This is a genomic window from Vagococcus fluvialis, from assembly GCF_048815235.1.
Taxonomy (GTDB): Bacteria; Bacillota; Bacilli; order Lactobacillales; family Vagococcaceae; genus Vagococcus.
The window spans coordinates 1-57,671 of the sequence record NZ_JBMEAO010000009.1; the positions used below are offsets into that span (position 1 = coordinate 1).

A 57,671-nucleotide genomic window follows, 5' to 3' on the forward strand; every position below is an offset into this window, starting at 1 on the left:
CGCCAGCGTTCGTCCTGAGCCAGGATCAAACTCTCAATAAAAGTTATGATAACGTCTTACGACGTTTAGCTCATTAATTAATTTAAAACTTGCTAGCGAATGTTATTCACTAAATATGGTTTGTTTTCACTTTCGTAAAAACGCCCTACACATTTGGTTTGTCTTACTTTGTTCAGTTTTCAAAGATCCATTTCTTAGCTGCCGTAGCAACTTTTATATCATATAACATTGTTTAATTCTTGTCAATCACTTTTTAAAAAAAGTTTTTTTAGAATCAAACATTTTTAAAACCGCTTGTTGTTATTTAATTTTTCAACTCATAACAACTAAATCAGTGTAACATATGCTTTATAATATTTCAAGCGTTTTTTTAAATATTTATTTTCGTTATTTAAAAAGTGCTGTGTCTCAAGGACATGTATTAATATATCAATTGTCTTGAAAAAAAGCAAGCATATTTTTAAATTTTTTTTAAAATAAAAAAAGTAGATCTTAAAGACCTACTTTTTTTGACATTCTGGACAGATACCATACATTTCTAAACGATGCTCTCTAATAATAAAACCTGTCAATCTTTCTGTTGCTGCTTCAACATCTTCCAAGCCTGGATAGTTAACATCAACAATTTTTCCGCAATTATCGCAAATAGCATGATAATGTTTACTAGATGTAAAATCGAAACGACTAGATGAATCCCCGTATGCCATTTCAGTTACAAAACCAATTTCAGTAAATAATCTCAAATTGTTATAAACAGTAGCAACACTCATATTAGGAAAGCGATGTTCTAAATGTTTATAAATATCATCAGCTGTCGGGTGACTTTCACTCTCAACAAGATATTCTAAAATAGCATATCTTTGAGGAGTTATTCTTATGTTAGCTTCTTTCATTTCTTCAATTGCATCTTCAACAATATGATTAGACATAGGCATCATCCCTGCTTATTTATAGTAACCTCATTCTACTACTAATAGTAATTATTATCAAGAAACATCCATTCTTACTAACCAAGTTTTAAAATTTATATAGACTAGTTGAGAGGTAACGTTCACCATTATCGGGGGCTAACGTCACAACATTGCTCTCTTCTCCTAATTCTGACGCCACTTTTCTTGCTGCATATATGACTGCTCCAGCAGATCCGCCAACTAAGATACCATCTGTTTTCCCCATGTCTCTAGCTGTATCTAAAGCATCCTGACTATCGACACCAATCACTTTGTCATATACAGTTTCATCTAAAATACTTGGAATAAACCCTGGTCCAATACCTTGTATTCTATGCGGAGCATGTACTCCACCTCTTAAAATCTCTGTTTCACCTGGTTCAACAGCGTATATTTTAATTTCTGGATATACTTTTTTTAATTCACGACCAACACCAGTTAATGTTCCACCTGTTCCAACACCAGCTACAAATGCATCAATTCTATTACCTTCAAAGGCTGACAGAATTTCTTTAGCTGTTGTTTTGACATGAGCCTCTGGGTTCGCAGGATTATCAAATTGCTTTGTTAAAAAGTAACCATGTTCTTGTGCTAGTTCATTCGCCAACTTAATTGAGCCACTCATTCCTTCAGCACCTGGTGTTAACATCACTTCTGCCCCATAGGCTTTCATTAGCTTTTGTCGTTCAACTGTCATTGTATCTGGCATTACAAGAATCACACGGTATCCTCTAGTTGCTGCAATCATGGCTAAACCAATCCCTGTATTTCCACTAGTTGGTTCTATAATAGTAGAACCTGGTTGTAATTGACCTTTTTTTTCAGCGTCTTCAATCATGTTAAGTGCTACTCTATCTTTCACACTACCACCAGGATTAAAAAATTCCAGTTTTAAAAAGACGTTTCCACTGTTAGTTGTATTTTTTAATTTTAAAAGAGGAGTCTCTCCTACTAATTCACTAATATCATTAACTATTTTTTTCATGCTTATTCCTCCAGATTTTTCTTTTCTTCAAAAAATAAAATATAGATAAATACACAAATAACTCCTAGGACTAAAGAAACATCAGCAACATTAAAGATTGGAAAATTAAAAAACTCTACTTGAAACATGTCTACAACGTAACCTAAACGCATTCGATCGATAAAGTTACCTATGGTTCCACCAATAATTAAACTAAGTCCTATTGTCATCCATTTACTTTCAGAACGATACTTATATAGTAGATAAGGTAAAATAATTAAGGCTACCATCGTGATAATAAAGAAAAATCCCATCTTACCTTCTAAGATACTCCAAGCTGCTCCTTCATTCTTAATATAAGTTAAAGACAAAATCGGGTTATTAAAAATTGTCTCGTATAATTCTATATTTTGAACTGTCCACCATTTAACTAGTTGATCTGCTAAAACAGATATCCCAACTATTACCACATACCATACCATTTTTTGCCTACTTCCTTATAGATTAATTTTTTCCTACTATTATATACCGTTTTTTTATAATAATAGTTCTCCTTAACAGTATATAACAAATAAATAAAACTAAAAAGGATAATATCCTTTCAATGATTAATCCATATTGTCCAACCTAGTTTGACGAATTAGTCATGAAAACGTATAATAAGATAAGGTATGTTAATGACCACTAGGGGGTATTTAAAATGAAAATCGGCACTGTAAAATGGTTTGACGTCAAAAAAGGATACGGATTTCTACTCTACGATGGAGATGAGGAAATTTTTGTTCATTTTACTGGGATTGTTCAAGATGGATTCAAACTTCTATTAGAGGGACAAAAGGTAGAATTTTCAATTAAAGAAGGTGCCCGTGGTCTACAAGCATCAAATGTTACTGTTATTGAATAAATAAAAAAGTGCGGACCTCTTAGTCCACACTTTTTTTTATCCCTATTACAGTTCCTTTAAAACTCGTTTCATCTTGCATTGTTTTTATTAATGCGTTCTTTGACGGTGGGAACATAACATAAGCATACTCTTTTTCTTCAGTTTTTATCGTTATACCGTGACTTCCAATGAAGATTTTATTAATTTGATCAACGTTAATATGATATCTATTTTTTTTTAAGATAGCATATACTTTTAATTGTTCATTTGTCAAAATCATTTTCCTTCTCGTTCCTAGATAAGAAAAAAATAAAAAAAGAATAAAAGTAATAATGCTAAATAAATTAATTCGACCTTGTTCTTCCATTAAGCCGATCATGCTCAGAAAAAACAAGACAAATGTTAACGACCAATAGATCACTGTATCTGAGAGGTCTGGTTGATATCTAAAAACATGAATTTTATTTGTGCTCATATAAGCCTCCTATAAACAACGACCCTACAATTACTTATATTACCACAATGCTTTAGAATAAAAAATAAAAATGAGGTTCCACCATGATAAAAATTTATATAGATGCTGCTACTAATCAAAATAAACAACTTAGTGCTGGCGGCATGATAATAATTAAAGATAAAAAACAAAAACAACTTTCCTATCCATTAGTAGCTAAAACTAATAATGAAGCTGAATTTGAAATGTTTGTCATTGCTCTTTCTCATTGTATAGAACAAGGCTGGGAAAAAGAAATGATTTTTCTTTACACTGATAGTCGAATCGTAACTGAATCCATCAGAAAAGAATACGCAAAAGACGCTAGATTCACACAACACCTTTCTCTTATTCTTGATTTAATTCCAAAACTTAATTCTTTGTTTATCGAATGGATTGAAGAAAAAGATAATAAAGGTGCAGACAACTTAGCTAGACAAGGGCTACAAAAAAGGTACTCAGACTAACTGAGTACCTTTTTCTTATCTAACTAATTCAGCTAATAGCTCAACAAATTCAGGATCACCATTAAAGGGATGGATATAATTAAATTCTTCTCCACCATTTTCCATAAAGTAACCTTTATTTTCTTCCTCTATTTCTTCCAATGTTTCGATACAATCAGAAACAAATCCTGGTGTAATAATTAATACTTTTTTAGTTCCTTTGCCTGGTAAATCCATCAACGTTTGATCTAATGCCGGTTTAACCCATTCATCTCTACCAAATACAGATTGATATGTTACTTGATAAGGTATATCAATGTCAAAACCATCAAACACCGCTGCTGTTGTTTCGGCACATTGTTCTAAATAAGGATCTCCTTTTTCAATATAAGAAATCGGCAAGCCATGATATGAAAAAATTAATAATTCCGGATTATGTTTGGCAATACCTTCTTTAATTTGTTTTCTTAATAATTCTATATACATCGGATGACTAGTGAATTCTCTAACTAAATGTAATTTAGGAATATTTTCTTCCTTTAGATAATGTTTAAAAACAGTATCAAAAACAGCTGCTGTTGTTGTTGTAGAATATTGCGGAAATAAAGGAATAACAGTTACTTCTTCTATCCCTTCTTTCTCAAATTCTTTTAAAGATTCCGGAATAGTTGGATGACTATAAGCCATTCCGTATTTCACAGAATACTCTGGTAAAAGCGCCTGTAGCTGGCTCGTTTGAGATAAAGTATGAATTAATAATGGCGAACCTTCTTCTTGCCAGATACTTCTATATAATTCTGCCGATTTTTTAGGACGCGTGTTTAAAATAATCCCATGTAAAATTGGTAACCACTGCCAACGCGGTTTATCTATTACCCTTCTATCTCCTAGAAAGTGTTTTAAATACTCTTTAACCTCTTTGGTTTCAGGTTTATCTGGGGTACCTATATTTGCTAATAATATCCCTTTTTGTTTCAAAAAAATCTTCCTCCTTTTATCACGTCTTTTATTCTAACATAGAATAAATATTTTTGTGAAAACAAACACTTATAATTGAGAATTATTTTCATTAAGAAATAATTAGCAGAATTCATTGACAAAATTAACATAATGATTTAGCATAGGATTTATTAAATATTTATTATAAGCGATGAACGAAGTAGCATATTGTCACTGTTTCCTAGAAAGTCAATGGCCGATGAAAATTGACACAAACAATGATGCGAATTACATTCATGAATTTAACGCTATACGTTTAGTTTGCGATATAAACTATTAGAGGTGTTTTTTTTAGCACAAACTTGGGTGGTACCACGAATTCTATTATTTCGTCCCTATGAAGAATATTCTTCATAGGGACTTTTTTTATTTTACTTAAAGAAAGGGTGTTTTAAATGATAACAAATATTATTGATGAATTAACATGGCGTGATGCGATTAACCAACAAACAGATGCGGAAGGTTTACGTGAATACGTAGAAAATAATAAAATCTCACTTTACTGTGGAGTAGATCCTACTGGCGATAGTATGCATATTGGACACTTAATTCCTTTTATGATGCTAAAAAGATTCCAAAACTTTGGTCACCATCCTCATATTCTAATTGGTGGAGCTACAGGAACAATTGGAGATCCAAGTGGTCGAACAAGTGAACGTCAATTACAAACGATGGAGCAAGTTCAACATAATGTTGATTGTCTTACAAACCAAATGAAAAAACTATTCTTTGACAAAGAAAATGAACAACAGTTAACAATGGTTAACAACTACGATTGGACTCATGAATTAACGTTACTTGATTTTTTACGTGATTACGGAAAAAACTTTAACATTAACACGATGCTTGCTAAAGATATCGTTTCAAGTCGTTTAGACACTGGTATTTCTTTTACTGAGTTTACATACCAAATTCTACAATCAATGGACTTCTTACATTTATTCAAACACAATGATGTGCGTTTACAAGTTGGTGGAGCTGATCAATGGGGTAATATTACTGCCGGTCTTGATTTAATTCGTAAAAAAGAAGGCGCTGAAGCTAAAGCTTTCGGATTAACTATTCCATTAATGTTAAAAGCTGATGGTACTAAATTCGGTAAAACTGCTGGAGGCGCTATCTGGTTAGATCCAGAAAAAACTTCTCCATATGAATTCTACCAATTTTGGTTAAATCAAGATGACCGTGATGTAGTTAAATACTTAAAATTCTTTACCTTCTTAACACAAGATGAAATTAATGCTTTAGCTGAAAAAGTAGAATCTGAGCCTCATAAACGTGAAGCTCAAAAAACATTAGCTAGTGAAATGACTCTTTTTGTCCATGGTGAAGAAGCTTTAAATGATGCTTTAACTATCACAGCTGCTTTATTCTCAGGAGACGTTAAACAATTAACTTCTCATCAAATTGAAGATGGATTTAAAAATATGCCTAATGCAACTATTGGCAAAGAACCTATGAATATTGTTGATTGGTTAGTAGAAACAAAAATTGAACCTTCGAAACGTCAAGCTAGAGAAGACGTAACTAATGGTGCTATCTCTATTAATGGTGAAAAAGTTCAAGATTTAGAGACTCTTATTACTTCTGAATTATCAATTGATGATAAATTTATTATTGTTAGAAAAGGTAAAAAGAAATACACTTTAGTTAACTTAATATAATAAAAAGGTTGAGTTCATTAGAACTCAACCTTTTTTATTTTAAACACACTCTTTGGAGGCTTATTTTCTGAACAAATAAATAACCAATAGTTGCTAAGCCATTAATACTTGCTATCATTAATAAATTAAAATCCGATATATCTACAGGATAAATACATCTTAAAAACAAATTGATTAAAAATAAATTTGTTACCCAAGCGAATAATGAACGACTTTCTTCTTTTTCTAAACGACCATTTTTCTGCCACAAGTACATTGTTAATATAATTATTGTAATAATTTGAGTTTGAATTAGCCCTAATAACATATTGAATCACTCCTCATTTTATAGTCTATAACTTTTTGAAAAATTTGTCATCCGTCATTAGTCCGATTATACTTTGTCTTTTTATTTTTATCTTGTTATACTAAATTCACTAGACTTGCAAAAGGAGTTTGTTATGTTCAAAAAAAAATGGTCTATTTTTAGGCTTAGAAGAGATGGTAATCGATTTATTAACTCCCACTTTTCTACTATACAAATTATTTTTATTTACTATGTTCTAATGACTATCGTGTCTTTTATCTTACTTAGCTTACCTTATTTTAAAAATGAAGGTGTCGAAGTATCTGCTTTTGACACATTATTCATGGCAATCAGTACAGTTAGTGTAACAGGACTTAGCACATTCAACATCAATGAAGTTTACAATGCAAAAGGTGTTGTATTACTAGAGATTCTTTTCCAAGTTGGTGGTTTAGGTATTATGATGTTTTCTACCTTCTTTTTTATTCTTTCAAGAAAAAGGATTTCCTTAAAAAGAAGGCAATTAATTATGACTGATATGAATCAACCTAGACTAAGTGGTAGTGTCAAGTTAATCAAAAATACTGTCTTTACTCTATTTGCTATTCAATTTATATTTGGCGTTATTTTTTCTTTACGTTTTTATTTTTCAAATCACCATGAAACCTTAAAAGATTCAGTCTTCCAAGGTTTTTACCAATCTATTTCAGCTGTAACGAACTCCGGATTTGATGTGACTGGACACTCTGCAACACCTTACGCAACGGATTATCTATTTATTGTCTTTCTGATTTTCCTCATTATGATAGGTGGAATTGGCTTTCCTGTTATTATGGAAGTTAAAGAATGGCTATTTCATAGAAGAAAAAAACATACCATTCCATTTCGATTTTCACTTTTCAGTAAATTAGCTATTAGTATGTACCTAATTCTTTTTGTCTTTGGAACTATTTCTGTTTTTCTACTAGAAAGAAATCATTTATTCGCTGATATGCCAACATCACAAAAATTGATGACGTCTATGTTTTATTCAACAACGACTAGAAACGCTGGGCTTCAAATGCACGATTTAAGTTCATTCCAAACACCAACCTTACTACTCTTTTCAATGTTAATGTTTATTGGATGTAGTCCTAGTTCTGTAGGGGGTGGGATACGAACGACAACAGTTGCTATTCTTGGCCTTTATATGCTTTCATTTATTAAAAGTGAAGACAACGTTACTATTTTTAGTCGACGCATTGAAGATAGAGATATCAAAAAGGCTGTCGTTGTTTTCAACCTATCTCTTGCCATGTGTTTCTTAGCTGTTTTAATTTTATCTATTACAGAAAATCAAGATATGATTGCCATTATTGTAGAAGTAGCTTCTGCATTTGGAACAACTGGCTTATCCCTTGGCATTACTTCGGATTTAACGATGATTGGTAAAACTGTTATTGCCATATTAATGTTCGTCGGACGTATCGGCATGCTTTATACCTTAATGGTATTTGTCCCTAAAGAACGTCAAGACCACGGTTATTTATTCCCTAGCGAAAAAATTATTATCGGTTAAAAAAATAATAGGCTGACTTAAATGTCAGCCTATTTGTTATTTATACGAATAATTTTTAATAGTCGGGGGATAAAAAGTCTGCTCTCACGACCACTTCACAAAAACGGAGCAATCAAAAATCACGATTGTTCGATTTTTGCTCCAGTTGCTCAGAGCAAAACGACTTTTGACCCACCCTGTCTTTTTATAAAAAGACAGCTTTTTCGATTAATTCAATATTAGGGTTAAGAGATTGAATAACTGGGCAGTGCTTACCAATCAGTTTTAAACCTCTTTCAGCTCTGCCTTGTTTTTCTTCTTCAACCGTTAAATAAAAAGTAATTTCTATTTTCTTAACAGGTTGACTTTGAATCTCTTCATCTCGTTCATACGTAATTTCCACATGATCAAATTTAAAATCAATTCTTGAACTTTCTAAGACACTTTGATACACATAAGCGCCACAAGAGCCGACAGCTGCCACCATACTTTGAACTGGAGAATACCCTTCTTCTCTTAACATTACCCAATTACCAGTTTCTAAAGGTAACTCCATTCCTTTTTCGCCTTGAATTAGTTTTATTGTATCAATCGCCATATTAATTCTCCTTTAAGACAAAATGAGTTGGTGTTACTTCCACCCATTCTGTTTGATTTGATAAATCGAATGTTTCCATTTCTTCCTGTTCACTATTTGCTAATGCTTCTCTAGCTGTTTTAGGATCAGGAATTGGGATAGCTTTTAATAACCTCTTTGTATAAGCATGTTGGGGATTATTAAATATTTCTTCTGAACTCCCTAGTTCGACAATTCTGCCAAGATACATCACAGCAATTCGGTCAGAAATATAGCGAACCATAGATAAGTCATGAGATATGAATAAATAAGTTAGACCGAGCTCTTTTTGAAGTTCAATTAAAAGATTGATTACTTGAGCTTGAATGGATACATCAAGTGCTGAAATAGGCTCATCACAAAGGATAAACTCTGGTTCCACAGCAACCGCTCTTGCTATTCCAATTCTCTGTCTTTGTCCTCCACTAAACTCTTTTGGATACTTCTCAAACATCTCTTCTGTAAAGCCAACTTTTTTTAGCATAGCAACAGCTTTTTCTAAAGCCATATCTTTACTATAGATTAATTCCAAAGGCTCTAATACTTGTTCTAAAGCTGTCATTCTAGGATTTAATGACGAATAGGGGTCTTGGAAAATAATTTGCATTTTTTTAAGCCATTCTTTTTTGTTATCTTTTTTCTTACTTCCCATTAATTCGCCATTGTAATAAATACGACCTTCATCAATCGATTCAAGTTGTAAAATACTTCTCCCTAATGTTGTTTTCCCACTACCTGATTCACCTACTAAGCCTAAGGTTTCCCCTTTATTAATGGTTAAACTTACATTATCAATTGCCTTTACAACCGTTTTTACTTGTCCAAAATTATTTTTCACTGGAAAATAACGTTTAATATTTTGAACTGTAATTAACTCATTTGTCATCATTTTCACCTCGATTACTTAATACTCGGTGCGTTGTAGACAATTCCAACATTTTTGCTGTAGCACGAGATTCTTCTGACTCTCCATATGTTTTCAATGAATACAAGTCTGCTCCCTTTTCTCCAGTAGGAATAGCTTTTAGGAGTTCTTTTGTATAAGGATGAGCTGGTTCATAAAATACCTCATCAATTAAGCCTTCTTCTACAATCTTCCCATCATACATTACTCGAATACTTTGGCACATTCCTGCGACAATTCCAAAATCATGTGTTACTAAAATAACGGATAAATCTTCTTCTTTTTGTAACTCTCTAATTAAATTAAGAATTTGTGCTTGAATAGTTACATCCAATGCTGTTGTAGGCTCATCTGCTATTAATAGTTTAGGTTTTGCTAATAAAGCCATCGCAATCATAATTCTTTGTCTCATCCCACCTGATAATTCGTGTGGGTATTGTTTGATTCTCTTCTCTGGTAAAGTGATACCTACTTTTATCAACTCTTTAACGGCTAGTTCTTCCGCTTCTTTTTTTGAAACTTTTTTATTATTACGAAGAACCACTTCAATCAAATGATAACCTATTGTTCTTAAAGGATTTAAAGACGTCATCGGATCTTGGAATATCATAGCTGCTGGAATGCGTGACTTATTATCTTTTTGATCTTTCCCATCAAAAGTAAATGAATCATATGTCATGACACCATTTGTTGGTAAAATATTCATTAAACCTTTCATGGTCATACTTTTTCCACTACCTGATTCACCTACAATGCCAACAATTTCTCCCTTTGGAATTGTTAAATCGATGTCTTTAATTATTACTTGCGATGGCTTGTTTTTTTTATTAATAGTAACATTCAGTTTTTTTATTTCTAATATGTTTTCTACCATGTTAACCCTCCACACTTGTCACTTCACGTAAATAGTTACCTAAACTATTAAATGAGTACACTGTTAATATAATAAATACACCTGGTAAAATCGCCATATAAGGCGCTTGCTGTAAACTTGCCTGAGCATTTTGCAACAAACTTCCCCATGAAGCTACAGGAGGTTGAATACCGATACCTAAAAAGCTTAAAGCAGATTCAGTCATAATAGCTGATGAAATGCTTCCTGTTCCAGCAACAATTAAAGTTGGTAAGACAGCAGGAAAAATATGTCGTCTAATAATTTTACTGTCTTTTTCCCCAATAAACTGAGCATAAATAACGTATTCTCTTTCTTTAACAGATAAAGTCTCAGCTCTTATTAAACGAGCGATGCTCATCCATGAGAAACATCCAATAACAAAGATGATAGTTACAAGTCCTGGTTTTAATAAAACACTTAGTACAATAACTAAAACTAACCATGGAATAGATGATAAAATATCAACGATTCTCATTAATAAACTATCTAGCCATCCACCAAAATAACCTGAAATTATACCGATAAAAGTTCCAATTAAAGTTGAAGCAATCATTGCTAATACACCAACTAGTAAGGATATTCTTCCACCGTAGACAACACGAATAAAATAATCGCGACCAACTTCATCTGTTCCGAAAATATGTGCCATACTTGGTGGTGATGACATCTTTGAAACATCTGTAGCATTTGGATCAATCGGAATAAGTGGTGCTAGTAAAGCTAATAATGATAAGAGTGTTAAAAAAGCAATTGGTAACCAATAACTTTTATTCTCCTTTAAAATTTGAATTGATTTATTTTTATTCATCTTACTTATCCCCCTGACTGATTCGAGGATCTACAATAGTATATAACACATCAGATAATAGATTACCTAAAATAACTAAAGTAGCAGATAATAGCATTACTGCCATAATAATTGGAAAATCTAATGCTTTTGTTGCTGACATCAAGTATGGTCCAATTCCTGGCCACCCAAAAATACTTTCAGTAATAATTGCTCCTGTTACAAGCATTGGTAAAGCTAATCCAATTTGAGTCACAATTGGAAGTAACACATTTTTACTCACATGCTTAAAGAATATTTCTCTTTTAGAAGCACCAAATGATTGTTGCACCATTACATAATCTTCAGATAATTGCAGTAATGTAGATGATCTAACGTAACGAGTTAAATCAGGGAAAAAGGCTACCACTAATACGAGATACGGCATAATAAAATGTTGTAAGAAATCAATAAAAGAGTCTTCTTTTCCAACTGTATGCATCCCAATAATTGGTAGTAAATCTAATTTATAACCTAATAGATAAATCATTAACATAGCAAACCAAAATGTTGGCATTGAAATACCAATCGCACAAATGCCATCAATTAATTTATCAATAAATTTCCCTTTGTTAGCTCCAGCTATTAAACCTAAGCACACTGATAAAATAAGGGCAGTTAAATAGGCTGGTAATATCAATTTAATGGTATTTGGAATTCTCACCAATAACTCTTGTCCAATACTTTGTTGGCTAACTAAAGAATAACCAAAGTTTCCTTGTAGTATTTCTTTTAACCACATCATATATTGCACTAAAAACGGCTGATCTAAACCATGCTTTTGGCGAAGTAACTCTACTGTTTCACTTGACATATTTGGTGTCGTAATCGAGTCAATAGCATCATAGGGAGCTAGCTGAATCAACGAAAATACTATAAACGAAACAATAAAAAGCATGGGGATTACTTGTAAAACTCTCTTTAAAATATATTTAAACACAGCTATCCATCCTTTTTAAATTTAATAGAAATATAGAAAAAACTTCGCAGACAATCTACTTGTATGCGAAGTTTTCCCATTATTTAATCGACAATTTGGATACATCCTCAAATGTATAAATTGGAATTAACCCTGCTTTTTCTACATTTTCAATTTGTTTGTTAACAGCTAACACTTTTTTACTATCTACAATAGGATAGAAAACAGCATCATCAGCTATTTGTTTTTGAAGATCTTCATAAACAGCTTTACGTTTTGCTTCATCTAACTCAACTGCACCTTTATTGAATAACTCATCTGTTTTATCACTCTTATATTTGAAGTAATTGGCAGAACCGTCTGATTTAAATAAAGAAGAATATAAATCTGGATCATTACCCATGATATAGCCACCCATAAATAAATCATATTTCTTAGTATCAGGTTTTTGTAATTCTGCAAACATTGCTGTTCCATCTCCACCAGCTAATTCTAGTGTAATACCAGCTTTTTGTAATTGTTGTTGAATTAATGTTGCTTGAATCGTTTGAACGGGATCATCAGAAGAAAAGGCTAAGTTAATTTTTAAATCTTTTACTCCTGCTTCTTCTAATAATTTTTTAGATTTTTCTACGTCTGTTTCATATTTTTCAATAGAATCAGATGAGTATGGATTACTTGGAGGTAAGATTGAGTACACATTTGTGTAATACTTATCTGATAAGTATCCTGCTTTGTTTAATTCATCTTTGTTAATGGCATAGAAAATAGCTTGTCTAACTTTTTGGTCTTTCAATTTATCTGAGTTATTATTTACTCCCATGTAGCCTACACGGTTTTCACTGTACTCATAAGTTGTAATATCCGATTTCTTAATATCTTCGATGTTATTCGGTAAGATATAAGAAGCATCAATTTCACCTTTTTGTAAAGCTACTTTAGTTGTGTCGGCGTTAGCAATAATTCTTAGTGTTACATTTTTAATATTTGGTTTTCCACCATAATAAGAATCATTCGCTTCAAATTGTAAATATTCTCCACGTTTATAATTAGTTAATTTATATGGTCCTGTTCCAACTGGATCTGCTTGTAATTCATTTCCAGAAAAATCAGGTTCATCTTTAAAGACATGCTCAGGCATGATATAAGTTTCAGTTGCAATATTATTCATTGCTGCAGCACTTACTGAAGGCAAGTTAAATTTAACTGTTGTTTCATCTACTTTTTCAACTTTAACTGGTTCACCGTCAACTAAAAGACTGTCAGCATTTCCATTTTCTTTTTTAGCTTTTTCAGTATAAGTAAATACGACATCATCAGCTGTGAATTTTTCTCCATCTGACCAAGTAACGTTGTCTTTTAACTTAACAGTCACTGATTTACCATCTGCTGCTTGTTCAACTGAGTCCGCAAGTTCCATTTTTTGCGTTCCATCACCTTCAATACGAACAAGTGGTGAATAAATCATATTGGTCGTTGTTAGTCCCCAACGATCACTTACTGTAATTGGATTAAGTGACGTTGGATCGCCACTAATACCATACGTAAATGTATCCTTATCCTTTTTTTCTTTTGGTGCTTCTGATTGATTCGAACCACATGCTGTTAGAGCTAATCCCATAACTGCTGTCATTCCAAATAACCATTTTTTTTCCATCAAATCTCTCCTTTTTGGCTGATTAATTGATTTAAAGGATCTTTTAACCGCTTATTTCATATATGTCATAATGCTCACATATAATGGCTATAAGTATACCCATTACAAAAAGTAAGGTCAATTAATTTTACTTAAAAAAGACACAATTTATTCATATTTTTTTAAATATCTATTTAGATTGAGTAGAACCCTTTACTTTTGCTAAAAATATAAAATATAATGTGGTATCATATGTTAGTTGATGTTCAAATAGGAGGAAGTACAATATGAGTTTACGCAGTTCATTCGCCACGCTAGTAGGAAAATCTAGCCGTTGGTTTTTACAAACCTTTTTCAAGGGCGGTAGTAGTTTACCTGGAAAAATCGCTTTAAAAATTGATCCAAATGTCTTAGATCAATTAGCAAAAGATTATCATATTATAGTAGTTACTGGAACAAACGGTAAAACACTAACAACAGCTTTGACTGTTAATATACTAAAACAAGAGTTTGGTGAAGTTTTAACCAATACAACAGGAGCTAATATGCTTCAAGGTATTGTTTCAACTTTCCTTTCAGCTAAAAAAAATAAAAACGGAAAGAATTTTGCCGTATTAGAAATCGATGAAGCAAGTCTTAGTAAAGTAACTGAATTTCTAACACCAGAGTTATTCCTATATACTAATATATTTAGAGATCAAATGGATCGATACGGTGAAATTTACACTACTTATAAATTAATCGTAGATGGCGCTAAAAAAGCTCCTAAGGCTACTATTTTAATGAATGGTGACTTGCCTATCTTCAACTCTGTCGAAACGGTTAATCCACGTCAATATTACGGATTTAATCACCAAGAAGATAGTGAACTAGAAGCACATTACAATACTGATGGTGTTCTATGTCCTCATTGCCATCATATTTTAAAATACAAAATGATTACCTATAGTAACTCAGGTAAATATTATTGTCCAAGTTGTGATTTCAAACGCCCAGAGCTTGATTATCAATTAACTGAATTAATTGAAACAACTAATACTTCAGCAAAATTTGTTATAGATGGAGAAGCTTACAACATTGAAGTTGGTGGACTTTATAACGTTTATAACGCATTAGCTGCTACTTCTGTTGCTGAGTACTATAATATTAGTCCTGAAAAAATTAGAAAAGGCCTTGCTTATGACGAAAAAGTATTTGGACGCCAAGAAGTTATCAATATTGACGGTAAAAAATGTACATTAGTTTTAGTTAAAAACCCAGTAGGATTAAACCAAGTCATCGATACAATGGCAATGGCGCCTTTTGATTTTTCATTAGCAGCTCTTTTAAATGCTAACTACGCAGATGGTATTGATGTTAGTTGGATTTGGGATAGCCAATTAGAAAATCTTGGTACAATGACTATTCCTAAAGTTATTTCTGGTGGAGAGAGAAAAGAAGATATGACACTCCGCTTAAAAGTTGCAGGTATTAATCCTGATACCTTAATTGAAGTACCTGATTTAAAATCAGTCATCACTGAAATTAAATCTGCTCCAACTGAACATGTTTATATCTTGGCAACTTATACTGCTGTCTTAAATTTAAGAAAAGAATTAATTCAACAAGGCTATATCAAGGAGGCTAACTAATATGACAACTTATGATTTAAAAGTTTGCCATCTTTATGGAAATTTACTTAATACATATGGTGATAACGGGAATTTACTTATTCTTGATTACTACGCTAAACAACTAGGTATCAATTTTGACATTGAGATCGTTAGTATCTATGAAGAATTTAATGAAGACAACTTTGATTTTATCTTTTTTGGTGGTGGACAAGATTATGAACAAGTTATTGTTTCAAAAGACATCCAAACTAAAAAAGAAGCCTTAACGAACTACATTGAAAAAGACGGTGTAATGCTTGCTATTTGTGGTGGCTTCCAGTTACTTGGGGAATACTACATTGGCGCTAAGGGAGAAAAAATCGAAGGAATACATGCCCTTCCACACTATACTTTAAGCCAAGAAAACAACCGTTTTATTGGTGATATCGAAATTTACAATAAAGAATTTGATGAAACTTATTACGGGTTTGAAAACCACAATGGGATGACTTTCTTAGGTGAAGGAGAACAACCACTTGGTGTTGTTAAAGTTGGTCACGGAAATAATGATACAGACGATTCTGAGGGAGTCATTTACAAGAACGTTATTGGTTCATATTTCCACGGACCTTTATTAGCGCGAAATAAAAACTTAGCTTTAAGAATTATCAATATGGCTATGAAGAAAAAATACAACAAAGAATTTACTTTAGAGGACTTACAGAAATAAGAGAGAAAAATAGCAGACGACTTTAAAAGTCATCTGCTATTTTTTCTCACTATTTTTTAATCTTTCTTACAATTCCCCTAGAATCTCTCATTTTTTACGTGTATACTTAAATAAGTTAGTTATTTAACTAAACGATAGGAGGAATCTCAATGAAAATAGGGATACCAAAAGAAATTATTAATAACGAAAATCGTGTGGCTTTAACTCCACCATTCGTTAAAACTCTTGTTGACAAAGGTCATGAAGTCGTAGTAGAAACAAATGCTGGACTTGGTTCAGGCTTTACTGATGAAGAATATGTTACAAATGGAGCAAAAATTGTCAATACAGCAAAAGAAGCATGGCAAGTTGAAATGGTTTTAAAAGTTAAAGAACCAAAAGAATTAGAATATGATTTCTTTAAAGAAGGGTTAATTCTATTTACTTATCTTCATTTAGCACCAGTCCCAACTTTAACAGAATCTCTTTTAAAAAATAAAGTAACTGCTATTGCATATGAATCTGTTCAATTAGAAGATGGAAGTCTTCCTCTTTTAAATCCTATGTCTGAAATAGCAGGACGTATGGCTCCTCAAACAGGTGCCTTCTTCTTACAAAAAACTAATGGCGGTTCTGGAGTACTATTATCATCAGTTCCAGGTGTTGCTAAAGGAAATGTTGTTATTATCGGTGGTGGAGTTGCTGGATCAAACGCTGCCAAAGTGGCTATTGGATTAGGAGCTAAAGTTAGAATTTTAGATGTTAATCAAAAACGTTTAGCACAACTTGAAGAAATTTTTGGTAATTCAATTGAAACAGTTATGTCTAATCCCCATAATATTCACCAGTCTGTTATGATGGCTGATTTAGTCATTGGTGCTGTCCTTATTCCTGGACGTAAAGCACCAACTTTAGTTACTAAAGAAATGGTTCAATCCATGAAACCTGGTTCTGTTATTATTGATATCGCAATTGACCAAGGTGGTATTTTTGAAACCACTGATCGCACAACCAATCATGATGAACCGATCATTAAACATTATGATGTACTACACTACGCTGTTCCTAATATGCCTGGAGCCGTTTCAAGAACCTCTACTCTTGCTTTAACGAATAATACATTACCTTATATTACTCAGTTAGCAGATAAAGGGTTTAAACAAGCCGTACAAGATAACAAATCCTTAGCAATTGGTGTCAATACACATAATGGCGTCTTAACTTATGAGCAAGTAGCTATTGATCAAGACAGAGAATTTACACCACTAAGTGAGCTTATTTAATAGAAAAAACCACAGACCAAATTTTTAGTCTGTGGTTTTTTATTATTTAGTTAACTTAATAAAATTCATTGCTGCCCCTATTAAATTAGCGTCATTTGAAAAATGGCATGTTTTAATTTCTGGCATAATTTCTGGGACTAAATGTTTCGTTAAAAGAGATGATAAGCGAGTTCCGATTTCATCAGCAATTTCTTTTCTTGCTGAAACTCCACCACCAATAATAATAAGTTCTGGATCAATAGAAACTTGTAAATTATACAAAGCATGAGCAATAGACCAGTACATCTCATCTAATAATTCAATCGCTAATTTATTGCCGGTTTCGATTAATTCAAATATGCGTTTACCATCTGTTGGTTCACCTGTTAACTCTTGGTATCTTCCAGCAACTTTTACAATCGTTCCCCCACTACTTAAAGATCGCTCGCTTGGATCAATCATCAAACCAAATTCGCCACCAAATAAGTGAGATCCTTTATAGATATCACGATTAATAAAAATAGAACCACCAACCCCAGTTCCCAACACAACAAAAACTGCATTAGTTGCTTCTTTTCCTACACCTAACTCAATTTCAGCAATTCCAGCACAATTAGCATCATTTTCAATTGTAACTGGTAAATTAAAAGTCTTTTCTAATTCATCAAATATTGGAAATTGATGGAGATAAGAAACGGCACTAATTCCATCAATACGTCGTTCCGCCACATTAACAGCGCCTGGTGAGCTGATAGCAACGCCTTCAACACCTTTATCATTATGCTTCTCTAAGACAAGTAACATCTCTTTTTTCATTTCCTCAAAAGTTGTAGGAGTCTCAAACTTACTTTGTTCTGTTAATACTTGATTGTCAAAATAACCATGTTTTACTGCTGTTCCACCGATATCAAATACAACTAAACCCATCTTACTATCTCCTTTTTAGAACCCGTTATTTTCACTTAATTCTTTGTACCATAAACCACTTTTCTTCAATGAACGCTCAAAATTATTTTCCAAATCTACACGATAAAAACCATAACGATTACGGTAGCCATTTAACCATGACCAACAATCAACAAAAGTCCATGTATGATAACCAAAACAATTACTACCATCTTGAATACCACGATGAAGCTCTTTTAAATGATCTTCCATAAATTCAATACGGTAATCATCTTGAATCATACCATCACTATCTAAGAAACGTTCCTCATCAGCAACACCCATACCATTTTCTGAAACGTACCAAGGAATATTGTTATAATCATTTTTCATCATCATAGATACATCATATAGCGCTTCTGGATAGATTTCCCAACCACGATAAGGATTAATTTTACGTTCTGGCCACTCATAAGGAACAAATAAATCACTTGTTTCTACTGCTGGGAATCTTGGATTTGTTGGTGCTTGAACTCTCATTGGTTGATAGTAATTAATACCAATAAAATCGACTAGATTGGCTGCCATTAAGTTTTTATCTTCTTCAAGTGTAACTGGTGTTAAATGGTGTTCATTCACTAATTGTTTTAACTTCTCTGGAATCACACCTAGTACACAAGGATCTAAAAAGCTTCTAATAGCTAATAAGTCAGCAGCTTCTGTTGCTTTCTTATCTGCTGCTTCTTCGCTTTTTCCATAAGGAGGCGTTACATTTAAAATAATGCCAATTCGTCCTATTATATCAGTTTCTTTAAAAGATTTAACAGCCATAACATGAGCCATAAGTGTATGGTATCCAACTTGAATTGCTTTTTTAAAATCAACAATCGCTGGATAGTGATAACCATACATATAAGCCATTTCAATATGGACTAACGGCTCATTGAAGGTTGTCCATTCACTCACTAAATCACCAAATAACTCAAAAGCAGTTTTGGCATAAAAGGCAAAGGCATCAACTGACTCTCTTGTTTCCCAGCCACCTTTTTCCATTAACCACCAAGGCATATCAAAATGGAATAAATTAATAATCGGCTTAATGCCCACTTGATTCATCTTCTCAAAATAATCGCGATAAAAACTAACAGCTTCCTCATTGATTGTTTTTCCATCTGGTAAAAGTCTTGTCCAAGCAATAGAAGTACGGTAAGAATTCATACCGATTTCAACCATTCTTGCAATATCATCTTCGTATAATTCATACACGTTTGATGTGTCTTTTGGTCCTTGACCCTCATTAAATTTTTCTGGATCTAATTCAATCCATTTATCCCAAGTTGAAGGACTTTTACCATTTAGTAGAGCATGGCCTTCTGTTTGAGGAGCAGATGCTGCTGAGCCCCATAAAAAATTATCTGGAAATTTTATCATGTTAACACTCCTTAACTTTTTGATACCTATAATTTAACACAATACGCTTAAAAAAGTAGATGATGGTATCATCTACTTTTTAATTTTATAAATCTTTTGCTAATGATAAGCAACCTAATGTTCCTGCATTGTCTCCTAGAGCTGGAGTCACAATGTAGTTTTTAACTTCTGGATAACTAACATATCCATTAACTAGCTTTTCAAATGCTGCATGAACTTTATCAACCATATGTTGTTGATGCATAACACCACCACCAAAAATAATTACTTCTGGTGACATCATTAAGGTTGTGTTATAAGCACACTGAGCAATATACGTTGCTTCAATTTCCCAAAATGGATGGTCTTCTGGAATGTCTTGTCCTTTAACTCCAAAACGTTTCTCAATCGAAGGACCTGCTGCCATACCTTCTAAACAATTACCATGGAATGGACAAACCCCTGTAAAATCATCTTCTTTATGAGGAACAACAAGCATGTGGCCCATTTCCGGATGACTAAATCCTTCAATAAATCGGCCTTGTTGAATAGCTCCTCCACCAACACCAGTTCCAATAGTGTAATAAACAACACTGTCTTTTCCTTTACCGTTACCTAATTTATACTCGCCATATGCAGCTGCATTAACATCTGTTGTAAAAGCCATTGGTAATGAAAAATGTTTTTTCATCTCACCTAAAAAATCATAATGTTGCCATGCTAATTTAGGCGTTGATGTGATGTGGCCATAAGTAGCTGATTTTTTATTAATATCAATTGGACCAAATGAACCAATACCAATCGCTTTTAATGTTGATTCATATTGTTTAAAGAAATCAATAACAGAAGTCATTGTTTCCTCAGGTACTGTTGTTGGAAAACTCACGCGTTCAAGAATATTTAATTCTTCATCAGAAACGGCACAAACGAATTTTGTCCCTCCTGCTTCTATTGAACCATAAATTGCCATTCTACTTCGCCCTTTCTCTTATCAGTTAGTTAATATATTTTATGCCTCTATTGTATCAATAGAGAATGGTAAATCTTCATGATTTAATGTTTGTTTGCTTGGAGCAATTGATAATTCAAAATCAATTTCAGCTCCGTCAGCTAAATCTTCGTGACGGAAATAAACTTTTGAGTAGTTTTCTTTATTTAATGAAACAGATTTAACAAAGTTTAAATGAGGTTTATTTGCTTTAGTGTTAATTGTAATCTCTTTACCATTCTCTAAATGAATCGTTGCAGAGTCAAATAACGGGATACCTAATACATATTCACCTGAACCTGGTGTCACTGGGTAGAACCCTAAACTTGAGAAAACAAACCATGACGCCATACTACCGTTATCTTCATCCCCAGGGAAACCATTCCAAGAGGTATTAAATTGTTCTGTCATTAATTGTTTTAATATAACTTGTGAGGTACTTGATTCCCCAACATAGTTGAATAGATATGGAATATGGAAACTTGGTTGATTAGAAATCGCGATTTGACCAAAATCAATTGACGCCATTTCACTCATTTCATGAATCTCAAAACCATAACCATCTACACCAAATGTAGGTGGTGTGTTAGCAAGGTTCGTTAGCTTCTTAGCAAATCCTTCTTTCCCACCATGTAACTCAATTAATTTACCAAAGTTATGGTAAACAGCGTAGCTATTTTGCCATGCAGAGCCTTCACAATAATCTAAGCCCCAACGTGTATCTTCAAATGAAGCTCTAAAGTTACCCTCTTTATCTTTTGCACGCATAAATTGTGTTTTTGAATCAAAGATATTGGCAAAGTTACCTGATTGTTTTTGGTAGAATTCAGCTATTTCCGTTTCACCTAGTGTTTTAGCAACTTGTGAGATACAGAAATCACTGTATGCGTAATCTAGTGTGTGGTTAACACTTTCATGGTAATCAAGAGGCACATAACCATATTTTAGGTAATCATATGTTCCACGACGACCATAATTATTTTTGTCACTTTGCTTAGTTGCAGCTACTTTCATAGCTTCTAGAAATTCTGGCATCATCTCTGTCCCGATTCCTTTAACTGCGGCATCAGCAATGACAGCATCAATCAATGTTCCTGGCATTAATCCTCGCTCATCTGGAGATAACCATTTTGGCAAGAAGCCAGTTTCATTGAAAGCTGTTAAATAACTTTCTAACATTTCTTCGTATTCTTTTGTTGCAATTAATGAATACAATGGATAAACAGTTTTATACGTATCCCAGAAACCATTATTTGTATATAGGTATCCTGGTCTAACTTCTTTAGCAATTGTATTGTAATGAATTGGTTCTTTATTTTCATTTAATTCATAGAATTTTTGTGGGAATAAGAATGCTCGGTAAAGCATTGTATAGAACGTATCAACTTGTTCCTGATTAGTTGATTCAACATCTATTCTATTTAGGTAATTTAGCCATTTTTTCTCAGCTGTTGTTTTCATTTCTTTAAAGCTTTGGTCTTTAATACGACTTAAATTCAATTCAGCTTGCTCAATTGAGATAAAGCTTGTTGCTAAGGTTGTTACAACTTCTTTTTGGCTATCAAATCTAACGAATAGATTCAAGTCTTCTCCGCTAAAATCACCAAATGCTTGTTGTGTCTCTTCACCAATAATTAATTCTGATGTTTCAGTATCAATTTCGGCATTAAACACAGTTGAAAAATACATTTTAAATTCTTTATCTTCTGAATCTGAAAAATTAGAAACAAATCCACTAATTTGGTTGTTCTCTAAATCGATTTTTATGTTAAATGGTCCTTTTGAACGGATATTTAACCCATTATTTTCAGGTGTTGCATAAGTCGATTTAATTTTTCCACCATACGTACTAGCTGTAAATTCTGTATCAATTTGATAGCGCTCTTGCTTTAATTTCATAAAATGAGGAGCAAAAACTGCTTCTTCTGGTCGATAAGTTCCTTGGACATGGAACTGGCTATGACCAAATAATTTTCCTGAGAAAGGATTAAATAACATCCACTGGAAATCACCCATCCACGGACTAGGTTGATGTGTTAATCTGATTCCTTGGAATACTCGGTCGTGAGGATTAAACCACCAACTACCTCTATCCCCTGCTGTTTGCATAGCGAAAAAGTTCATTCCAAAAGGAACACCTGTATAAGGTAATGTGTTTCCGTTAGAATATGAATGTTGATTATTAGTTCCTTGGCGTGTATCAATGTCAGTTAATCTTAATAATGTCATTTATTTTCTCTCCTTTAAGCAGCTGCTATTTCGAATAATTAATTTTACATCTGTTTTTTCATGTTTAGCTGGTTGATTACCTGTTTCTATTTGTTCTAAAACAATTCTACAAGCAACTTTTCCAATCTCCACAAAATTTTGTTCAATAGTTGTTAAACTTGGTTGAATTAAAGACGATGCTTGAATGTTGTCAAAACCAACAATAGCTACCTTTTCAGGAATATCTAATTTTACTTGGTTTAAATGATTAATTAGTTGAATAGCTAATACATCATTTTCAAGAACAATTCCTGTAATCTTTTCTTCTATAATTCTGTTAACCACTTCATCTAAATAATCTTCCTTACTCTGCCCTATTTGTTGAATGAGATGGTAATTCTCTTTTAATTCACCATCATGTAAGGCATTTAGATAGCCAAGATAGCGATCTCTTACAGAAGACAGTTCAATTTCACCAGACAAACTGCCAAAAGCGATTTTTTCATGTCCTTGTTCAATTAAATGATTCGCTGCAAGTTCTCCACCAGATAAGTTATCAGCAGACACTGTATTAAATGGTAAGCCATGGAAAAATTTATCTAATATAACTATTGGTATATCATTTAAATGTAATTGGTATAAAACTTCTAAACTTTCTAATGTTTTTTGAGGGTAATAGATAACACCAGCATATTTAGAAACGATTTCTTCAATTGGAGTTTCTACTAAAAAGTTCTCACTTTGAACAAGTAATTGAAACTCTTTTCCTTGAAGGACTTCTAATATCCCTTGTGTGTATTCACCTAAGCCAGTATTTTCTCCAGATAAGAAAGGATAGATTAACAAAAGATTTTTTGGTTGTTCTACTATTTCTTTGACAACATCTTGTTTTTTAACAAAACTACCTTTTCCTCGAGTTCTTGAGATAAGGCCTATGTTTTCAAGCTCCATCAATGCACGTTTCGATGTTATTCTACTAACTTCATACTTTTCAGATAGTTCTAACTCTGTTGGTAATTGATCATTTTCTTGATAAACACCAGTTCTTATATCTTTTACTAAGTCGTCTAAAATCTTTTGATATAAAGGTTTTGCACTCATTCTATACCACCTTTCTTTATTTTTATTTTAAATATCTACTTCTTTTACTAGACAATACAAATGATATACCATATAATCGGTTTTGTAAACGAAAAATATATCTTTTTTGGAGGTTATTAGGAAATGACATACACAACAGTTCCAACATCAGTTCAAGCTTTTATGGATGATATCAAGGCAAAAACACAACAGGATAATCCTGCTTGGGGCGACATCTTTTCAAACTGTTTTGCTAATACATTATTAACAACTGTAAAACGTTTAGAAGATGACACAACATTTATTTTGACAGGTGATATTCCTGCTATGTGGTTAAGAGATTCTACTGCACAAGTACGTCCTTACTTACCAATTGCAAAAGAAGATAAAGATTTAGCTAGCATGATTTCAGGATTAGTTAAAAGACAATTTTTCTATATTAACATGGATCCTTATGCAAACGCGTTCAACGAAACAGATAACAACGCAAGCCCACATAAAGACGATCACACAACTATGACTCCTTGGATTTGGGAAAGAAAATATGAAATTGATTCATTAGCATACCCAATTCAATTGTCTTACTTACTATATAATGCAACAGGACAAACAGATCAATTTAATGAAGACTTTAAAACAGGAGTAACAAAAATCTTAGATTTATGGGAAACAGAACAAAATCACGAAAATTCTCCTTATACATTTGAACGTGATACAACTCGTTTAGAAGATACATTACCAAATGATGGTAAAGGAACACCTGTAAAAGAAACTGGTATGACTTGGACAGGTTTCAGACCAAGTGATGATGCTTGTAAATATGGTTATTTAGTTCCTTCAAATATGTTCGCAGTTGTTGCTTTAGAATATGTTGAAAAAATCTATTCTTCTATTTTTGATGAAGCTGACGTTGTTGCTCGTGCGAAAAAATTAAAAGAAGAAATTAAACAAGGTATTGCTAAATACGGTGTTGTTCAAAACAAAGCTGGTAATGACATCTTTGCTTACGAAGTTGATGGTTTTGGTAACCATAGCATCCAAGATGATTCAAACGTACCAAGTTTAATGGCAGCTCCTTACTTAGGTTTCTGTTCTCAAGATGACCCTACTTACTTAGAAACAAGAAAAACATTATTAAGCGAAGAAAACCCTTATTACTATGAAGGTGAATTTGCTAAAGGAATCGGTAGTTCTCATACGCCACCTAACTACATTTGGCCAATCGCTGTTTCTATTGAAGGTTTAACAACACCTGACAAAACAGATAAGAAACGTATTTTAGATATGCTTGCTGCTACTACTGGTGGCACTGGACTTATGCATGAAGGCGTTGACGTTAACAACCCAAACAACTTCACACGTGAATGGTTCTCATGGGCTAATATGATGTTCTGTGAATTAGTAATGGATTACTATGATATCCGTGTGGAAACTGGTCTTTAGAAAGGAATTTTAACATGAAGAAAAAAGTATATATTATCTCTCATAGTCATTGGGACCGTGAATGGTACATGCCTTATGAGCAACATCATATGCGTTTAATTACTTTAATTGACGACTTATTAGAACAATTTGAAACAAATCCTGACTTTAATAGTTTCCATTTAGATGGACAAACTATTAGTTTAGATGATTACTTAGAAGTTCGCCCAAATAAACGTGAAGCACTTCAAAAAGCAATCACAGAAGGTAAATTAAAAATTGGACCATTTTATATCTTACAAGATGACTTTTTAACAAGTTCTGAATCTAATACTCGTAACATGTTAGTTGGACTTGAAGAAAGTAAAAAATGGGGAGCTCCTGTTAAATTAGGTTATTTCCCTGATACTTTTGGTAACATGGGACAAGCTCCTCAAATGATGCTTGAAGGCGGTCTTGATGTAACGGCTTATGGCCGCGGTGTTAAACCAACTGGCTTTAATAACGTTGTTATCAATGACGAAAAATACACTTCTCAATACTCTGAAATGTGGTGGGAAGGATCTGATAAGTCTAAAGTTTTAGGCCTATTATTTGCTAACTGGTACAGTAACGGAAATGAAATTCCAACTGAAAAAGAAGCAGCTATCAAGTTCTGGGATACAAAATTAGCTGACGCTGAACAATTTGCGTCTACTGATCACTTATTAATGATGAACGGTTGTGACCATCAACCACTTCAAAAAGATGTGACAGATGCCATTAAATTAGCTAATGAATTATATCCTGATTATGAATTCTTACACAGTAACTTTGAAGACTATATCAATGCTGTAAAAGCTGACTTACCTGAAGATTTAAACACTGTTGAAGGAGAATTAACGTCTCAAGAAACAGACGGTTGGTATACATTAGCTAACTGTTCTTCTTCTCGTATTTACTTAAAACAACGTAATACTGAAGTGTCTCGCCAATTAGAAAATATCACTGAGCCTCTTGCTACAATGGCTGCTGAAATTACCGGCGAGTATCCTCATGATCAATTACGTTATGCTTGGAAATTATTAATGCAAAATCACCCACACGATAGTATTTGTGGCTGTAGTGTAGATGAAGTTCATCAAGAAATGATGACTCGTTACTTGAAATCACATGAAGTTGGTAAGTTCTTAGCAAATGAAGCTTTAGAAACACTAACAAATGCAATTGACACTAGCAACTTCCCAGAAGGTAGCAAACCATTTGTGGTTGTTAATACAGCTGGTCAAAATAAAACTGGCTATGTAGAAACAATGATCGAATGGAAACGCAAACCATTTAGCCAAGGTTCTCCTGGTGAATTATACTATTCATTAAAAGATGAAGAAAAAACATCATTTAATGTGGTAGATGAAAATGGCCAAAGTGTTCCTGTTGAAATTTTAGATGTCGAAACTACATTTGGTTATGATTTACCAAAAGATGCTTTTAGAATTCCATTTATGGCAACTTATGTTAAAGTTCGTCTTCATTTAGATAAAATGGCTGGTCTTTCTTGGAAAGGTTTCGCCTTAGTTGAAGGAGAAACTTTAGCTATCAATGACTCAACTATTTATGATGAAGCTACACAAACATTAGAAAATAGCTCAATTAAAGCAGTTATTTCTGAAGATGGTCGTTTAAACGTCACTGACAAGAAAAATGATGTAACTTACAACAATATGTTAACATTTGAAAATGTTGGGGATATTGCTAATGAGTATATCTTTAAACAACCTAAAAACGATACACCTATTTTTGCTCATGAGTTTCCTTATGAGATTGAAGTTAAAACTAATAATGCGTTAATTGCAGAAATTATTTTAAAACAAACGATGATGATTCCTCATGCAGCAGAAGAGTTACTTCAAGAAGAAATGAAAGCTGTATTAGAAATGCGTCAACGTAATGCTGGACGTAGTTCTGAATTAATTCCTTTTGTTATGGAAACAACAATTACCTTAGAGAAAAATAGTGAGCAATTAAAATTTGCTACTTATTACAATAACCAAAGTGAAAATCACCGTCTACGTGTGTTATTCCCTACTGGTATTGACACCGATAAACACTATGCTGAAAGTATTTTTGAAGTGATTGAGCGTCCTAATGGTGTTAGTGCTTCTTGGACTAACCCAACAAACCCTCAACATCAACATTCATTTGTTAACGTTCAAGACGACTCTAAAGGTGTTACTGTTTCAAACTTTGGTATCAATGAATACGAAATTTTAAATGAGGACAATACAATTGCCTTAACGATTCTTAGAAGTACTGGAGAACTTGGTGACTGGGGTTACTTCCCAACACCAGAAGCACAATGTATTGGTGAAAATACAATCGAGTTTGCTTTAGCTTTCCACACTAAAGAAGATAAATTTGACTCATTTAAAGATGGACAAGCGTTCCAAATCCCATTCTCTGTTAAACAAACAGGTATTCATTCTGGTGATTTAAATGCGACTCAAACTTTCGCTACAATTGATTCTGAACAATTCCTATTAACTGCACTTAAACGTAAAGAAAATGAAATGGATATTATTTTACGTGGTTATAACTTATCAAATGATACTTCTTCATCATTATCAATCGAAGTCCCTAACTATAAAGGTATTCGTGGAACATTAATTGAAGAAAAATCTGATAAAGAATTTACAAATACATTATCTCCAGCTGAGATTCATACAACTATTTGGAGTAAGTAAGACAAAAAGAAGCGGCTAAAGTCGCTTCTTTTTTTATTTAACAATAAAAAAAGAGAAGAACTATTTCAAGTCTTCTCTCTTAAATTTATCTATTTTTAGTTCCTGGTTCAGAAGCAATAATTTTTAAATCGCCTTCTAATCTTACTTTTTCAACTGATGTTGGTAAAATAAAATGTTGGCCTTTTTTAATTTCAATTTTTTCAGCTTCATCATTTAAATACACATAACCAAATCCATCTAATACACTTACTAATGTGTATGGAGCTGTCGTTTTAACATTTAAAACACCTGATACAGACCAGTCGTAAACGTTGAAGTAGTCTGATTTAATAAATGTTGTAATGCTAGACTCACCTTGGTTTTCTTGTTGGATGCCTAATATTGGATCCACATGAGGAATAGTCGTTACATCTAATGATTGTTGAATATGAAGTTCTCTCGGGTTACCCGCATCATCTTTTCTATCATAATCATAAACACGATACGTTGTATCACTACTTTGTTGTGTTTCTAAGATCATAATTCCTTTTCCAATCGCATGAATCGTACCACTAGGAACAAAGAAGAAGTCTCCTGCTTGAACTGGAATACGTCTTAACAAATGATCCCAGTCACCACTAGTTATCATTTCTTCTAATTCTTCTTTTGATTTAGCATGATGACCATAAATAATTTCAGAACCTTCGTCAGCACTAATGATATACCAACATTCTGTTTTACCTAGTTCTCCTTCATGCTCTTTTCCATATAAATCATCTGGATGCACTTGAACAGATAAATCATCTGCTGCATCTAAAATTTTAGTTAATAAAGGAAAGACTTCTTCATTCGGATTACCAAATAATTCTGGATGATTTTTCCAAAGTTCATCTAACTTTTCACCTTTAAAAGGCCCATTTTCAATGGTACAAACACCGTGTGGATGCGCGCTTATTGCCCAACATTCACCTACTTGATCGCTTTCTAATGGGTAATCAAATTCCTCTTTTAACTTAGTTCCACCCCAAATTTTTTCTTGAAATACTGGTTTTAAAAATAAAGGTTCTAACATGTTTAGCCTCCTAAATTGCGTTTCATTTGATATATCATTATAGCATTTTTTCTCTCTCTTGTCTTTCAGATAAATAGATTTTAATTAATTCATCTCGAAGTTCAAGGTATTCTTCTCTGTTATCAACTGGATGAACACGATTGGATAGAAAAATAAAAGCTTCTTCTGCTAATACATCAATTATCATAAATGTTCCCGTATAGCCTGTATGATATAAAATCAATCTTTCATCAAAAGGTAACAAATCCCAACCTAATGAACGTTTGGGACAGTCCCCCAACGTGTAGCTCTCCAATAAGCTTAAAATAGTTTGTTCTTTTAATAATCTAGTCCCTTTATAAATACCTTTTTGCAACATCATCTGAACAAAATGCAATGAGTCTTCCACAGAAGAAAATAAACCAGCACTTCCACAAGTTTCAGCTAATACAAACGCTTTTGGATCATGAACTTCTCCCTTAATGATACCTCTTTTTTTAGTTACTTCTGTTGGAGCAATATATTTTTTTTCTGATAACGAAAAACCACTTTGATTCATTTCTAATGGTTTTAATATTTCCTCTAAAAAAACATATTGCGCAGGTTTCTTAAATAGTTCTTCTATTAAAAAACCCAATAAAACGGTTCCTGTATCTGTATAGACTACTTTTTTACCTCTTTCATTTCCAGAGGTCAGACTTAAAATAGCATCACGAAGTTCTTCTTTATTTAATTCATCACGATTAGGTATATAAGGATTAATATCAGAAGTATGAGTCAGTAACTCTCTTATTGTTACCTCCTCATCTAAAAATTCCGGTAAATATTTTTTAAACGGGGCATCTATCTCAATTAGCTTTCGTTCTACTAATTGAAGTATGACTGTTGTTGTACAGATTACTTTAGTTAATGATGCCATATCATAGAGCGTTCCTTTTTCTAATATTACCTCATTAGGAACTAATTCTTTATTACCATAAACTTCATTAACTAAATTTTCTTTAGAGATAAACGCATATGAAGCACCCGGTATTTTTTTAGTATCAACTAATTGTTTTATAAATTTTATCGTCGTTTTATACATTTTCGTCTCCTACCTTAACCATTTTTTTATCTTAATTTATATTGATAAAAAAAGCCGACTCAAAATGAGTCGACTAACCTATTAATGTTTTAACACGATAAACCATAACTGAATTCCATTTGGATCAGATAGGCCTATTATTTTTTTACCTTTGTTAAAATAATACTCAACTTGTTTTGTTTCTAATTGCTCTTTTAATTCAATTAAAGAGTCAATAGTTGGCATTTCAAATGTAATGTGATCAACGCCTAAATCAGTGTTCTTAATTGCTGAACAGTTTGCTGCTGGTGTCCATTCATTCAATGCAATATGATGATGATAATCATTAATAGATAAAAATTTAGTGCTAATCAAGTCGTTATTCTTCAATGAAAAACCTAATACATCATGATAAAAAGCAAAACTTTCATCTAAATTGGACACAGATAAATGAACATGTCCCATTTTAGTTTCATCTGAAATTTCATCGAATTCACCTTTAACTTTTGAAAGAAAAGATTGAATATTTAGTACTTTTGTCACACCATTTATTTTACCTTCTTTAATAGGCCATTCTGATTCTGGTTTATCCCAGCCAATGTTAATACGATTACCTTCAGGGTCATTGATATAAACACTTTCTGCGTATCCATGATCACTTTTTCCTTCAATCGGATAATTGGTCAAGAGTAAGTGTTTTAAAAACAAAGCAAACTCTTCTCTAGTAGGAAAAACAAAAGCAACGTGATAAAGTCCAGTTAATGTATTGGAGCCTTCTTTGCCCTCAGGTTCTCTGATTAAACCAAGTAACTTTCTTTTTTGACTACCGATTCCCATTATAGCCATGTCATTTTCTTCATTAATTAAATGAAACCCTAACACATGACGATAAAACTCAATCATCTTATCTAAATCTTTTACTTTTAAAGCAACTGATGCCAACCTGGTATTCTGATCTAAGGAAAAACTCCCCATACAACTAATTCCTCCTAAAAAATATTATCTTAACTAAATACTATTAAATAAAGCCTTCACAGAACATTGTACCAATTTTTGTAAAAACATACCAATAATATAGTTATTTTTTTGATAAGATTTTTTTTAGTAACAAATGATAAAACTCTTATATAGCAATTTCTTCACTAAATTGACTCTGATAAAGGTCGGCATAAAAGCCTTTCTTAGCCATTAGCTCCTCATGATTACCAGTTTCTATGATATCTCCTTGGTTCATTACAATAATATTATCTGCATTTCTTATAGTTGATAAACGATGAGCGACAACAAAACTTGTTCTATTTTTTAATAACTCTTCCATACCAGATTGAATTAATAACTCTGTTCTCGTATCAACACTGGATGTCGCTTCATCCAATATTAACATTTCTGGATTGGATAGAAACGCTCTAGCAATAGTTAATAGCTGGCGTTGCCCTTGTGAAATATTAGAAGCTTCTTCATTTAAAACAGTATGATACCCCTCTGGAAGTTTTCTGATAAAATCATCTGCTCTTGCTATTCGAGCAGCTTCATATACTTCTTCTTCAGTCGCCTCTATATTACCATACCGAATATTATCGAATATAGTTCCTGTGAATAACCAAGTATCTTGTAAAACCATAGAGATATCTTCTCTTAAACTTTCGCGGCTCATTAGACGAATATCTTTATTTTTATAAAGAATGTGCCCACTCGACACATCGTAAAATCGTTCCAATAAATTAATTAACGTTGTTTTTCCTGCTCCTGTCGGCCCTACAATTGCTATTTTTTGACCTTTTTGGACTTCTAAATTAAAATCCTTCATAATTAATTGATCTTCTAAATAACCAAAAGCCACATGTTGAAAAGAAATTTCCGCGGAAGTATCTTTAACCGTTGTTTCATCCACTTCAGGATCTAACATTTCAATTTCATCAAGGACCTCAAAAATTCTCTCTGCTGATGCAATCGTTGCTTGAATGGTATTGATTAAATTAGCCATCTGACTAAGTGGTTGAGAAAATTGATTGGTGTATTGCATAAATGCTTGAACGTTACCTATTGTTATTTGGCCACTCGCTACTTGGATTCCTCCAATGACCGCCACAAAAACATAACTAATATTTTTTATGAAATTCATTAAAGGCATAATCATAGCTGAAATAAATTGAGCTTTCCAACTAGAATGAAACAGCTCCTCATTTTTGTCCTCAAACTCTTTTATGTTAGCTTCCTCACGGTTAAAACTTTTAACCACTGTATGGGCACCATAGGACTCTTCTATTTGATTATTCAAAAGTCCAAGTGTTTTTTGTTGTTTCGCAAAATATTTTTGAGATTTTGGTGCGATTAACATCGTTACGATTAAACTTAATGGAACAGTAATAAATGCCACCAATGTTAACTTCCAACTAATGCTTAACATCATAAACAAGACTCCAAAAAACATCACAATACTTGTAACCATTTGAGTTAAACTCTGTTGAAGAGTTCCAGAAATATTATCCATATCATTTATTGCCCTAGACATAATATCTCCATTAGCATGCGTATCATAATAAGAAACAGGTACTTTTCCCATTTTTTCTTTCATCTCTTGACGCAATTCATACACAGTCTGTTGAGAAAGTTTCGTCATAATAACTTGTTGAATAAAACTAAAGAGAGCTGAAATAACATACATCCCTAAAACAATGAGAATAATTGTCCAAATTTTATCAAAATCAATTGGCATTTTATCCATTTTTATTCCTTGTTTCATTTGTTCCTTTCCAATCATTAAGCCCTTAAATATCTCTGTAGTCGCTTCACCTAATATTTTAGGGGTTCTGATTTGGAAAATAGTCGAAGTTATGGCAAGTACTAATACCAATAAAATTAAATAAACTCTTTTTGACATATAGCTAAATAGCCGTTTTAATGTTTTACCAAAGTTTTTTGGTTTGTCTGCTTTTGTTTTCCCTTTTGAACCATGTCCTGGTCTGCCACTCATGCGATTTCCTCCTCTCTCAATTGAGAGTGAATTATTTCTTGATAGGTTGTATTCGTTTCTTTTAATTCTTGATGTCTTCCTTTACCAACCATTAATCCCTGATCTAAAACAATAATTTGATCTGCATCAACGACTGTACTTATTCTTTGAGCTACAATGATAACTATCGCTTCTTTTATTTCTTCTTTTAATGCCTTTCTAAGTAAAGCATCTGTTTTGAAATCAAGTGCTGAAAATGAATCGTCAAAAATATAAATGTCTGCTTGTTTAATAAGAGCACGAGCGATACATAATCTTTGTTTTTGCCCCCCTGAGAAGTTATCTCCACCTTGTTCAACAACACTATCTAACCCTTCAGGTAGTTTAGAAACAAAATCTTTTGCTTGAGCCGTTTCTAAAGCTTTCCACATCTCTTCTTCTGTTGCTTCAGGATAACTGAATAAAAGATTTGATCGAATCGTTCCTGAAAATAGAATTGCTTTTTGCGGAACTAAACCTATACCATCTCGCAAATCTTTTTGTTTAACTAATGAATTATCAACTCCATTAATTAAAATGTTGCCTTCTTCTGGTTGATAAAAACGAGGAATCAAGTTGATTAGTGTTGTTTTTCCAGAACCTGTCCCTCCAATTATAGCTATGGTTTCTCCTTTAGAAGCCTTGAAATCCACACCACTTAATACTGGTTTTTCAGCACCCTCATATCTAAACTGAACCTTATCAAACATTAAGTTTTTATCTTGAGTAAACAAACTAGGTTCAGTTGGGTCTTTAATATCATTTTTCAAATCAAGGACTTCATTAATTCTGACAGCAGATGCTTGAGCTCTAGGAACTAAGACAAATATCATCGTCATCATCATAAAACTCATTAGTATTTGCATCGCATAAGTCATAAATGCCATCATATTTCCGACTTCTAATGTTCCTTCTGCTACATTGTGACCACCAAACCAAATAATAGAAACATTAGTTAAACTGATAACTAAAGTAATCACCGGCATTAAGAAACTCATTAAGATATTAACTCGAATGGCAGTTTGAGTATAATCTGAGTTAGCATCATCAAATCTTTTTTCTTCAAATTTAGTTCGATTAAAAGCTCTAATAACTCTTATTCCTGTAAGACCTTCTCTAAAAACTAAATTCAATTTATCTGTTTTTTCTTGTAAACTTTTAAACAAAGGAATGGCAAAATACATCACCACTCCTACAATCACAAGTAAAGTAGGAATAATATAGATAAAAATCTTGGTTAATTCTGGATCTCTTGTATACGCTAGAAGACTTGCTCCGATAAGTGTAATAGGGGCATTTATCATTAATCGTAAGGACAATTGTGTTACCATTTGAACTTGGTTCACATCATTTGTTGTTCTAGTAATTAATGAAGCCGTCCCAACTTGATCAAACGCGGTATTAGATGAGTAAGAAACTTTTTCATAAATCTCTGAGCGTAGTTTCTTTCCTAATTTTTGTCCTTCTCTCGTTGATATTAACGTATTACAAATCGAAGCGACAATTCCGATTAATGAGACGCCTATCATAATAAGCCCCATTTGAAGAATGTATTTGGTATCGCCTTGCGTAACCCCTTTATCAATAATATTAGATGTCAAAGTAGGTAAATAAAGGTCACTGATAATTTGAATCACCATAAATATCACTGCACCTATTACTGCACCTATGGACATTTTTTTTATCATTCGAATCATTTTTTCACTCCATTCTCTAACCAATTAAGTTTTAATTCAAAATCCGATTGCAATAATTTTAAATCAACTTCTTTACCAAAAGCTTTCATTCGAAAACCTTCATTCATTGTATGAAATAACATTGACCATAATTGATGAATTAACATCATAAACTCTCGATCATTTGATACTTGTAACTCGCTTTGGTCAACACATTCTTTTAATTTTATATAAATATTATTTGTACCTTGATGGTGCTTTCTAAAATGTGATTCGTGGGCTTTTTTTTGTTTATCTGACGAACCACTCATCATCATTTGATGACTTCTCGTATAATTAATGTGTTGGAAGATACTTTTAAATAAATCACGATTTTCACCCTCAAACACTTCCAATAAGTAATAACTAAAAAATAGTTTAAAACTTTTGAATAGATCTCCTTCATTTATAGTTAGAATTTCTATAAATTTACTTTCAGGCTCAGCTTTAATTAGTGAAAAGACATAAAAAAATATATCGTCTTTGTCTGAAAAATATTGATAAAAACTCCCTCTTGGAATATCAGCATATTTAATAATATTGGCTACAGAAGCTTCTTGAATGGATACTTCGGAAAATTCTTTTTTAGCAGCTAAGATTATTTTTTCTTTTTTTTCTTCGTCTAATCTAAAAAAAGTATCTGTTGGCATTTTTATCCCCCCTTAATTAATGACACAGTGTCATTATATGTGACACTGTGTCATGTAGTCAATAAATATCCCTTAAACAATCAAAAAAATTTCTTTTCAAGTTACTTTCATCTATACTAAGCTGTGAGATTTAATTTTGAAGGAGACAAACTAATGACTGATAACATATACGATATTACAATAATAGGTGGTGGTCCAGCTGGTTTATTCGCTGGATTCTACGCTGGAATGAGACAAGCAAAAACTAAAATTATTGAAAGTTTACCTAACTTAGGAGGCCAACTTTCACTGCTGTATCCTGAAAAACTAATCTATGATGTTGCGGGCTTCCCTAATATTAAAGCGCAAGATTTAGTTAATAATCTTACTAAACAAATTGAACCTTTTAATCACAGTATTTGCTTAGAAGAAACAGTCCTTTCCTTTGATCAAGAAGATAATATCTTTAAAATACAAACGGACAAAGAACTTCACTTTTCTAAAACAATCATCATTGCTGCAGGAAATGGTTCTTTTCAACCAAGACGATTAAACGTTGAAGGAAACGAAGAATTTGAAAAAAAACAATTACATTATTATATAAAAAATATGGAAGACTTCGCTAATCAAGATATTGTTCTGTGTGGGGGCGGAGATTCAGCCGTTGACTGGGCATTAATGCTTGAAAAAATTGCTAATTCAGTCACACTTATTCATAGAAGACCTGAATTTAGAGCACATGAACATAGCGTAAAACAATTAAAAGAATCAAAGGTTATTATTAAAACTCCTTTTGTAATTGACCAACTAAATAAACATAATGACATACTAGATTCATTGACAATCAAAAATCCAAAAGAAGATGTAACTGAAGTTATTTCCTTAGATCACTTAATAGTAAATTACGGTTTTTCTTCTTCGTTAGGACCAATCAAAAAATGGCCATTAGACTTTAAAGGATCATCTATACTAACAACAAGTAACACTTCTACTTCAATCCCTGGTGTCTTTGCTATTGGAGATATCACAACTTATGAGGGTAAAGTAAAATTAATAGCAACTGGCTTTGGAGAAGCTCCAACTGCTGTGAATAATGCTATGCATTTTATGAATCCAAAAGAACGACTACAACCTATGCATAGTACAAGTCTTTATGAGTAATAAATAAATATTGCACTTTGATAACCACTTTTGTATAATACTTATATTATGAGGTGAGAAAATGAATGTAAAAAAAGAAACATTAAGGGAAAGTGCTAAAGCACTATTAATTAAACGAGGCGTTACATTAGATGATATTGCAGATTTAGTTTTTTTCTTACAAAAAGACTATGTGGAACATTTAACACTCCAAGTATGTAAAGATAATGTAGAGGCAGTACTTGAAAAAAGAGAAATTCAAAATGCTATTGTAACAGGTATCCAACTTGATATCTTAGCTGAAGAAGGTAAACTTCTTCAACCTCTACAAGAAATTGTTGAAACAGATGAAGGGTTATACGGTATTGATGAAATATTAGCTTTAGGCATTGTGAATGTCTATGGTTCAATTGGATTTACTAATTATGGTTACATTGATAAAGTAAAACCTGGTATTTTAGCTAAGTTAAACTCACACGATAGTGGTGAAGTTCATACATTCTTAGACGATATCGTTGGCGCAATTGCAGCAGCCGCTGCAAGTCGATTAGCCCACTCTTTACCAAATTAAAAAAATGGATGAACATTAATTAATGTTCATCCATTTTTGTTATTCTTTTTAATTGTATTCTACCTATAATAATAAAGCTAACTATAAATAAAACAAACAAACTAAAAAACAAAATGAAACAATGCATAAAATAATCTTGAGGTAAAACTGTAATAATTGGATCTGTTACTGGATCAAATATCCATGCATCATTGTTAAAAAATACTTCATGAAACTTAACAAAAAAAGTATCAAACGCTGTTGCCATAAAAAACAACAACACAACTAATCCAGATAGCACAATGGTAAAGGGTCTAACTAACTGCCATAGTGTTTTTTCTTTTATTTTATTTTTTAGTAAAAATACACTCGGGATAAGAGTAATTAACATGACTAAATAATTAATCTGAAAAAGTCTCTTCACCTCATAAAAATGGAGAGCTCCACTTTCTGAGACAGGAAAATCAACCATTTGAAGAGGATTAACCCAGAAAAAGTTTAAATAAGTCATTAACTGGTCATAATTTTTCATTAATTCACTTTTAGATAAGGTTACATAATCCAAAATTCCAAGTTGATTGATATCCATCACATAAAGCCATCTGGCGTTAATTGTTAGTGTAATAGCTAAACTCAGTAAAAAGAGAATTAAGCAAATAAGCTGACTGTTTTTCTTTAGAGTCATCATCCTAAATAATCCACTCATCCAAAGAATTAACTACATGAGTCGGTGCCACTGGAAGAGAGCTAACATCTTCTTTTTTGGTAAAACCTGTTAATACTAACAAGCTATCAATATCATTATTAATACCTGCACAAATATCTGTTTCATAATTATCCCCAACCATCACAACATCTTCTTTACTAAGTTCAAGCTTGGCTAATGCTTTTTCCATAATAATTGATTCCGGTTTTCCCATAATCGTACTCTTTTGCTGGGTTGATGTTTCGATAAGCTTAATGAAACTACCTGCACCAGGAGTTAACCCTTCATCTGTAGGAAGATTTTTGTCAGGATTAGTTCCAATAAAATACGCTCCCTTTCGAATGGCAAGTGTAGCTATTTTTAACTTATCATATGAAATCTCACTATCTAATCCAACTACAACATAATCAGGATTAGTTTCGTTTAACTCAAATCCTGACTCAAAAATCCCCTCTTTTAAGCCAGATTCACCAATCACATAAACTTGATTCCCTAGGTTTAATTCTCTCATATAGTCAACTGTTGCTAAAGTTGCAGTATAAATAGTCTCTTCGGGGACTTTGATTTGAAAGGTTGTAGCTAATTTTTCTTTAACAGCTTTAGGTGTCTTAGTTGTATTATTCGTTACAAACATAAACGGTATCTCTTTTTCTTGAAGTCTTTCGATAAAACGACGACCAGCTTCAATAGGTTCATTACCTAAATAAATCGTTCCATCAAGATCAATTAAATAGCCTTTATAGCTCACAAGTAACCACTCCTATTCTTCTTCTTTTTTTCTAATCGTAAACTGATGTTTTCCACCAGTTTTATTAGTTGAAGTTTCTTTTACTGTTTTTTTATTAGGAGTTGCTTTTTTGGGTTGGCTTGAAGGACCTTTTTTGTTGCTCTTAAAGGTCGGTTTCTTTTTATTTTTGTTTTGATTATAACGTTTTTCTTCCGTATGAGCTTTATTTTTAGGCTTACTGCTGTTATTAGCTTTACTTGCATTATTCTTCTTAGGTCCAGAAGAAGTACGTCCACGACGCTTAAATTCTCCTGTTTGTTGAATAACAAAATAAGCACATCCAAAGTTACAATACTCATATAAATAATCTTCTAAGGTACTAATTTTAGCATCAATAGGAGCACTCTTAAAATCATCTAAAAAGAAGCCTTTTAAACGAAGTTGATCGTATCCCCAATCTCCTACAATAAAATCGTACTTATCTAAAACATCATTATACCTTTTAATAGTTGCCTCGTAAGCAAAGCCATCTCGATAATTTTTTACTAATTTATAAGTACCTTGACCTAAAGTGAAATTTTCAGGCGAAAAACTATCTAATAAAGCTTGTAATGCCTCATCTATTTTTTCTTCTTCTTGTTGTTCTTCCACTACTTCATTTTTTATTTCTGTCATATTAACACCTCATTTTTCTAAGCTTACTTTGATATACTCCCCAACGATTGTTCTTAAAAAATCTGAGCTAACTATCTCAATTTTCCCTGCAATTTCCAAGGTTGGGAAAAAGGGTAGGAATGATAAATAATCTACAGTTGCTAATGTATAATCTTTTTCATCATCAATTACTTGGTTACACCAAGTTACCTCTTTTGTTTCTTTGGAATAAGCAAGACCATCATAACACATTTGACCAAAATATTTCCCTCTAAATTTCATACCAATTACATGAAATCTATTTAAAAAAGCTCTGTTCTTCTCAATTTCATAAACAAGTCGCTTCACGTCACTGCCTTTTAGAGTTACCTTAATAATATTCATTGGGTGTGGCAAACATTCATGTAGATCTTTTTTAGTTACTAAACCTTTATCTAAATTAGTTATTATTAGGCCCGTATTTAGAAGAGCTACGTCAACACCTGCATACTCCTTAACTGCATCTAAAGCAATTGCCATAAGTGACGTCTCTTTTATTAATGTTTCAGATAACTCGCCTAATTGTTGCTCTTTTAATAAATTTTCGCCCTCTAATTTATAATTCGCAATTTCTACTAAATCTTGTGTTCTTTCTTCCAACACAGCTACTTCTGTTGTTACTGCTTTTTTTTCAATCAGATGATGATTATGTATCTCTAATTCAACTTCACCAATATACTCACCAAAACGGCCAGCAGAAGCAAGTAACGTCTCTTCCCAAACTAAGCCATCTTTTAATAAATGATGTGTATGCGACTCCAAAATAACATCTATCTCCTTAAAGTGTTCCGCAATTTTTTTATCATCTGGTAATCCTAAATGGGATAATAAAACAATGATATCGCTATTTTTTTTAACCTCTGGAAGTAGTTTTTCTAAACATTCTATAGGATTCATCACATGCCACCCGAAAGGATTATAGGCTTCATCTAAAGGAACGGTTAAACCAATAAACCCAATCCTTGTTCCTTGATTTGTTTTAAAAATATCATATGCTTTTGCCCATTCAGGAATTGACATTGTATCTTTATCGTATAAATTAGCTAATAATAATGAAAAATTCCCATTGTCATACAGATGGTTTAACTCATTTTTGCTATTTGTCATGCCCTCATTGTTACCTATAGTAGCGTAGTCATAAGTAACTTGATTCATAATTTCAACGTTAGCTATGCCATTAGTTACATCAGTTAGTGGATGGAATCGATCCATGAAATCCCCTAAATCTACTGTAATGTATTCTTCTTTATTTCTAGCAATTAATTCTTGTTTATCTATAATAAAACGTCTCATTCTAGGCCAATTCTCAAAATGAGAATGTAAGTCGTTTGTATGTAGTAGGTGTATCTTTTCTATCATGATTAATTCGTACCTTTCTTAATGCTCTCCATGTTTAATACTACCATAAGTTAGAAAAATCGGATATGATGATGCTACAAGGATGTGATAATTTTGTATTTTTCATATGGACCAATCCACTTACTTATCAAAGCCAATAATCAAGGCATTACCAATATCGATTTTGTATCTGAAGAAGAAACTAACTCTGCTTTACAATCTCGTTTTTCTAAAGAAACCACTCAACATTTAAACCATGCTGTAAGAGAATTAAATGCTTACTTTAACGGTGAGCTAGATAACTTTACAGTACCTACTGATTTTCAAATAGGTACATCTTTTCAGCAAAAAGTTTGGCATGCTTTAACAAGAATTCCCTTTGGAGAAATCAGAAGCTACCAAGATATCGCAATAGCTGTTGATTCACCTAAAGCTCAGCAAGCAGTTGGACAAGCCAATCGCAGAAATCCTATTCCAATCATTATTCCCTGTCACCGAGTCATTGGTAAAAATGGGCAACTAGCAGGTTATTCTGGTAATTCAGAAGAAGGTTTAATGATAAAACAGTTTTTACTAGACTTAGAACACAAAAAAGAAAGAGATTGAAAAAATCAATCTCTTTCTCTTTTATTCTATTTATTAAGCTGTAAAATGATGTTTCATCTCACCAAAGAAATCTTTTGGCATATTTAATGCGTCGACCACATATCCTTCAAAGCTGCCAAATTCTTTATTAATTAACCCAAATGAATGTTCCAAGTAACGTTGATCTACATTCATCATGACTCATACTTCTCTTAGCTGCTCTTCTGTTAATCCTTTAGCTCTTAAATCATCAATAATTAATTGGTTTGCATCTTTTCTCATGTCATTAGTTTTTAAATAATCTTCAAAGATGTATTTATCTGACACCCCTAATGATTTCAAAATAATAGCTGCACCTAATCCTGTTCTGTCTTTTCCTGCAAAACAATGGAATAAAATGGGTGACTCCGGTTGAGAAACAATACGTTCTAAAAATTGTTGGTATCCTTTTTGTGCCCCATCAGTTAAAACTAAACTTTCATATAGCTCTAACATTCCTTTATCAGCACTTGATGAGCCCTTTAATAAATCTTCAAAACTAGCTCCTTGGCCTTTAACATCTTTTAAAATATCGATATTAATATAATCAACACCATTTAAGGTATCGTCTGGTCTTTCAGAAGTTTCTATTTGCCCTCTTAAATCAATGATTGTTTTTAATTTATAATCATGAATTAAACTATTCACAGCACTTTCTTGTAGATTAACGACTTCACCACTTCTTAAAAAAAAGCCTGGTTTAACATGTTTGCCTTCTACTGTGGGCATATTCCCAATATCTCTAAAGTTTACTAAAGAATTCATTCTATTCCTCCTACATAATACGTCGATTTAAAAAACTTATTTACATTATATCATTAGTTATCTGACATAAATACAAAAAGGGCCTAAGCCCTTTTAAATAAAACTATGTCTAAACATTTCAATTTTCTTAACGTATTTACGACTTAAAAAGAAAAACAACGTTGTTAACAATATCAACACGATGACGGGGATAACTACTGATGGCACAAGGCTTTGTCCTGTACCAAGTAAAAAACCTAAAATCATGATACTATACCCAATCATTTGATTCGACCAGTATGGTAGGCTAAACAAAATGCCTAAAACGATAATAAGTAGCATAGCAATTGAGATAATAATTGTTTTTTTCTTTAAAGCGAAGGTACTAATTAAAAGTAATGTTGTAAATTGTAATAAACAAAATATTGCTAATGCAATTAATAAACCTGTTAATATTAGCTGGATCCATTTATTACTAACTAAATCTTCAAAATAAACATTGTTTACTTTAACGAGTAATTGATTTTTGGAAATACTTGGTATCATCTGTACTAACCATGTATGGGCCATTATCAACAGACTAGCTATTAAACTAATGATCAGCTGAACAATTGTAGTTCGGCTAATAATCACTTGTCTACTAAACGAATGATACGTATATAGTTTTAAACTACTCGCTGTTAACACCCAAGTACTTAAAGCTAGAAAAATAATAAAGATATAACTAAAATCATCAAAATTCATTGGCAGTGTCATATATTCTTGAAGCACAATAAAACCACCTAAACACACACCATATATCACTAAAAATAAAGCTAAAGATTTTAATTGTCTGTATAGCTGGGTTTGAATGATAGCTGCTTTATTCATGGTTATTCGCCCCCTCTTTCTCCGTAAACATCACGTGTTAACTGAATAAATAATTCTTGTAAGTTTAAAGATTTAATTTCTAATTCATCTGACTCCGGTAGTTCATCAGCTTCCAATTGAACATAAGCCTTAATAAGACCTCTACGATATTCTTGTCCTAGTATTTCTTTCTGTTGTAAAAATTCACGGACATCTCGTTCTAACCCTTTTACGGAATAGGCTTTGTTAATTAATGTTTTAACCTCATCATCAATTAAAACTTGACCATCTTCTAAAATAACTACGCGTTCTATAATTTCTTCTATCTCATCAATCGCATGTGTTGATAAAATAATTGTTTTTGGATAACGGTCATAACTCTCTAACATGTCTTGATAAAGAGCGTGTCGATGGTAGGCATCTAATGTAAAAACTGGTTCATCTAATAATAAGTAATCAACATCATTACTAAATGCTAAACAGCTTTTGAATAATGTTTTTTTCTTTAATGGGAGTTTTGAAAAAATCATTTGCTCATTTAAATGATATTTTTCCAATAAACTTAAACAAATTTTTGTTTGAAAATTTGGATAAAACATTCCCATCCATTTCACAATTTGTTTTAATCTTGCTCTTTTAGGATAAATCGAATCATGAGTTAAAAAATAAACATTTTTTAACACTTCAGGATTATCTTCAATATCAAGTCCATCTATCTCAATATAGCCCTCACTTGGAAATCTTAATTGAGCGATTAAACGCATTAAAGTTGTTTTTCCAGAATCATTTTGCCCCAACAAGCCATAAATAGTTTTCTCTTGAAATACTAAATCAATATCGTTTAATACTAATAAATCATCTGCTGTTTTAGACATTCCACGAATTTCTATTGTCATAAGTCTAATTTCCTTTCCTACTCCAAACCACTAAAAATTAATAGTCATGTTTATCATATTATATGATTGTTACAACCTTATAACACTACCATAACAAAAAGCAACAATCAAAAAACATTTTATATTATTAAAAAAAATTAAGAGAATAAAAGAGAAATAGAACAACCTAATCTTCGATTGTTCTATTTCAATTATTCGGTTGTACTAATCTGATTTTCAACGTATTCTATTTTTATTCCTTTAGCTAACGCTTTTAACTCTAATACTTGTTCTTCTGTTAACTTCTTCTTACCAAACATTGTTACAGAAAACAAGATATCACCAGTTCTCCCTTTATACATTAACTCTTTACCATCTTCTGAAAACTGGATAGCTTCTTCCATAATATTCAAATACTGAACAGGCTCTGCCTCAGCCCATTTAATACCTTCTATTTCGTATGTATAAATATCACCGTAAATAGGTTGTTCGCTATTAAAACCATCAATTTGAATATAAACATCCTTTTGCTCATTACTTTCAAAAGTTCCCCATATTTCATTTTGATTAAAGGTCCCCTCAGACATTAAATCAAATGAAGTATTATTAAAACTTATTTTTGTATTCCCTAATAAGATATTATTGATAACATCACTTCTTTGTTTAGCAGGTTCTTCAACTGTTGTTTCGATCGGTTTCTCACTTGAAGATACTGTTTCATTTTTGTCTTTTTTACCGCATCCTACTAACAATACTAAAGAAAGTGTCAACATGATAGTACTTACTTTTTTCATTTCATCACCTATAGCCTCTATTAACTTTTGTAAATAATTATACTATATTTTCTGTGTAATTAATACAGTCCTACCATTTTCTAGGACTCCACATGGTACCATCTAATTCTGCTTCTGCTTGTTCAATTCTTTTAAATTGCTCTTCCACAATCTTTTCTAGTTCTTGAAAGAAAGCCTGTTCTTCGTAGCTACTACTATTTCTAGCTAATAACATCATCTCATTAACTAACCACTCTTTATCACTCATCTTCTTCTCTCATCTCCTTAACTAGATACAATAAGTCATCTAATTCTTCTCTCTTTTCAATAACTGCATCTAAAATTAATTGAAGTTTTATTCCTTCTTCAGGTGATTTTGTTTCTATTAATTGAAAGAATCGCTTGATAAACCAAGCTTCCTTATTTTTAAACGTTCCGTTATTTTCTTTTGAAATGTACTGCTGATAATTAATCAATAATTGTTTTTTTTCAGTCTCTTCTAAATAAGAAAATAGGGCTACTTGAAAAATAGGTAGATAAGTCATTTGGCATTTATTAGCAAGTGCTTCAAAGGGTTTGAATAATTCAGATAGCGTAAATTTTTCAACTCTCCCTGCTCCAAAAGCATCTTCTGATTGTCCCATAGTAACAACTAAACCTAGCTCTTTATTTTTCAGTAAGCCATTTATCATTCTATTAGTAAAAACGTCGTCCAACCATTTTTTTAATAAATAAGGGGCACTGTACCAATACATTGGAAACTGGAAAATAATTCGATCATGATTAGCTAACAAGTCTTGCTCTTCTTTAATATTATATAATTTATCAGTCAGAATCTTACATGTCACATTTTCTAAGGGGTTTGCACTAGCTAGTAAAAACTGTTGTGAGCTAGACTCATCTACTTCTGGATGAGCAATAATAATTAATGTTTTCAATAAACTCCACTCCGTTCTTTGTTATCATAACAAGAATAAATCAACTCTGACAAAAATCATGCTTGAAACACTAAAAAGTTCTCAAACAAAATTATGTTTGAGAACTTTTTTATCTAAATACACTGGTTTTTGGCTGCGACATATATTTACGAATAAAGTGTTCATCTAGTAATGGACTATCTCCAAATGTTGTATGAGCTAATTCAGCTGCAGCAATGGCAAAGTTCACTGTTTCTTGAAGGGGCCATTCCCTCATATAACCTAATAAAACACCAGCTGCATAAGCATCTCCTGTACCAATTCGGTCATATGTCGCTAATTCTTTTAAGTCACTCTCTATTTTTTCATTTGGCAAATAAACAAAGCCACTTAAAAGATTATCTTCTTTTCTACTTGTACCTGATAACCATTCAATTTGTTTAAACTCATCAAAAAACAATTGAATCAGTTGCTCTTCTGTTGCATCTACTTGTGAATACAAATTTGTTAAATCTCTACTACTTCCAAAAACAAAATTAGTTCGACTCAAGATAAAACGATAGTCTTCTAATAACTGTTGATAGTCAATTTTCTCATTTAAACTAGGCCTAAAGTTAAAATCAAAAACTATTTTTTTCTGACTTAAATGAGCTGTCTCGACAACTTCTAGAATCAATTTTCTTGAAACCTTCGACGTACTTAGAGCGATTCCACAAATATGAATCATATCATGAGCTAATACAGCTTCTTCCACTAATTTATTTGGTAACTCGTTTTGACAAAATGAACTTGTTGAACGATTTAAATAAGTCACATTAGAAGGACGATTTCCAAATCCTAATTCTAGAAAGTAAGTCCCTATATGTTGTCCTGAATAATTAAGCCATTCATCTTTAACGCCTAACTTTCTAATAAAAGCTCCTGCTGCTTTTCCAACTGAATTATCAGGTAAATTAGTTAATAAACTTGTTTGTATGCCGTTTCGACTTAGTCCACTTAGTATGTTAAGTCCTGTTCCAGAAAAAGATAAATCTAAAGTATCAGTTTGTTCAATCAATTTATAGTTAGGCGGAGTTAAACGCATCATGACTTCCCCAACAGCTAATATTTTCATGCTATCCCTACTTATCTAGTATTTTCTTAACCATATTATACAACACTTTAACATCTTCTGGACGAGTGTCTCCAGTTTCTGAATCAATGATTGAACTGTAAATATGAGGAATGATTTTTTTTACTCCTGCATCAACTGCGATTTGAACTATTTCTTCAAAATTTTCTAAATCAATTCCACCTGTTGGCTCTAAATAAAAATCATACTCAGCACATTTTTTAGCCAGTTCACGATATTCTTCAATGTGTTTTAATCCATCCATTGAAAAGAATTTAACAGATGAAGCTCCCATATCTTTTAACATCATGATGGCTGTTTCAATAGTAACTTCTCCTGCAAGATGTTGTGAACTTAAAGGTCCAGTTGCAATGTTTACCAGTCCAACTTTTCCGGTAGGTGATATTAATGCATTAACAAACGTTTCATCTTGTTTCAATGTTGACCTTGTACCGCCCACTCCAGTAAACACTTGGTTAACATGTTGTGGTTGCAATACTTCAGATAAACGAATAACCATCTGGCTTTGATTAGGATCGCCTGCTCCTAATCCAACAGATAAAGCATTGTCTGTTGCTTCTTGATATTTTTTCATATCACTGATTGCTTCTTCATCAGTCGCGTAGTTTTTAGATAAGACACCTAACACAACGTTTCCTTCTGCCGCTTCGTAACAAGCTTTGGCGTTCTCTACTGAGTTTGCTAAAACGTTTAAACAAATTCTATCTTGATAAAAATTGGGTGTTTTTTTCATTGGTTTACTCTCCTAAAATATGATTTAATTTTGTAACTATTGCGGTCATTTCTTCACTATTCACTTGCCTTATATCAAATTCAATTTTGCCGTTATTAGCTTGATAGTCTCGTGTATAGATGGCTAATTCGCCTGCTCTTAATTCTTCAGCTACTTGAAGAGCATTTTTCGTAGGATGAGTGATACTTATTTCAGCACGATAAATATCTCGTCCAGCAGGATCTTGAACGACACAAGCTGTAATACCTGCTACTTCGTTTAAATTCGCAATGAAAGGCTTTAATCTATTAGTCATTGACTCTCCAGATTCACTTCCATGTTCTAAGTAAGTCTCAATAGCTGCAATCAGCCCTAGAATATTGTCTTTCCCTATTTTCATAGAACGACCTAATCCTTTATTTTGCATCTGAATCCATCGAATATATTCTCTTTTACCTAGAATCAATCCTGATGAAGGACCTTCAATTGCTTTGCCACCACTATAGATAACTAAGTCTGCTCCCATTTTAATGTATTTAAATAAATCTTCCTCTGCTGCAGCATCAATAATCAATGGTACATTGTTGTTTTTAGCAATTTGTACCATTTCCTCAATACTAATCATGCTTTTTTGAACCGCATGATGACTTTTTACATACAATAAAGCAGCTGTATGTGGTGTAATTTCCATTTCAATTTGCTTTGATGTGCACTCGTTTGCGTATCCTGCCTCAACAACAACACCTCCGCCTTGCTCAATCATCACATCTACACCAGTTCCATAATTAACATTATGTCCCTTAGCAAGGATAACCTCACGTTTTTCTATTCGCTTGGTATACGGATGATAGACATGATACTCGTCACCTTGACCAATTAATGCCGCAACAGATAAAGCTATTCCAGCACTTGCTGAAGAAGTTATCGTAGCAGATTCAGCTTGTAATTTTTCACCTAAGTAATCTCCTGTTTTTTCTAACAAATCAGACATTTCAAAAAAAGAATTGCCACCTAATTGCTGAGATTCAAAAACAGAGTCTCTAACTTTTGAGACACCTAGTATAGTCATCTTCCCACTTGCATTAATTACTTTTTTTAAGTTAAATTTCTCATAAATTGTCATTACCATTGTCACCTCCAACAGAATAAAAATTCCCAGCCACTAAACATCCCCAGGGTAGAATCACTTGATTACCTGTCAATTTATTTCCATTTGAATCCATTAACTCTTTATCAATATCTTCTACTGAAAATATCGTTAAATCGGCATCAAACCCTACTGCCAACTGTCCCTTATTTTCTAGATGATACATTTTTGCTGGATTTTCAGTCACCATTTTGATAATTGTTTCCATATCAAAACCAATAGCTAACATTTTATCCAAGGTCGTCGCTAAGTCATAAACAGGACCATTTTTACGATTACGATGATAAATATCAGTACTAATTGTTTCACAATAAAATTCTTTGGTTATCGCTTTTTTAGCCACTTCAAAATTAAAACTGTCCGTTCCATGACCGATATCAAAAATGACGCCTCGCTCGTAGGCTTTAGTGACAAAATTTTTGATTTCTCCGTCTTCGTCTAAAATACCATTTGGCTTGCCATTATAGCAATGCGTTACAATATCACCAGATTCAAGTCTATCTAATACATTTTCCAGTTTTGGTGGCGCTGAGCCGATATGAACCATTAAGGGTAAATTATCAAAATGACTTTGCAATTTTTTGGCCATTTTTAAAGGAACAATATTATTTTCACCTACAACTGTTTTGCTCATTCTTGCTTTAATGCCAATAATAAAATCAGACAATTCGCTAATTCGACTGATATTTTTATCTTCATTAATCTTACTTAAATCAGCTAATTCATCTTGCTCGACAATTCCGTATTTTGAAATATTCATCAAGGCATAAACATTCGTCTTAGCGTATTTTGCTAATTCATAAAAATCTTTTATATTACTCTCACCTGATGAACCAGCATCAACAATTGTTGTCACACCTGTCTTTACTCCAATTTCATCTGGGTAATCATAATACAAATTCATTTTTTCATAACAATGAACATGAGCATCAATCCAACCTGCTGATACATAATGACCTTTAGCATCTATCACTTCAACTGCTGATTCACTAATAATAGGTTCAACTTTAACTATTTTTTGATTATGAATAGCAATCTCAATAGGCTCTTCTAAGACAGTAAAAGCATTAATTATTTTTAAATCATACATAATACTGTTCTCCTTATTTTTCTTGAAAAGTGAATTTACTCCAAGGTTTGATATATTCTAATAACATCAATTCCTCAGGTACAATTTTCCCGACTAAGTTTTTCCGGTTATCAGAATGTTCTTCTAAAACAATTTGTAATTCATTTTGATATTTACCAAAATCCTCATTTCCAATGACTACATCACCTGGAACAAACACTTGCTCATTATCATGAGTTTGATTTGTTGTAAGATATTTTTTTCTGACTTCTGTAGAACGAATCATTCGTGAGGTAATATCTCCTCGTCGAACATGTAAATTATCTAACACATTTCTACGTTCTACTTCATTAATGCCTTCTACAAGTTCCACAGTAAGTGATGTTAAATATGGATTTAATAAACTTAGCTTCTTAAGCTCCTCATCTGTTGCATACGCATTTCCAATAATCACATCATCAATTAACTCCGTTGCAAATAAATGTTTGGCTTGTACATCAATTGGTAAATAGCGATGCATTTCTAAAGTTGGAAGACCATCATTTACATCCCACGGTCCATATTCAGCAGATTGTGAACTAACAAAGGCTGCCGTTCGAATGCCTTCTTTTTTAAATCTTTCAGAACATTTATTGAAAAAATCTAAAGGAAGAGCACTTCCATCTTGAGGATAAAAATTATGACACCCGTAGATAAACGGCTTATTGGCTTCGTAGGTTAATATATTGTTTAAATAAGCAACGTCATTACTCATATTCAGCTCAATGATCAACCCAAAAGGATTATATGAAAGAAAAGCCTCTTTATTGCCATCAAACCCTAAATCCAAACGTAAACCGTCTGCTCCTAAATCATTAAAAAAGCTCAAGTCATCATAAGATATTTCTAATTGATTAAATATAGCTGGTGCAATATCTAAAATCACTTCAAAATCATTCTTTTTAGCTTTAGCAATAATACGATAAAATTTATTAAAAACAACTTCTTTGCCTTCTGAAACTTCTAGCATTGACATAAAAACACGTTTAAAACCATAATGATTTGCCTTTTCAAGATATAAAACATCTTCATTAAAATCACTATGATCGGGGTAAATAGAAATACCTAATCTTCTATACATCGGCTAATTCACTTCCTAATTTTTCTGTTAATATCAATTAGATTATAACGTTATAACCTTTAGTTGTAAAGAAGAATAAAAATTCTTCTTTACACTTCATAATCTATGACATAGGCTTGTTTCTCCGAATCGTAAAAGCCAATCGTATATTCTACTAATTCATTGTTATTGTCATGAGATTTTCTACTTCTTTGCAATAAAAAGTTTTTATTTAATTGTAAAATATTTTTAATGTCATTTTCAGCTTCAATGGCAATAAACTGATCATCAATGTAGGATATTTGTGTCCCAATAGATGCCATAAAGGAGTATAACGAAAAATTTTCTCCTTTTATAATCGATAAATCTGTCTGTCGTGGGACTGAAATATAATGTTTAAAGTAAATTGCTGCTTCATTATTTATCTCAAATAAACGGATAATTTCAATAACTCTCTCGTGTTTGAAAAGCATATCAATTCCCTCAGAAACCTCTTTAACAGACATCACTTTTTTGGTGACTGCTTTTCCTTTTTTCTCAAGAATCGTTGTAAATGAGCTAGCTTTAGATAAAATATTAAAAGGTCGATTACTAATAACACGGGTTCCTTTCCCGCTTTGTTTGATAAGATAACCTTCATTACACAGTATCTGAATTGCCTTTCGAACTGTTATTTTACTAACATCATACATCTTTTCTAATTCAATTTCTGTTGGTACATATGAATTCACTTCATACTTCCCTTCAATAATATCTTTTTTTATTGAATCAGATACTTCTTGATAAAGAATTTTTTTATTTTTCATAGATAGGCTCACCTTCTCTTATACTTTTTGTAAACCTAACTAATCAATGTTTTAGATTTACTTTTATTGAATTGAAGCTTCAAATATTGCTTGGATACTTTCCTTTAGAATCATATCAAACTCAAAATCTGTTTCTTGGTACATTAATCCTTCTTCTAAAGCTCTAGAAAAACTTGCTACAACACCATGATTTTGACTTAATTTTTTATCGGCTTCTGTTTTTTTATAACCACTTGATGCAGCCAAAACTCGAATAACATTAGGATGTGAAACAATTTCTTGATAAAAATCAGGAATTGTTGGTAAAGATAACTCAATAATAACTTTAGATTGAGCATCTAATTTATCTAATTCAACCAATAGTTCTTCTTTTAATAATTTTTCTGCTTCTTTTTTTTCTGTACTGTGAATTTCAACTTCTGTTTCAATAATCGGCACTAAATCATGTTGTAAAATAACTTTAGCAATTTCAAATTGTTGTTTAACAACATCTTTAATTCCTTCTTGATTAGCACTCAATATTAATGATCGCATTTTTGTTCCAAATACATGATGATTTTTTGCTTCTTGTAATTTTTCTTCAAAATCAGCTATTGGTTTTAATAGTTGAACACCACTACCTGGTACATCTAATCCATCATCAATTTTTAAAAAAGCTAATATACCTTTTTGCTCCCATAAGTATTCACTGACATACTGTCCTTGAATTTTTCGTTTGATCGTATCAATGTATAATATTGTTCCTAAAATATGAGTTGAAGAAAAATCTTCACTTATCATAATTCTACTACGCATGTCGTGAATTAAATTAAGCATTTCTTCTTTTGTATGATACGTTTCATCAGGTATGCCATACGCTCTTAAGGCAGCGGGGGTACTTTTAATGCTTTCATCTAAGGCTGCTACAAATCCAGGTTTTTCTGACATTATTTCTAATTTTTTCTCATCAATCATACAAATCTCTCCTTTATTCCATCTAGGGTCATTATAATACAAATAAATGAATTTTTTAAGTATTTGTTTAACCTACATAGACATTTTCACTGGCATAATTAAACTTATGTTGTTTCGCGTGATTTTTTCTAAGTAAAGCAAAGATAACGGTGTATAAACCTACTCTACCTATAAACATTAAACACATAATCAACATTTTACCAAATACTGTTAGATCAGGTGTTAACCCCATAGTTAAACCTACTGTGGCAAAGGCTGATACTACTTCAAATAAGACATACTCTATTCCAGATTGTAATGGAATCGTTTCTGTCATTGCAAGTACTAAAGAACTGACAAAACAAATTAACATCGCAAAGAAAGCAAACATAAAAGCTTTCATAACCGTTTTTAGCGGAATTTGACGACCGAAACCTTCTGCATTATCGCGCCCTTTCAATAGACTAAATAATTGAATCATCAACACACCTAAAGTAGTAGTTTTGATTCCTCCTGCTGTTGAGCCAGATGTCCCACCAATAAACATTAAGACAATCGTTAATATAATCCCTGCATAGCTCATCGTTCCATAATCTAATGACGCAAATCCAGCTGTTCTAGGTGTCACACTTAAGAAAAAACTGTTCGCTAATTGGTTGCTCAAACCATTTGAATTAGTTGTATCTGTAAAAAAGAACACTACTGTTCCAAGTACTACTAATGAAAGTGAGACAACTAAAGCGATTTTAGTATGTAATGACAGCTTTCTATCTTTTTTATAGTGAATTAAATCATACCAAACAATAAAACCAAAACCACCTGATAATATTAACAGGGAGATAACAACCAAAATAAAGCCATTATTAGTAAAACTCATTAAACTATCACCAAATAAATCAAACCCTGCATTACAAAAAGCTGAAATAGAATGGAAGACACTGAAAAAGATTCCTTTTTTCACCCCATACTCAGGGATAAACTCTGTTGATAGCAATAAGGCACCAATCAATTGAATGGTAAGAGAAAATTTGACGACAAATTTAAGAAGTTTAACGGAACCTCCCAAATTATCTAAATTCAACGTATCTTTGATTAAAAGTCTAGATTGGATAGAAACTCTTTTCTTAAACATTAAAGCTAAAATCAGTAAAACTGACATAAACCCTAATCCACCAACTTCTATCAACAACATCATAATGGTATGTCCAATGGGATTTAATACCTCTGAAATATTAATAGGTGTTAATCCTGTCACACAGACTGCTGATGTTGCTACAAATAAGGCATCAATATAAGGTAGTGTTTGTCCTTCTTGATGACTAAATGGTAACCATAATAAGATTGACCCTAAAAAGATAATGCCTAGAAATACAATCACTATTAATTGAACGTTACTAATTCTAAAATTTTTACTGGTAATTTTTTTCATTCTTAATTCCTCTTGTTTTTTATATGTATCTGATTTATTTTACCTTTGATTCATTATTTGTTCAACTATCTTTACAAACAAATAAAGAAGCTAACTTTTTATCGTTAGCTCCATTATCAGTTATTTTACTTTATAGACACTTAAATATAACTCTTTCATGTAATCAATTAAATATTGTGGATTTAAACCTTCTCCTGTTGCATCCATAATTAATTGATTTGGTTTTCTTGAACTTCCATATTGATGAATATGTTTTGTTGACCATTCTAAAATAGGTGAGTAATCATCTGACGCTAAAATTTCCTCAACATCCATTTCTTTATTCATCGCATGATACAACTGAGCTGCATACATATATCCTAGCGCGTAAGATGGGAAATAACCAAAACTTCCACCTGACCAATGAACATCTTGTAAAATACCTTCTAAATCATTTTTAGGTCTAACACCTAAATATTCTTCATACTTATCATTCCAGATTTTTGGTAAATCTTCTAAGTTGATGCCTTCATTGAAAATCATTTTTTCAATTTCATAGCGAATAATTATGTGTAATGGGTAAGTTAATGAATCAGATTCAATTCTAACCAAGCTTGGTTTTGTTTCTTTTAAGCCATTATAAAATGTTTCAGAATCAATGTCTTTAAATGTATCGCCTGTCAATGATTGCAGTAATGGGTATTGTTTACTCCAGAACGCTTTACTTCCGCCCACAATAATTTCATTAAACAATGATTGAGATTCGTGAATCCCCATTGATGTCCCACCAGCTAAAGGTGTGTAGTCAAATTTAGCATCCACATTTTGTTCATACATTCCGTGACCTGCTTCATGAATAACACCAAAAGTTGCCATAGCAAAATCTGTTTCATCCCAACGAGTCGTAATACGAGCATCGTTTCTGTTCAAGTTAAGCATAAATGGATGGACTGTATCATCTAAACGTCCTTTATTAAAGTCATAGCCTAATTGTTCGATAACTTTTGTTACAAACTCTTTTTGGATTTCTTTTGAAACAGGATAATTAATAAAATCAGTTCTTGGAGCAGTTCCATGTTCTTCAATCTCTTTTCTGATTTCCATGATGCCTGCTTTAACTTGATCAAATACATTATCTAAAATTTCAGTTGTCATACCCGGTTCATATTGATTTAATAAAACATCATATGGTGTGACTTCTTGTTTTTTCCAAAGAGGAATAAATTCTTTTGTCATTGAAATAATTTCTTCTAAAGTCTCTTTAAAGATAGCATAGTCTTTAGCTTCACGAGATTTCACCCAAATACTATGCGCATTTGAAGTTAATTTCATAAATGCTTGGAATCTATCTACTGGAATGTTGTTATTCAAGTCGTAGTTTTCTTTTGTTTTCGCATAAACAGCTTGTCCAAATTCAGATAACTCATTTGGGTTTGCTTCAAAATAAGTCATAAAATCAGCCATTGTTTCATTAGTTGATTTATCAAAAGCCATACCAGATAAATAGCTCGACATTTCCGCTCGGTAGCTTGCCCCTTCATCAGGCATCCCTGTTTGAGAATCCCACTCAGCTAAACCTACAGCTTCTTGTAACATTGAAATTTCTTTTAAATATGCTAAAAATTCTTGTTCCTTTGTCATCATTATTCCTCCACTCTTGGTTTTCTAGGTGGACGTTTACCCCAAAATTGGAATAAATCTGTCCTAATTGCTCCATTGTATAATTTTCTTTTTTTAGTAGCTTTGCTACCAAAGTGAGATTCAAATGTTAAATCACTTGTTAAAATATATTTACTCCATGTATCCATTGGTTTATACACTTTACCCATCACTTTATAAAGGGCTTGAACTTGAGCCTCATCTCCTAAACGGTCTCCATAAGGTGGATTTGACACAATAACACCATACTCTTTTTGAGTAGTAAAGTCGCTTAAGTTCATTTGTTTAAAAGTGATATCCTCACCTAAACCGATTTCTTCAGCATTTCTTTTAGCAATTTCGATCATTCGAGGATCAATATCTGTTCCTAAAATATCTAATTCTGTTTCATAATCAACTAAGCTTTCAGCTTCAGCACGAACTTTTTCAAGAACTGACTTATCTACCCAAGGCCAAGCTTCAAACATAAATTCACGGTTAAATCCTGGCGCCATGTTTCGACCGATTAATGCTGCTTCAATACAAAATGTCCCTGAACCACATGTTGGGTCGTAAAACGGCTTATCTTTTCTCCAATTGGTTAAGGTAATAATGGCTGCAGCCATATTTTCTTTTAATGGTGCTCCACCTTTTTCTAATCGGTAACCACGTTTGAATAAACTTGGACCTGTTGTATCCATAGTAATCGTTACTTTGTCTTTTAATAAAGCAACTTCAATAGGGAATTTAGCTCCAGTTTCTGGTAATCGACCGTAACGTGAATAGTACTCACTAAGTCGATTAACAATTGCTTTTTTAGTAATAGCCTGACAATCTGAAACACTAAATAAAGTTGATTTAATTGATTTCCCTGCTACTGGAAACTCTGCATCCATCGGTAAGAATTCTTCCCAAGGAATAGCTTTTGTTTGTTCAAATAAATCTTCAAATGTTGTTGCCTCAAATTCAGCAACAATGATTTTGACGCGGTCTGCCGTACGTAACCACAGATTCGTTTTGGCAATTGTTTCAATGTCACCATTAAAAATAGCTTTACCGTTTTCAACTTGACATTCAATTCCTAAGTCACGTAATTCTTTTCCAACTAGTGCTTCGATACCACTAGCTGCAGTTGCAACTAACTTAAATTCTTTCATATTTTTTCATCCTTTTATGATGTATTTATTCTGTTATTTATAAAAAAAAGCCTTCCAAATAAAGGAAGGCACCCTGATAACTGTAGTTTTCTATAAGCCATGTTCTGTATTAGTAACTGTCAGGACAGTTACTAACGATAATCATCTGTCTACAGAATACTCTGTCCCTTTTCTAAGTTCAATTCCCTGAAAAAGGTGCCCCTACCATAAGTTTGGGTTGCTCGCTCGAGGGGTTTACCCGTTCCACTAATTTTATTTCTAAAATTACTTCGTCACTGTGGCACTTTCAAGAATACTCCAGCATAGCGAATGCCTTAGCTGTTTTTTCTGCCGTTACTCTTTTACAAGAGTACCTTAACTTATTTTTTCATTAAGCACGAACACTACAAACATCTCAGTCTGTGCGAGCATGGACTTTCCTCAACTAGTTAAAAACTAGCTGCGATTATCCGAAAACTACAAATCATTTCTTTAATTAAAATCTTCTTGTTGCATCTAAATCTTCGTTCTCTTCAAATACTTTTTGAGCGGCATTATTTAAAGTTGCTTTTGCGTGCTCAGAAATTTTATTATCTTGAACTTCATCCTCTAATTTACTGCCAAAAACATGTTTTTCTAAATTTGATAAACGTTTTAAAATATCAAAATTAGTTACTGCTGTTGTTTTAGGAGCTTCTTGTTTCATTCTTGATAAAGTAGCTTGATTTTGTGACAACTGATCTACTTTATTAACTAAGCGATGATTTTCCTCTTTTAATGCTAAAATTTCTTGGTTGTAAGCTTCGTAGTCTTTAATCACATTGTCTAAAAACTCGTCAACTTCAATAGAGTCATAACCTCTAACTTTTGTTTTAAATTCTTTTTGTAAAATATCTCTTGCTGAATATGTTAATTTAGCCAATTCATACACC

57 protein-coding genes and 1 other RNA gene are annotated in these 57,671 nt (G+C 32.4%); 12 read left to right on the forward strand and 46 right to left on the reverse strand.

Translation table 11 applies throughout. The features are described from left to right. Positions 1 to 500 precede the first annotated feature (500 nt). The 3 genes from perR to lspA all read right to left on the reverse strand — a co-directional run bounded on the left by perR (position 501) and on the right by lspA (position 2,396). A complete protein-coding gene (perR, locus tag ACODH8_RS07115) occupies positions 501 to 929 on the reverse strand; it encodes a peroxide-responsive transcriptional repressor PerR (RefSeq protein WP_332464804.1) in 429 nt (142 codons plus the stop codon). 88 nt (positions 930 to 1,017) lie between these two features. Then, on the reverse strand, positions 1,018 to 1,935 hold the full coding sequence (gene cysK / locus ACODH8_RS07120) for a cysteine synthase A (protein WP_332464803.1): 918 nt from the start codon (positions 1,933 to 1,935) through the stop codon (positions 1,018 to 1,020). Between the two features lie 2 nt (positions 1,936 to 1,937). Continuing rightward, positions 1,938 to 2,396, reverse strand: a complete 459-nt coding sequence (gene lspA, locus ACODH8_RS07125; protein ID WP_332464802.1) for a signal peptidase II — start codon at positions 2,394 to 2,396, stop codon at positions 1,938 to 1,940. Positions 2,397 to 2,614: 218 nt separating this feature from the next. Between lspA and ACODH8_RS07130 the strand changes: the two genes are divergently transcribed. Continuing rightward, positions 2,615 to 2,818, forward strand: a complete 204-nt coding sequence (locus tag ACODH8_RS07130; protein ID WP_332464801.1) for a cold shock domain-containing protein — start codon at positions 2,615 to 2,617, stop codon at positions 2,816 to 2,818. A 19-nt stretch (positions 2,819 to 2,837) separates the two neighbouring features. Here ACODH8_RS07130 and ACODH8_RS07135 read toward each other — a convergent pair whose 3' ends face one another. Next, positions 2,838 to 3,272 (reverse strand): EbsA family protein, encoded by a 435-nt coding sequence (locus tag ACODH8_RS07135; protein ID WP_332464800.1) that lies wholly within the window; start codon positions 3,270 to 3,272, stop codon positions 2,838 to 2,840. An 83-nt stretch (positions 3,273 to 3,355) separates the two neighbouring features. On the opposite strand from ACODH8_RS07135, the gene ACODH8_RS07140 reads away from it, so the two are divergent. Beyond that, positions 3,356 to 3,757 carry a ribonuclease HI family protein gene (locus ACODH8_RS07140; protein ID WP_332464799.1) on the forward strand — a complete coding sequence of 134 codons (402 nt, stop codon included), beginning with the start codon at positions 3,356 to 3,358 and terminating at the stop codon, positions 3,755 to 3,757. 15 nt (positions 3,758 to 3,772) lie between these two features. Here the strand turns inward: ACODH8_RS07140 and hemH are convergent, their stop codons facing one another. Beyond that, a complete protein-coding gene (gene hemH, locus ACODH8_RS07145) occupies positions 3,773 to 4,714 on the reverse strand; it encodes a ferrochelatase (protein ID WP_332464798.1) in 942 nt (313 codons plus the stop codon). A gap of 416 nt (positions 4,715 to 5,130) precedes the next feature. Here hemH and tyrS point away from each other — a divergent pair, with 416 nt between their 5' ends. Further along, positions 5,131 to 6,399, forward strand: a complete 1,269-nt coding sequence (gene tyrS / locus ACODH8_RS07150) for a tyrosine--tRNA ligase (protein WP_332464797.1) — start codon at positions 5,131 to 5,133, stop codon at positions 6,397 to 6,399. A 34-nt stretch (positions 6,400 to 6,433) separates the two neighbouring features. Here tyrS and ACODH8_RS07155 read toward each other — a convergent pair whose 3' ends face one another. Beyond that, entirely contained in the window at positions 6,434 to 6,706 is a 273-nt protein-coding gene (locus tag ACODH8_RS07155; RefSeq protein ID WP_332464796.1) for a hypothetical protein, read from the reverse strand. A 133-nt stretch (positions 6,707 to 6,839) separates the two neighbouring features. Here ACODH8_RS07155 and ACODH8_RS07160 point away from each other — a divergent pair, with 133 nt between their 5' ends. Further along, positions 6,840 to 8,243, forward strand: a complete 1,404-nt coding sequence (locus ACODH8_RS07160) for a TrkH family potassium uptake protein (RefSeq protein ID WP_332464795.1) — start codon at positions 6,840 to 6,842, stop codon at positions 8,241 to 8,243. Positions 8,244 to 8,427: 184 nt separating this feature from the next. Here the strand turns inward: ACODH8_RS07160 and ACODH8_RS07165 are convergent, their stop codons facing one another. The 6 genes from ACODH8_RS07165 to ACODH8_RS07190 all read right to left on the reverse strand — a co-directional run bounded on the left by ACODH8_RS07165 (position 8,428) and on the right by ACODH8_RS07190 (position 14,039). Continuing rightward, positions 8,428 to 8,820 (reverse strand): OsmC family protein, encoded by a 393-nt coding sequence (locus tag ACODH8_RS07165; RefSeq protein ID WP_332464794.1) that lies wholly within the window; start codon positions 8,818 to 8,820, stop codon positions 8,428 to 8,430. 1 nt (position 8,821) lies between these two features. Further along, positions 8,822 to 9,724, reverse strand: a complete 903-nt coding sequence (locus tag ACODH8_RS07170) for an ABC transporter ATP-binding protein (RefSeq protein ID WP_332464793.1) — start codon at positions 9,722 to 9,724, stop codon at positions 8,822 to 8,824. Beyond that, the gene (locus ACODH8_RS07175; RefSeq protein ID WP_332464792.1) at positions 9,714 to 10,616 is read right to left on the reverse strand and encodes an ABC transporter ATP-binding protein; all 903 of its coding nucleotides are present in this window, start codon (positions 10,614 to 10,616) and stop codon (positions 9,714 to 9,716) included. The genes ACODH8_RS07170 and ACODH8_RS07175 overlap by 11 nt, the downstream gene beginning before the upstream one ends. Before the next feature lies 1 nt (position 10,617). Beyond that, complete coding sequence (locus tag ACODH8_RS07180; protein ID WP_332464791.1) at positions 10,618 to 11,445, reverse strand: ABC transporter permease; 828 nt, start codon at positions 11,443 to 11,445, stop codon at positions 10,618 to 10,620. Position 11,446: 1 nt separating this feature from the next. Next, on the reverse strand, positions 11,447 to 12,403 hold the full coding sequence (locus tag ACODH8_RS07185) for an ABC transporter permease (RefSeq protein WP_332464790.1): 957 nt from the start codon (positions 12,401 to 12,403) through the stop codon (positions 11,447 to 11,449). 79 nt (positions 12,404 to 12,482) lie between these two features. Continuing rightward, the gene (locus ACODH8_RS07190; RefSeq protein WP_420517649.1) at positions 12,483 to 14,039 is read right to left on the reverse strand and encodes an ABC transporter substrate-binding protein; all 1,557 of its coding nucleotides are present in this window, start codon (positions 14,037 to 14,039) and stop codon (positions 12,483 to 12,485) included. 266 nt (positions 14,040 to 14,305) lie between these two features. Between ACODH8_RS07190 and ACODH8_RS07195 the strand changes: the two genes are divergently transcribed. From ACODH8_RS07195 to ald, 3 genes are all read left to right on the forward strand, one after another. Next, on the forward strand, positions 14,306 to 15,649 hold the full coding sequence (locus tag ACODH8_RS07195) for a Mur ligase family protein (RefSeq protein WP_332464788.1): 1,344 nt from the start codon (positions 14,306 to 14,308) through the stop codon (positions 15,647 to 15,649). A 1-nt stretch (position 15,650) separates the two neighbouring features. Further along, positions 15,651 to 16,340, forward strand: a complete 690-nt coding sequence (locus ACODH8_RS07200; protein WP_332464787.1) for an adenosylcobyric acid synthase — start codon at positions 15,651 to 15,653, stop codon at positions 16,338 to 16,340. A gap of 149 nt (positions 16,341 to 16,489) precedes the next feature. After that, positions 16,490 to 17,602, forward strand: coding sequence for an alanine dehydrogenase (gene ald, locus ACODH8_RS07205; protein ID WP_420504751.1), 1,113 nt, complete (start codon positions 16,490 to 16,492; stop codon positions 17,600 to 17,602). A gap of 42 nt (positions 17,603 to 17,644) precedes the next feature. Here ald and ACODH8_RS07210 read toward each other — a convergent pair whose 3' ends face one another. The 5 genes from ACODH8_RS07210 to ACODH8_RS07230 all read right to left on the reverse strand — a co-directional run bounded on the left by ACODH8_RS07210 (position 17,645) and on the right by ACODH8_RS07230 (position 24,173). Further along, on the reverse strand, positions 17,645 to 18,508 hold the full coding sequence (locus tag ACODH8_RS07210) for an ROK family protein (RefSeq protein ID WP_332464785.1): 864 nt from the start codon (positions 18,506 to 18,508) through the stop codon (positions 17,645 to 17,647). A 15-nt stretch (positions 18,509 to 18,523) separates the two neighbouring features. Continuing rightward, a complete protein-coding gene (locus ACODH8_RS07215; RefSeq protein ID WP_332464784.1) occupies positions 18,524 to 19,897 on the reverse strand; it encodes a glycoside hydrolase family 1 protein in 1,374 nt (457 codons plus the stop codon). A gap of 85 nt (positions 19,898 to 19,982) precedes the next feature. Continuing rightward, complete coding sequence (gene scrK, locus ACODH8_RS07220; RefSeq protein ID WP_332464783.1) at positions 19,983 to 20,846, reverse strand: fructokinase ScrK; 864 nt, start codon at positions 20,844 to 20,846, stop codon at positions 19,983 to 19,985. A 39-nt stretch (positions 20,847 to 20,885) separates the two neighbouring features. Continuing rightward, positions 20,886 to 23,093 carry a GH92 family glycosyl hydrolase gene (locus tag ACODH8_RS07225; RefSeq protein WP_332464782.1) on the reverse strand — a complete coding sequence of 736 codons (2,208 nt, stop codon included), beginning with the start codon at positions 23,091 to 23,093 and terminating at the stop codon, positions 20,886 to 20,888. Next, a complete protein-coding gene (locus ACODH8_RS07230; protein WP_332464781.1) occupies positions 23,094 to 24,173 on the reverse strand; it encodes a GntR family transcriptional regulator in 1,080 nt (359 codons plus the stop codon). It lies immediately after the preceding gene. A 123-nt stretch (positions 24,174 to 24,296) separates the two neighbouring features. Between ACODH8_RS07230 and ACODH8_RS07235 the strand changes: the two genes are divergently transcribed. After that, on the forward strand, positions 24,297 to 25,595 hold the full coding sequence (locus tag ACODH8_RS07235; RefSeq protein WP_332464780.1) for a glycoside hydrolase family 125 protein: 1,299 nt from the start codon (positions 24,297 to 24,299) through the stop codon (positions 25,593 to 25,595). A 14-nt stretch (positions 25,596 to 25,609) separates the two neighbouring features. Continuing rightward, entirely contained in the window at positions 25,610 to 28,294 is a 2,685-nt protein-coding gene (locus ACODH8_RS07240) for an alpha-mannosidase (RefSeq protein ID WP_420517650.1), read from the forward strand. 85 nt (positions 28,295 to 28,379) lie between these two features. Here ACODH8_RS07240 and manA read toward each other — a convergent pair whose 3' ends face one another. The 6 genes from manA to ACODH8_RS07270 form a co-directional block, all read right to left on the reverse strand. Next, positions 28,380 to 29,345: a mannose-6-phosphate isomerase, class I gene (manA, locus tag ACODH8_RS07245; protein ID WP_420504744.1), complete on the reverse strand. Its 966-nt coding sequence runs from the start codon at positions 29,343 to 29,345 to the stop codon at positions 28,380 to 28,382. A gap of 37 nt (positions 29,346 to 29,382) precedes the next feature. Beyond that, complete coding sequence (locus ACODH8_RS07250) at positions 29,383 to 30,408, reverse strand: serine hydrolase domain-containing protein (protein WP_332464777.1); 1,026 nt, start codon at positions 30,406 to 30,408, stop codon at positions 29,383 to 29,385. Between the two features lie 81 nt (positions 30,409 to 30,489). Next, the gene (locus ACODH8_RS07255; RefSeq protein ID WP_332464776.1) at positions 30,490 to 31,362 is read right to left on the reverse strand and encodes a VOC family protein; all 873 of its coding nucleotides are present in this window, start codon (positions 31,360 to 31,362) and stop codon (positions 30,490 to 30,492) included. Positions 31,363 to 31,510: 148 nt separating this feature from the next. Beyond that, on the reverse strand, positions 31,511 to 33,361 hold the full coding sequence (locus ACODH8_RS07260) for an ABC transporter ATP-binding protein (protein WP_332464775.1): 1,851 nt from the start codon (positions 33,359 to 33,361) through the stop codon (positions 31,511 to 31,513). Then, positions 33,358 to 35,076, reverse strand: coding sequence for an ABC transporter ATP-binding protein (locus ACODH8_RS07265; RefSeq protein ID WP_332464774.1), 1,719 nt, complete (start codon positions 35,074 to 35,076; stop codon positions 33,358 to 33,360). The genes ACODH8_RS07260 and ACODH8_RS07265 overlap by 4 nt, the downstream gene beginning before the upstream one ends. Beyond that, positions 35,073 to 35,744, reverse strand: a complete 672-nt coding sequence (locus ACODH8_RS07270; protein WP_332464773.1) for a TetR/AcrR family transcriptional regulator — start codon at positions 35,742 to 35,744, stop codon at positions 35,073 to 35,075. Before ACODH8_RS07270 ends, ACODH8_RS07265 begins: the two co-directional genes overlap by 4 nt. Before the next feature lie 153 nt (positions 35,745 to 35,897). On the opposite strand from ACODH8_RS07270, the gene ACODH8_RS07275 reads away from it, so the two are divergent. Together ACODH8_RS07275 and ACODH8_RS07280 are read left to right on the forward strand one after the other, a co-directional pair. After that, entirely contained in the window at positions 35,898 to 36,884 is a 987-nt protein-coding gene (locus tag ACODH8_RS07275) for an NAD(P)/FAD-dependent oxidoreductase (RefSeq protein ID WP_332464772.1), read from the forward strand. A gap of 61 nt (positions 36,885 to 36,945) precedes the next feature. After that, positions 36,946 to 37,434: a phosphatidylglycerophosphatase A gene (locus tag ACODH8_RS07280; protein ID WP_332464771.1), complete on the forward strand. Its 489-nt coding sequence runs from the start codon at positions 36,946 to 36,948 to the stop codon at positions 37,432 to 37,434. 19 nt (positions 37,435 to 37,453) lie between these two features. Here the strand turns inward: ACODH8_RS07280 and ACODH8_RS07285 are convergent, their stop codons facing one another. From ACODH8_RS07285 to ACODH8_RS07300, 4 genes are read right to left on the reverse strand one after another with little or no spacing between them, the layout of a single operon-like run. Next, complete coding sequence (locus ACODH8_RS07285) at positions 37,454 to 38,101, reverse strand: TIGR01906 family membrane protein (protein WP_332464770.1); 648 nt, start codon at positions 38,099 to 38,101, stop codon at positions 37,454 to 37,456. A 1-nt stretch (position 38,102) separates the two neighbouring features. Beyond that, a complete protein-coding gene (locus ACODH8_RS07290) occupies positions 38,103 to 38,867 on the reverse strand; it encodes a TIGR01457 family HAD-type hydrolase (protein WP_332464769.1) in 765 nt (254 codons plus the stop codon). A gap of 12 nt (positions 38,868 to 38,879) precedes the next feature. Beyond that, a complete protein-coding gene (locus ACODH8_RS07295; protein ID WP_420517651.1) occupies positions 38,880 to 39,521 on the reverse strand; it encodes a YutD-like domain-containing protein in 642 nt (213 codons plus the stop codon). Between the two features lie 9 nt (positions 39,522 to 39,530). Further along, positions 39,531 to 40,898 (reverse strand): bifunctional UDP-sugar hydrolase/5'-nucleotidase, encoded by a 1,368-nt coding sequence (locus ACODH8_RS07300; protein WP_332464767.1) that lies wholly within the window; start codon positions 40,896 to 40,898, stop codon positions 39,531 to 39,533. Between the two features lie 87 nt (positions 40,899 to 40,985). On the opposite strand from ACODH8_RS07300, the gene ACODH8_RS07305 reads away from it, so the two are divergent. Then, a complete protein-coding gene (locus ACODH8_RS07305; RefSeq protein WP_420517657.1) occupies positions 40,986 to 41,483 on the forward strand; it encodes a methylated-DNA--[protein]-cysteine S-methyltransferase in 498 nt (165 codons plus the stop codon). A gap of 33 nt (positions 41,484 to 41,516) precedes the next feature. Here ACODH8_RS07305 and ACODH8_RS07310 read toward each other — a convergent pair whose 3' ends face one another. The 19 genes from ACODH8_RS07310 to gpsB form a co-directional block, all read right to left on the reverse strand. Then, on the reverse strand, positions 41,517 to 41,660 hold the full coding sequence (locus tag ACODH8_RS07310) for a hypothetical protein (protein ID WP_420517652.1): 144 nt from the start codon (positions 41,658 to 41,660) through the stop codon (positions 41,517 to 41,519). Between the two features lie 3 nt (positions 41,661 to 41,663). Beyond that, on the reverse strand, positions 41,664 to 42,266 hold the full coding sequence (locus ACODH8_RS07315; protein ID WP_420517653.1) for a tyrosine-protein phosphatase: 603 nt from the start codon (positions 42,264 to 42,266) through the stop codon (positions 41,664 to 41,666). A gap of 93 nt (positions 42,267 to 42,359) precedes the next feature. Further along, a complete protein-coding gene (locus ACODH8_RS07320; RefSeq protein ID WP_332464764.1) occupies positions 42,360 to 43,115 on the reverse strand; it encodes a hypothetical protein in 756 nt (251 codons plus the stop codon). Positions 43,116 to 43,117: 2 nt separating this feature from the next. After that, positions 43,118 to 43,990 carry an ABC transporter ATP-binding protein gene (locus tag ACODH8_RS07325; RefSeq protein ID WP_332464763.1) on the reverse strand — a complete coding sequence of 291 codons (873 nt, stop codon included), beginning with the start codon at positions 43,988 to 43,990 and terminating at the stop codon, positions 43,118 to 43,120. A gap of 191 nt (positions 43,991 to 44,181) precedes the next feature. After that, on the reverse strand, positions 44,182 to 44,763 hold the full coding sequence (locus ACODH8_RS07330; protein WP_332464762.1) for a hypothetical protein: 582 nt from the start codon (positions 44,761 to 44,763) through the stop codon (positions 44,182 to 44,184). A gap of 70 nt (positions 44,764 to 44,833) precedes the next feature. Continuing rightward, a complete protein-coding gene (locus ACODH8_RS07335; protein WP_332464761.1) occupies positions 44,834 to 45,010 on the reverse strand; it encodes a hypothetical protein in 177 nt (58 codons plus the stop codon). Next, positions 45,003 to 45,680, reverse strand: a complete 678-nt coding sequence (locus tag ACODH8_RS07340; RefSeq protein ID WP_332464760.1) for an NAD(P)H-dependent oxidoreductase — start codon at positions 45,678 to 45,680, stop codon at positions 45,003 to 45,005. Before ACODH8_RS07340 ends, ACODH8_RS07335 begins: the two co-directional genes overlap by 8 nt. 109 nt (positions 45,681 to 45,789) lie before the next feature. Next, on the reverse strand, positions 45,790 to 46,773 hold the full coding sequence (locus ACODH8_RS07345) for a sugar kinase (RefSeq protein ID WP_332464759.1): 984 nt from the start codon (positions 46,771 to 46,773) through the stop codon (positions 45,790 to 45,792). Positions 46,774 to 46,780: 7 nt separating this feature from the next. Further along, positions 46,781 to 47,524 (reverse strand): 2-dehydro-3-deoxy-phosphogluconate aldolase, encoded by a 744-nt coding sequence (dagF, locus tag ACODH8_RS07350; RefSeq protein WP_332464758.1) that lies wholly within the window; start codon positions 47,522 to 47,524, stop codon positions 46,781 to 46,783. Positions 47,525 to 47,528: 4 nt separating this feature from the next. Further along, a complete protein-coding gene (locus tag ACODH8_RS07355; RefSeq protein ID WP_332464816.1) occupies positions 47,529 to 48,626 on the reverse strand; it encodes a DgaE family pyridoxal phosphate-dependent ammonia lyase in 1,098 nt (365 codons plus the stop codon). Then, positions 48,613 to 49,740 (reverse strand): amidohydrolase/deacetylase family metallohydrolase, encoded by a 1,128-nt coding sequence (locus ACODH8_RS07360; protein ID WP_332464757.1) that lies wholly within the window; start codon positions 49,738 to 49,740, stop codon positions 48,613 to 48,615. Before ACODH8_RS07360 ends, ACODH8_RS07355 begins: the two co-directional genes overlap by 14 nt. A 13-nt stretch (positions 49,741 to 49,753) precedes the next feature. Continuing rightward, a complete protein-coding gene (locus ACODH8_RS07365; RefSeq protein WP_332464756.1) occupies positions 49,754 to 50,839 on the reverse strand; it encodes a DUF871 domain-containing protein in 1,086 nt (361 codons plus the stop codon). Between the two features lie 89 nt (positions 50,840 to 50,928). Beyond that, positions 50,929 to 51,624, reverse strand: a complete 696-nt coding sequence (locus ACODH8_RS07370) for a GntR family transcriptional regulator (protein ID WP_332464755.1) — start codon at positions 51,622 to 51,624, stop codon at positions 50,929 to 50,931. A gap of 63 nt (positions 51,625 to 51,687) precedes the next feature. After that, the gene (locus tag ACODH8_RS07375; RefSeq protein ID WP_332464754.1) at positions 51,688 to 52,578 is read right to left on the reverse strand and encodes a class I fructose-bisphosphate aldolase; all 891 of its coding nucleotides are present in this window, start codon (positions 52,576 to 52,578) and stop codon (positions 51,688 to 51,690) included. Between the two features lie 67 nt (positions 52,579 to 52,645). After that, positions 52,646 to 53,986, reverse strand: coding sequence for a TrkH family potassium uptake protein (locus ACODH8_RS07380; protein ID WP_332464753.1), 1,341 nt, complete (start codon positions 53,984 to 53,986; stop codon positions 52,646 to 52,648). 120 nt (positions 53,987 to 54,106) lie between these two features. Further along, complete coding sequence (locus ACODH8_RS07385; protein WP_332464752.1) at positions 54,107 to 55,606, reverse strand: carboxypeptidase M32; 1,500 nt, start codon at positions 55,604 to 55,606, stop codon at positions 54,107 to 54,109. A gap of 2 nt (positions 55,607 to 55,608) precedes the next feature. Continuing rightward, positions 55,609 to 56,760: a class I SAM-dependent RNA methyltransferase gene (locus tag ACODH8_RS07390; protein ID WP_332464751.1), complete on the reverse strand. Its 1,152-nt coding sequence runs from the start codon at positions 56,758 to 56,760 to the stop codon at positions 55,609 to 55,611. A gap of 88 nt (positions 56,761 to 56,848) precedes the next feature. Beyond that, an RNA gene (gene rnpB, locus ACODH8_RS07395) (RNase P RNA component class B) lies at positions 56,849 to 57,217 on the reverse strand. Positions 57,218 to 57,235: 18 nt separating this feature from the next. After that, complete coding sequence (gpsB, locus tag ACODH8_RS07400) at positions 57,236 to 57,661, reverse strand: cell division regulator GpsB (protein WP_332464750.1); 426 nt, start codon at positions 57,659 to 57,661, stop codon at positions 57,236 to 57,238. Positions 57,662 to 57,671 lie beyond the last annotated feature (10 nt).

Excerpts from the sequence above, each read along its gene's own strand:
- ACODH8_RS07160 (WP_332464795.1), top strand. The coding sequence starts at position 6,840 with ATGTTCAAAAAAAAATGGTCTATTTTTAGGCTTAGAAGAGATGGTAAT.
- ACODH8_RS07345 (WP_332464759.1), bottom strand. The coding sequence starts at position 46,773 with ATGAAAATATTAGCTGTTGGGGAAGTCATGATGCGTTTAACTCCGCCT.
- ald (WP_420504751.1), top strand. The coding sequence starts at position 16,490 with ATGAAAATAGGGATACCAAAAGAAATTATTAATAACGAAAATCGTGTG.
- lspA (WP_332464802.1), bottom strand. The coding sequence starts at position 2,396 with ATGGTATGGTATGTGGTAATAGTTGGGATATCTGTTTTAGCAGATCAA.
- ACODH8_RS07175 (WP_332464792.1), bottom strand. The coding sequence starts at position 10,616 with ATGGTAGAAAACATATTAGAAATAAAAAAACTGAATGTTACTATTAAT.
- tyrS (WP_332464797.1), top strand. The coding sequence starts at position 5,131 with ATGATAACAAATATTATTGATGAATTAACATGGCGTGATGCGATTAAC.
- perR (WP_332464804.1), bottom strand. The coding sequence starts at position 929 with ATGTCTAATCATATTGTTGAAGATGCAATTGAAGAAATGAAAGAAGCT.
- scrK (WP_332464783.1), bottom strand. The coding sequence starts at position 20,846 with ATGGCAATTTATGGTTCAATAGAAGCAGGAGGGACAAAATTCGTTTGT.
- ACODH8_RS07355 (WP_332464816.1), bottom strand. The coding sequence starts at position 48,626 with ATGACAATTTATGAGAAATTTAACTTAAAAAAAGTAATTAATGCAAGT.
- ACODH8_RS07195 (WP_332464788.1), top strand. The coding sequence starts at position 14,306 with ATGAGTTTACGCAGTTCATTCGCCACGCTAGTAGGAAAATCTAGCCGT.
- ACODH8_RS07155 (WP_332464796.1), bottom strand. The coding sequence starts at position 6,706 with ATGTTATTAGGGCTAATTCAAACTCAAATTATTACAATAATTATATTA.
- cysK (WP_332464803.1), bottom strand. The coding sequence starts at position 1,935 with ATGAAAAAAATAGTTAATGATATTAGTGAATTAGTAGGAGAGACTCCT.
- ACODH8_RS07310 (WP_420517652.1), bottom strand. The coding sequence starts at position 41,660 with ATGATGAATGTAGATCAACGTTACTTGGAACATTCATTTGGGTTAATT.
- ACODH8_RS07270 (WP_332464773.1), bottom strand. The coding sequence starts at position 35,744 with ATGCCAACAGATACTTTTTTTAGATTAGACGAAGAAAAAAAAGAAAAA.
- ACODH8_RS07135 (WP_332464800.1), bottom strand. The coding sequence starts at position 3,272 with ATGAGCACAAATAAAATTCATGTTTTTAGATATCAACCAGACCTCTCA.
- ACODH8_RS07315 (WP_420517653.1), bottom strand. The coding sequence starts at position 42,266 with ATGAATTCTTTAGTAAACTTTAGAGATATTGGGAATATGCCCACAGTA.
- ACODH8_RS07235 (WP_332464780.1), top strand. The coding sequence starts at position 24,297 with ATGACATACACAACAGTTCCAACATCAGTTCAAGCTTTTATGGATGAT.
- ACODH8_RS07275 (WP_332464772.1), top strand. The coding sequence starts at position 35,898 with ATGACTGATAACATATACGATATTACAATAATAGGTGGTGGTCCAGCT.
- manA (WP_420504744.1), bottom strand. The coding sequence starts at position 29,345 with ATGTTAGAACCTTTATTTTTAAAACCAGTATTTCAAGAAAAAATTTGG.
- ACODH8_RS07225 (WP_332464782.1), bottom strand. The coding sequence starts at position 23,093 with ATGACATTATTAAGATTAACTGACATTGATACACGCCAAGGAACTAAT.
- ACODH8_RS07180 (WP_332464791.1), bottom strand. The coding sequence starts at position 11,445 with ATGAATAAAAATAAATCAATTCAAATTTTAAAGGAGAATAAAAGTTAT.
- ACODH8_RS07260 (WP_332464775.1), bottom strand. The coding sequence starts at position 33,361 with ATGAGTGGCAGACCAGGACATGGTTCAAAAGGGAAAACAAAAGCAGAC.
- ACODH8_RS07215 (WP_332464784.1), bottom strand. The coding sequence starts at position 19,897 with ATGATAAAATTTCCAGATAATTTTTTATGGGGCTCAGCAGCATCTGCT.
- ACODH8_RS07375 (WP_332464754.1), bottom strand. The coding sequence starts at position 52,578 with ATGATTGATGAGAAAAAATTAGAAATAATGTCAGAAAAACCTGGATTT.
- ACODH8_RS07230 (WP_332464781.1), bottom strand. The coding sequence starts at position 24,173 with ATGAGTGCAAAACCTTTATATCAAAAGATTTTAGACGACTTAGTAAAA.
- ACODH8_RS07330 (WP_332464762.1), bottom strand. The coding sequence starts at position 44,763 with ATGAAAAAAGTAAGTACTATCATGTTGACACTTTCTTTAGTATTGTTA.
- ACODH8_RS07255 (WP_332464776.1), bottom strand. The coding sequence starts at position 31,362 with ATGGGGAGTTTTTCCTTAGATCAGAATACCAGGTTGGCATCAGTTGCT.
- ACODH8_RS07285 (WP_332464770.1), bottom strand. The coding sequence starts at position 38,101 with ATGATGACTCTAAAGAAAAACAGTCAGCTTATTTGCTTAATTCTCTTT.
- ACODH8_RS07200 (WP_332464787.1), top strand. The coding sequence starts at position 15,651 with ATGACAACTTATGATTTAAAAGTTTGCCATCTTTATGGAAATTTACTT.
- ACODH8_RS07370 (WP_332464755.1), bottom strand. The coding sequence starts at position 51,624 with ATGAAAAATAAAAAAATTCTTTATCAAGAAGTATCTGATTCAATAAAA.
- ACODH8_RS07380 (WP_332464753.1), bottom strand. The coding sequence starts at position 53,986 with ATGAAAAAAATTACCAGTAAAAATTTTAGAATTAGTAACGTTCAATTA.
- ACODH8_RS07300 (WP_332464767.1), bottom strand. The coding sequence starts at position 40,898 with ATGATAGAAAAGATACACCTACTACATACAAACGACTTACATTCTCAT.
- ACODH8_RS07365 (WP_332464756.1), bottom strand. The coding sequence starts at position 50,839 with ATGTATAGAAGATTAGGTATTTCTATTTACCCCGATCATAGTGATTTT.
- ACODH8_RS07385 (WP_332464752.1), bottom strand. The coding sequence starts at position 55,606 with ATGACAAAGGAACAAGAATTTTTAGCATATTTAAAAGAAATTTCAATG.
- ACODH8_RS07325 (WP_332464763.1), bottom strand. The coding sequence starts at position 43,990 with ATGACAATAGAAATTCGTGGAATGTCTAAAACAGCAGATGATTTATTA.
- ACODH8_RS07240 (WP_420517650.1), top strand. The coding sequence starts at position 25,610 with ATGAAGAAAAAAGTATATATTATCTCTCATAGTCATTGGGACCGTGAA.
- ACODH8_RS07130 (WP_332464801.1), top strand. The coding sequence starts at position 2,615 with ATGAAAATCGGCACTGTAAAATGGTTTGACGTCAAAAAAGGATACGGA.
- ACODH8_RS07250 (WP_332464777.1), bottom strand. The coding sequence starts at position 30,408 with ATGTATAAAACGACGATAAAATTTATAAAACAATTAGTTGATACTAAA.
- ACODH8_RS07335 (WP_332464761.1), bottom strand. The coding sequence starts at position 45,010 with ATGAGTGATAAAGAGTGGTTAGTTAATGAGATGATGTTATTAGCTAGA.
- dagF (WP_332464758.1), bottom strand. The coding sequence starts at position 47,524 with ATGAAAAAAACACCCAATTTTTATCAAGATAGAATTTGTTTAAACGTT.
- ACODH8_RS07390 (WP_332464751.1), bottom strand. The coding sequence starts at position 56,760 with ATGAAAGAATTTAAGTTAGTTGCAACTGCAGCTAGTGGTATCGAAGCA.
- ACODH8_RS07210 (WP_332464785.1), bottom strand. The coding sequence starts at position 18,508 with ATGGGTTTAGTTGTATTTGATATCGGTGGAACAGCAGTAAAACATGGT.
- ACODH8_RS07190 (WP_420517649.1), bottom strand. The coding sequence starts at position 14,039 with ATGGAAAAAAAATGGTTATTTGGAATGACAGCAGTTATGGGATTAGCT.
- ACODH8_RS07140 (WP_332464799.1), top strand. The coding sequence starts at position 3,356 with ATGATAAAAATTTATATAGATGCTGCTACTAATCAAAATAAACAACTT.
- ACODH8_RS07280 (WP_332464771.1), top strand. The coding sequence starts at position 36,946 with ATGAATGTAAAAAAAGAAACATTAAGGGAAAGTGCTAAAGCACTATTA.
- ACODH8_RS07170 (WP_332464793.1), bottom strand. The coding sequence starts at position 9,724 with ATGACAAATGAGTTAATTACAGTTCAAAATATTAAACGTTATTTTCCA.
- ACODH8_RS07320 (WP_332464764.1), bottom strand. The coding sequence starts at position 43,115 with ATGAATAAAGCAGCTATCATTCAAACCCAGCTATACAGACAATTAAAA.
- ACODH8_RS07265 (WP_332464774.1), bottom strand. The coding sequence starts at position 35,076 with ATGATTCGAATGATAAAAAAAATGTCCATAGGTGCAGTAATAGGTGCA.
- ACODH8_RS07360 (WP_332464757.1), bottom strand. The coding sequence starts at position 49,740 with ATGTATGATTTAAAAATAATTAATGCTTTTACTGTCTTAGAAGAGCCT.
- ACODH8_RS07165 (WP_332464794.1), bottom strand. The coding sequence starts at position 8,820 with ATGGCGATTGATACAATAAAACTAATTCAAGGCGAAAAAGGAATGGAG.
- ACODH8_RS07295 (WP_420517651.1), bottom strand. The coding sequence starts at position 39,521 with ATGACAGAAATAAAAAATGAAGTAGTGGAAGAACAACAAGAAGAAGAA.